Source organism: Methylorubrum podarium (assembly GCF_040270385.1).
Taxonomy (GTDB): domain Bacteria; phylum Pseudomonadota; class Alphaproteobacteria; order Rhizobiales; family Beijerinckiaceae; genus Methylobacterium; species Methylobacterium podarium.
This window is the reverse complement of record NZ_JBELQE010000082.1, coordinates 1-41,990: the sequence shown is the minus strand read 5'-3', so window position 1 is coordinate 41,990 and position 41,990 is coordinate 1. Positions and strand designations below refer to the sequence as shown.

Sequence of the window (41,990 nt, the reverse complement as noted above, 5' to 3'; positions counted from 1 at the left end):
GCGGGCTACCTGAAGCGGCCCGAGCTGACGGCGGAAAAGTTCGTCGCCAACCCCTACTCGTCCGACGGGACCGACCCGGTCCTCTACCGCTCCGGCGCCGCGCATCCCTTGCAGGCCGACGGCGCTCATGCGTCGCTCGTCGTCGCTCATGCCGTAGGACAAGGATTTGAGAGCGGCATCCATGGCATCTCCGGCCTTCGCCACACGCGCCTTCATGGTCGTGCTGTCGGGCTTGGCGTACATCGTCGATCCGTCCCGGCGTCTTAACCGTTTAAGTGCCGACGCCCTCGAACGATCCGAATCCTGGGCCAGGGCGTGACCGGGGTCGACGGTGCCATTCTCGCGGAATGACGGTGTCGCGCCTATATCGTCGCAATCGCGCCGCCGCGCAATGCGTGGCATGCGTATCTGGCTCAACGTTTCCTTGACGTCTCTCCGAACGGGCGCCCGCGAAAGGCGTGTCAGCGATGATCGATGACATCTACAACCGCCGCATCCTGGAACTGGCGGCGGACATTCCCCGTCTCGGCCGGCTGGCGGCGCCGGACGCCACCGCCACCGCCCATTCCAAGTTGTGCGGTTCGACCGTCACCGTGGATCTCAGCCTGGCGGCGGACGGCACCACGGTCGCCGACTTCGCCCACGACGTGAAGGCCTGCGCCCTCGGTCAGGCCTCCTCCTCGCTGATGGCCCGCCACGTCGTCGGCGCCACCGCCGAGGAGTTGCGCGCGGTCCGCGCCCGGATGCGGGCGATGCTCAAGGAGAACGGCCCCGTCCCCGACGGCAAGTGGGCCGATCTCGCCGTGCTGGAGCCGGTGCGCGACTTCCGCGCCCGCCACGCCTCGACGCTCCTGACCTTCGACGCGGTGGTCGACGCCCTCGACCATATCGCGGCGCGGAAGGGCACCGGCGCGCCCGAGGCGGCCTGACGCGCCATGTTCCGCCAGGCCGCGCACGGGGCGATCCGCGCCTACCAGCTCACCCTGTCGGCGCTGATTGGGCGCCAGTGCCGGCACTGGCCGTCCTGCTCGGCCTACACCGACGAGGCGATCCAGCGGCACGGCCTCTGGGCCGGCGGCTGGATGGGCGTCGCCCGCATCTGCCGCTGCGGTCCGTTCGGCACCCACGGCATCGACCTCGTGCCCGAACGCCTGCCCGCCGGCGCCGCGTGGCACAAGCCCTGGTCCTACGGCCGCTGGCGCGGCGTCGAGGCGCCGCCGCCGCTGGTCTGCGAGGCGGTGGACGACGATCGGTAGTTGGAAAACCCTCCCGCCTCCGCGGGGGCGGGTGCCCGCGGAGCGGGCGGGAGAGGGGCCGGCTCAGGTCCTTCCGGGAGCGGCGCTCCCCTCACCCGACCTCCTACTGAGGCCACCCTCCTTCCATCCAAGTCGGGCTTGCCCGACTTGGACAAGAAAGTCGGATATCGGGCGAGCCCGACATCCGGAGGGGAGAGGGACAGGAACCCTCATCCCACGAAAAAACCCCGGCCTTTCGGCCGGGGCTCTTCCTCGTTTCAGATCCTGCTTCGTCGCTTAGCGGCGGTCGCCGAGCAGCTGCATCAGGAACTGGAACATGTTGATGAAGTCCAGGTACAGCGTCAGCGCGCCGTTGACGGACATCTTGGCAGCGCCCTCGGCGTCGAGGCCGCTGTAGAGGTACATCTCCTTGAGCTTCTGCGTGTCGTAGGCGGTCAGGCCGGCGAAGATGAGCACGCCGATCACCGAGATCGCGAACTGGAGCGCGGACGAAGCCAGGAAGAGGTTCACCAGCGAGGCGATGATCAGGCCGATCAGACCCATGATCAGGAACGAGCCCATGCCCGACAGGCTGCGCTTCGTGGTGTAGCCGTAGAGGCTCAGGCCACCGAAGGTCGCCGCCGTGATGAAGAACACCCGCACCACGCTGGCGCCCGTGAACACGAGCAGCAGGGTGGACATCGAGGCGCCCATCACCGCCGCGAAGGCCCAGAACATCATCCGCGCGGACGAGGCCGACATGCGGTCCATCCGGAACGAGAACACGAAGATGAAGGCCAGCGGCGCGAGCATCAGCACCCACTTGAAGGGGCTGGTGTAGAGGAACTGCCCGAACGGAGTCAGGGCAACGCGGCCGGCGCCGGTCTGCGCGACGGCGGCCATGTTGAGGGCCAGCGCCACGAGACCGGAGATCCCGAGACCGACGACCATGTTGTTGTAGACGCCCAGCATGAAGCTGCGCAGGCCCTGGTCGACTTCGACCTGAGAGCCGGCGTATCCCTGCGGCTGGGCGCCGTAGCGAAACGGGCTGTTGTCGAATGCCATGAAAGTTTCCCTTGGAAGCTCCCGGCGTGGAGTTTGTCGAGGTCCGCACGCAACCCCCGGCGCGTCGAGCGCGCCTCGTGCCCGAATATGTTCGCTGGAACAGCCATAAACAAGTGGGGCTCGACCGAACGGCCGCGTTTTCAAGCCTGACAAAGACGTAAGATTTTTCGGGCTTTGCCGGGATGAAAGCCCGTTCCCGAACGTGGAAGACTGATCTTAGAACTGCCGTAGATAGGGCGCCGGCTTCTGGCCGAGGATGCGCCACGTTCCCGCGAGTCCGGCCACCACCGCGAAGATAACAGCGAAAGCGGCCACCGCCAGCGCCCCGACGGGGTCGGGCGCGAAATCGAGGCGCATGACGCGGGAGACGATCACCCATCCCGCGATCGAGCCGGCCAGGATGCCGAAGAAGGCGGTGGCGAGCCCGAGCGCCCCGTATTCGAGGGCGTAGGCCGCGAGCAGCCGCATCCGCGTGGCGCCGAGCACCTTGAGCACCACCGCGTCGTAGAGCCGGGCCCGGTGGCCGGCGGCGAGCGCCCCGGCGAGCACCAGGAGACTCGCGAGCACGGCGACGACGCTGGCGCCGCGGATCGCGAGCACCAGCTTGTGGACGAGGTCGTTGACCGCCTCCAGCGCGTCCTTCACCCGCACGGAGGTCACCGAGGGGAACGCCTTGGCGGCGTCGCGCACCACCTCCGCTTCCAGCTTCGGATCCGGGCCGTTGGGCAACGTCAGCGTGGCGAGGTCGGCGTGCGGCGCCCCGCGGAACGTGCCGGGGGAGAACACCATCACGAAGTTGATGCCGAGCGAGCGCCACTCGATCTTTCGCAGGTTGGCGACCCGCGCGGTGATCGAGCGGCCGAGCACGTTCACCGTGACCGTGCCGCCGACCGTCAGCCCCAGCGAGCGCGCCAGTTCGACATCGAAGGAGACGAGGGGCTGGCGCGCCTCCTCCGCGTTCCACCACGCGCCCTCGATGATCGTCGAGCCGTCGGGCGGGGTCTCGGCGTAGGTGATGCCCCGGTCGCCGTCGAGCACCCAGGCGGCGTCCTCCGGCGGCTTGATCTGCCCGGCCGGCACGCCGTTCAGCGCCGTGATGCGGCCGCGCATCATCGGCACCCGCTCGATCCTGGCGTCGGGCGCGTGCGCCCCGAGGAAGGCGGAGAAAGCTTCCGCGTCGCGCGAGGGCACGTCGAGGAAGAACAGGCTCGGGGCGCGGCCCGGAAGCGAGCTGTCGAGGGCGCGGGTGATGTTGCTGTCGATGGCGCCGAGCGTCACTAGCAGCGTCGTGCCGAGGCCGAGGGAGAGCACGACGGCCGGGGTCAGCGCGCCGGGGCGATGGAGGTTCGCCAGCGCCATGCGCGGCACCATGCCCTTCGGCCGCTTCATCCGCGCGGCGAGCGCCATCAGCCCCACGGCGACGAGGCGCAGGGCCCCGAAGGCGAGGGCGGCGGCGGCCATGAAGAACAGCGCGACCTTGCGGTCGAAGGCGGTGAGGAGGGCGAGGCCCGCCAGCGCGAGGAGGGCGGCGGCCAGCACCGCGAGGTAGCGCCAGCGCGGCCGGCGCGCGGCCGGATCGACGGTATCGCGGAAGAGGCCGGCGACGGAGACGTCGTGGGCGCGCCCCAGCGGCAGGATCGCGAAGGCGAGGGCCGTCAGCAGGCCGTAGGCGGCGGCGAGCGCGAGGCGGGCCGGGGCGATCTCGGGGTTGAGCGGCAGCGGAAGCTGGTCGCGCAGCGCGAGGTCGAGCACGAAGGGCAGGGCCGCACCGATGGCGAGGCCGAGCACGGTGCTGATGGCGGCGATCAGCATCACCTGGATCAGGTAGAGCCCGACCACCTGCGAGCCCGGCGCGCCGACGCTCTTCAGGGTGGCGATGGACGCCTGCTTGCCGTCGACGAAGGCGCGCACGGCGTTGGCCACGCCGACCCCGCCGACGATGAGCGCGGTGAGCCCGACGAGGGTGAGGAACTGCGTGAAGCGCTCGATGCCCTTGGCGAAGCGCGGATCGGCGTTGTCGCGCGAGCGCATCTCGAAACCCGCATCCGGCAGCGCCTTCTGCACCGCCGCGTGGACGGCGGCGAGGCGGGCATCGTCGGCGCCGGGGAGTTGCAGACGGTAGGTGAAGCGGTTGAGGCTGCCCGGCTGGATCAGGCCGGTGGCGCGGAGCGCGGCGAGCGAGACGAGCAGACGCGGCCCGAAGCCGATCCCCGAACCGACCCGGTCGGGCTCGGAGACGAGGGCGGCGCGGATCGCGATGGGAAAGCCGCCGAGCGTCACCCGGTCGCCGACCTTCAGTCCGAGCCGGGTCAGCAGGGCCGGATCGGCCACCGCGCCGTAGACGCCGTCCCGTTCGGCGATGAGCTCTTGCACCGAACCCTGCGGGTCGGTCTCGGCCGTGCCGACCGCCGGATAGCTCGGATCGACCGCCTTCAGCTCGACCAGGGCCGCGCCGCCGTCGCCCGCCACCGCCATGGCGCGCAGGCTCGCCACCTCCGAGACCGGCGCCTGCCCGTCGAGCACGGCGCGCTCGGCCGGCGTCGCCTCGCGGTTGATCAGGCTGTAGGTGATGTCGCCGCCCAGAATCCGCCGCCCCTCGCGGCCGAGCCCGCCGGAGAGCGAGGCGGCGATCGAGGTGACGCCGCTGATGGCGGCCACGCCCAGCGCGATGCAGGCGATGAAGACGCGGAAGCCGGACAGCCCGCCGCGCAGCTCGCGCAGCGCCAGCCGCAGGGTGAGCGGCAGCCGGGAGGCCGGGGCCGGCCGGGATGCGGGGGAGTCCGGCCGGGACAACGTGCCGTGCATGGGCGCTCGCGCTTCTCACCGCCGGCCGGGCCGGCCGGGACAACTTGGGCACTGACGCGAGCTTCGCAACGGTCCGCACCGCCGCATCCGCATGATGCCCGTCAAGAGACAGTCACGGGAAGCTCGATCGTCACCCGCGTTCCGACGCCTTCCTCGCTCGCGATGGCGATCTGCCCGCGCAGGGTCGAGACCACGAGATTGTAGACGATGTGCAGGCCGAGGCCGGTGCTGCCCTTGTCGCGTCCCGTCGTGAAGAACGGATCGAAGATCCGCTGCAGGTTCTCCCGCGGGATGCCGCGCCCGTCGTCGCGCACGACCATCCGGATCTGCGCGTCGCCGAGCCGGGTAATGTCGATGTCGAGCGTGCCCGGCCGCTCCTCGAAGGCGTGGACGCTGGCGTTGAGCGCGAGGTTGCTGACGATCTGCGCCAGCGCGCCGGGATAGGAATCGAGGAGGATGCCGTCGGGGCAGGCGAGCCGGACCTCGTGGCCCTTGCGCCGCAGGACCGGATCGAGCGTGCTCATCAGCTCGACGAGCCAGGATCGGACCTCGAAGCGGCGCCGGTCCTCCGTCGCCTGATCGACCGCGACCTGCTTGAAATTGTGCACGAGGTCGGCGGCCCGCGTCAGGTTGGCGAAGACCAGGGCGGCGCCCTCGCCCAGCCGCTCGACGCTCTGCGTCAGGTCGGACCGGCGGATCTGACCCGAGGCGATGGTCCGGCGCAGCCGCGCGAGGTCGTGGTCGAAGGCGGTCGAGGTCGTCAGCGCGAGGCCGATGGGCGTGTTGATCTCGTGCGCCACGCCCGCCACGAGCTGGCTCAGCGCGGCGAGCTTCTCGGCCTGGACCAGCTGCGCCTGGGCGGCCCGCAGCTCGGCCAGGGTCGCCTCCGAGCGCTCCTTCTCGACCTGCAGCTCCTGCGTCGTCCGGAACTGGCGCCGGGCCCGGAATTCCCGGGCGGCGACGCCGTAGAACGAGAGCGCGTAGGCGGCGCCGAGCTCGGCATTGTTCACGAGCGCCAAGCCGGGATTGTCGTGCGCCGCCACCGTCTCGAACAGGGCGAAGCAGGTCCAGGTCAGGACGGCGAACGCCGCGAACGAGGGGACCCGCAGGGGCAGCAGCGTCGAGACGAACAGGATCACCACGATCAGGCCCGCCGCGCCGTGGTCGAAGCTCGGCCGCAGGAACACGTAGATCACGCTGAGCACGCAGCCCGGGACGACGCAGTAGACGAGGTAGATCCGCTCCGCGAAGGGCCGGGCCCCCGGCCGGGTGAGCAGGAGCGTCGCGGGCAGGAGGACCAGGACGGCGACGGCGAGCCGGAGCGCGGTGGCCACGGCCCAGGCCTCCGGGCTGAGGATCCAGTCCATGGCCGAGAACGAGCAGTAGACGAAGGCGCCGAGCACCATCGCGGCCTGCGTGCGGCCGAGATCGTGGAGCGTGAAGCTCCGCACGAACGACCGCTCCTCGTCGGGGTCGTCGAAGCGAAGGCCGAGCTGAATCAGCAGCTTGTGCATCGGCTCAGAGCTATACGCCGGCACGGCTTCCGGCGACGTGAAAGGCGCTCCGTCCCGCGCCTATCCCCAAAGCTTCGCCGTGCCGGCATCCGCTCGACGACCGCTTCGAGCCGAGGATGCCACCGAGCCCGCCCGAAGGGGCTCACCCCGAGGGGAGGATGCCGGAGGGTCCGGCCAAAAATTAACATAAGTCATTCCCACGTCACGCGCGCAAGCTAGGCCGTTCGCATAGGCCTTCGAACAGGCGGCGAGTGGGTCATGACGAAACATCTGCTGTCCGTATTGCTCGCCTCGACGGGCATGGTGCCGCTCGGCGCGCTGGCGCAACAGCGGCCCACCGCGCCGCCGGTCGGCTTCACGAACAGCACCTCGGTCAATCCGGGAACGATCATCCCGCGCGTCCTCGACAGCTATGCCGGGTTGATGACCGGCGATTCGGCGGCGATGACGCAGAACTACCGGACCGTCGTCGCGCTGACGCAGAACCGGACGCCGGACCAGACCCTGGCGGCGGTCCGGGACGACCGGACGGTGCAATCCTACAGCATCCTGAACGGGCTCGGACCGCTGACCTCGGCCTATCTCACCGGGGCGGGCGCGTCCTTCTCCGGCACGCGGCCGACGAGCCTCACGCCCACGACCTACGTGGCCTCGACCCTTGCCGACCTGACCGCCAACATCAACGCCGGCTCCAGCGCCAGCGCGGGCGTGACGACCTTCGGCAACGGCACCGCCACGCCGCTCGCCGCGGCGGTCACCTTCATCGACAACACGGTCCGGGCCAACGCCTCGACCGAGCCGCCCAAGCGCGTGTTCGGGCGCTACCAGGGGGCGACCCCGGCCATCGACCCCCTCGAGGCCCGCTTCAACGATTACAGCGCGGCGACGAACAAGCGGGCCCTGTCGGCCCGCGACACGGCGGCCCTCGTCGTGCCGAGCTACCTCTCGAACTTCCCGGTCCCGGCGGTTTACGGGACGGCGGAGCGCTGGGTGAAGGGCTTCACCGTCACCCAGGCGATGATCGACGCCAATGGCGGGCGGCCGCTCACGGCGCCCAATGTCGGGTCCTACGACGCGGCCGGCACCTTCACGCCCACGACCTTCGGCGTCGGCGAGTACGTGCCGGGCATCGGCACCGCGCCGCGCCCCTACCGCGTCTCCACCGCCGTCAACGTGCCGACGCTGCTCAACCCGCGCATCAACGGCACCAACGCCTACGCGGATGGCGCCTACCCGAGCGGCCACACCAATTCCGGCTATCTCCAGACCCTCGGGGTCGGCTTCCTCGTGCCGCAGCGCTGGCAGGAACTGCTGACGCGCGGGTCCGAACTCGGCAACGACCGCATCCTCGCCGGGATGCACTCGCCCTTCGACGTGATGGGCGGCCGGATGCAGTCGGCGGCCATCGCCGCGACCAACATCTACGCCGCGCTCTACGACGCCCAGGGCAACCGAATCGATTGGACGAACCCCGCCAACGCCGGCGCCTACGCCGTCTACCAAGCCTACCGGCAGACCCAGGCCTACCTGGCCGCGAGCTGCGGCGCGGCGAGCGTGGGCGCGTGCCTCACCGCGTCCGCCGCCTCCGGAACCGCCGACGCCTTCGGCAACGCCGCGCAGAACAGGGCCGACTACACCGCGCGCCTGACCTACGGCTTCCAGCCGACCGGACCGAGCCTGCCCATGAGCGCGGCGGAGGTCCCGCTCCAGGCGCAGGTGCTGCTGCTGACCCGCTTTCCCTACCTCTCCGACGCGCAGCGCCGCGAGATCCTGGCGACGACGGGCCTGCCCTCGGGCTACCCGCTCCTGGGCGGCAACACCTATGACGGCTGGGGCCGCCTCAACCTCTACGCCGCCATGGACGGCTACGCGGCCCTTAACGGACCCGTCACCGTCACGATGGATGCGGCGCAGGGCGGCTACAACGCGCTCGACACCTGGAAGAACGACATCGCCGGCGGCGGGAGCCTGACCAAGGCGGGCAGCGGCACCCTGATCCTCACCGGCCGCAACACCTATAACGGCGGCACGACGGTGGCGGGCGGGACACTCGTCGGCTCGGCGGCGAGCTTCGGCTCCGGCGCCATCGTCGACAATGCCAGCCTGATCCTCGATCAGGCCGGCGATGCCGGCATGGCCAACCCGATCTCCGGTTCCGGAACCCTGACCAAGACCGGCGCCGGCACGCTCGATCTGACCGGCACCGGCAGCTTCACCGGCGCCACCGGCGTGGCGCAGGGGCGGCTCTCGGTCAACGGCAGCCTCGCCGGCTCGATCGTCAGCGTCGGGTCCGGGGCGAGCCTCGGCGGCGCCGGCACCGTCGGCGGCGTGGTCGCGACCTCCGGCGCCACGGTGGCGCCGGGTAACTCCATCGGCACCCTGACCGTCGCCGGCAACGTCAGCTTCGCCGCCGGCTCCGTCTACGCGGTCGAGGCCAATGCGGGCGGTCAAGCCGACCGGCTCGCGGCGAGCGGCGGCGCCGCCCTGAACGGCGGCACGGTCCAGGTCACCGCGGCCAACGGCACCTACGATCCGCGCACCCGCGCCACCGTCCTCACCGCCGCCGGCGGCGTGACGGGGCAGTTCGCGGGCGTCACCGCCAACCTCGCCTTCCTCACGCCGAGCCTGACCTACACGGCGAACGCCGTCGACCTGACCCTGACGCGCAACGACATCGCCTTCTCGACGATCGCGCGCAACCGCAACCAGGCCGGCGTGGCGGACGCGATCCAGGCCGGCGGCCCCGGCACCGCGCCGTTCCAGCGCACCGTCGGCCTCACCACCCCGGAGGCGCAGGGCGCCTTCCAGGCCCTCTCGGGGGACGTGCATGCCGGCACGGTCTCGACCGGCTATGCCACCGCCTTCTTCGTGCGCGAGGCGATCCTCGACCGGATGCGCTGGGGCGCGACCCCCGGCACCGCCGAGGGCCTCGATTACGGCAGCCTGCCGGCGACCTACACCGCCGACCTGCCGGGCCGTGCCGCCCCGGTCGTGGCGATGCCCGCCCGGATCCTCGACCCGACCGTCTTCGGTCTCTGGGGCCAGGGCTTCGGCAGCTTCGGCGAGGCGCGCTCGGACGGCAACGCCGCCGGGTTCAGCCGCCGGATCTCCGGCTTCGCCCTCGGCGCCGACGTCCGGCTGGAGAACGGGATCACGCTCGGCGTCGTCGGCGGCTACACCGCCGCCAGCCTCGACACGACCGGGCGCCTGCAATCCGGCACGATCGAGAGCGCCTATGGCGGCGTCTACGGCGGCACCGAGTTCGGGCCGGTCTCGCTGCGGCTCGGCGCGACCTACGCCGGCGACAGCCTCCGCACCCGCCGCACGGTCGCCTTCGCCGGCCTGTCCGATTCGGCGAGCGCCCGCACCGGCGGCGCGACGATCCAGGGCTTCGGCGAAATCGGCTACCGCGTCTTCCTCGGCGGCGACGCCCCGGCCCCGCTGCTGTCGAAGGACGGCACGGCGCCGGCTCAGGCGAGCCCGAGCTACATCGAGCCGTTCGTCGGCGGCTCCTACGTCGCGATCGGGCGCGACCGCTTCGTCGAGGCCGGCGGCGCGGCCGCCCTGACGGGGTCGGCCCGCGACTACGACGTCGGGGCCATGACCGCCGGCCTGCGGGCGCAGACCGTGCTCGGCCTCGACCTCGGGGCGCCGGTCTCGCTGCACGGATTGGTCGGCTATCGCCGCGCCTTCGGTGACGTGGTGCCGGCCGCGCTCCTGTCCTTCGGCAACGGCCCGACCTTCCTGAGCGCCGGCATCCCGATCGCCCGCGACGCGCTGGTGGCGGAGGCCGGGCTCGACCTGCGGCTGGCCCCGACCGCGACGCTGGGCGTGGCCTATACCGGTCAGGTCGGCGACCGGGTCCAGGATCACGCCGTCAAGGGCAACTTCACCTGGCGGTTCTGAGAGCGCCGCCGCGGGCGCTTCCAACCCCCGGCCGCACCGGCTAAACCGGCGGTCCCGGACTTGAGCCAAACCTCGGAAGCCTGCCGTGTCGTCCCTGCGCCTGGGCGTGAACATCGATCACGTCGCCACCGTCCGCAACGCCCGCGGCGGGTTCGCGCCCGATCCGGTGCGCGCCGCCCACGAGGCCGTGGCGGCGGGCGCCGACGGGATCACCGCGCACCTGCGCGAGGATCGACGCCATATCCGCGACGCCGACATCGCGGCGCTGCGGAAGCTGCCGGTGCCGCTCAACCTCGAGATGGCGGCGACCGACGAGATGGTCGGCATCGCGCTCGCCACCCGGCCGCACGCCGCCTGTCTCGTGCCGGAGAAGCGCGAGGAGCGCACCACCGAGGGCGGCCTCGACATCATCGCCGGCCGCGCCCATCTCGGGCCCCGCATCGCCGAGCTGTCGCAGGCGGGCATCCGCGTCTCGCTGTTCGTCGAGCCCGACGAGGCGGTGATGGAGGCCGCCCACGCGCTGCACGCGCCCGTGGTCGAGCTGCATACCGGCTCCTATTGCGAGGCGGTGATCGAGGGCGACGAGGACAGGATCGCGCATGAGCTCGGCCGGATCGTGCGCGCGAGCGCCCACGGCGCCGGGCTCGGCCTCGAGATCCATGCCGGCCACGGCCTCACCGTCGAGAGCGTCGGCCCCGTGGCGGCGCTGCCGCAGATCCGCGAGCTGAACATCGGCCACGCCCTGATCGCCGAGGCGATCTTCGTCGGCCTGCGGCAGGCGGTCCACGACATGCGGGCGGCGATGGACCGGGCGCGGCGGCAGGCCGAGCCGTGATTCTCGGCATCGGCACCGACCTCTGCGACATTCGCCGCATCGAGTCCTCGCTCGAACGCTTCGGCGAGCGCTTCACCCACCGCGTCTTCACCGATGGCGAGCGGGCGAAATGCGACCGGCGCGCCGCCCGCGGGCCGTCCTACGCCCGCCGCTTCGCCGCCAAGGAGGCCTGCGCCAAGGCGCTCGGCACCGGCATCGCCCAGGGCGTGTTCTGGCGCGACATGGAGGTGGTCAACCTGCCCAGCGGCCAGCCGACCCTGAGGCTGACCGGGCGTGCGCGGGAACACCTCGCACGCATGGTGCCGGAGGGCCACGAGGCGTGCCTGCACCTGACGCTGACCGACGAGCCGCCGCTCGCGCAAGCGTTCGTGATCATCGAGGCGGTGCCGCTCCCGGCGCCATCGTAGGTTCGGCCCGGCGCATCCTTCGCGTTGCGGGGCGGCGCGGCTTAGTCTAGACCCGCCGCCCAGCACGACAGCCCACGGCCACAGGGTAGCGGCTGCCGGATGACACGGCGGGGCCGAAGGCGGACCACTCATGGATACAGGACAGGCGCGCGTGGATCGCGAGGGCAAGACGGAGATCCGGACGGCCGAGCCCGGAACCTGGGCCAGCATCCGGGAAACCGTGAAGGTCGGCGTGCAGGCGCTGCTGATCGCACTCGTGGTGCGGACGCTGCTGTTCCAGCCGTTCAACATCCCCTCGGGCTCGCTGATCCCGACCCTGCTGATCGGCGACTACCTGTTCGTCTCGAAATACGCCTACGGCTACTCGAAATACTCCCTGCCGCTGTCCGAATACCTGCCGTTCCAGGCGCATGGCCGGGTCTGGGCCGCCGAGCCGAAGCGCGGCGACATCGCCGTGTTCAAGCTGCCGAAGGACAACGCGACCGACTACATCAAGCGCGTGATCGGCCTGCCCGGCGACAAGATCCAGGTGGTCGAGGGCGTGCTCAACATCAACGGCAAGCCGGTCAAGCGCGAGCGCATCGCCGACTACGAGACCCTCGACGCCTTCGACCAGACCGTGAAGGTGCCGCAATATATGGAGACGCTGCCGGGCGGCGTGTCCCACCGGGTGATCGAGCGCGACGGCGACCGCGGCTTCTGGGACAACACCGAGGTCTACACGGTGCCGGCCGGCCATTTCTTCATGATGGGCGACAACCGCGACAACTCGACCGATTCGCGCGACCTCGCCAGCGTCGGCTACGTGCCGTTCGAGAACTTCGTCGGCCGGGCGGAGATGATCTTCTTCTCCATCGACGAGCGCACCCCCGCCTGGCAGATCTGGCGCTGGCCCGCGGACGTCCGCTGGGGCCGCATCTTCTCGACGATCCACTGATCGCTCGACGAACGTGACAGCGACGGGACGATCCGCCGTTCTTTCCCGAGGCGGACGGCGATGAGCGAGGACGGCGAGGGCGCCGCGCGCTCCAGCCGCGCCCGGCGCGCGCACCGTCCGCGGCCGAGCCTCACCGTGCTGGAGGCGCGCATCGGCCATGTCTTCGCCGACCCGGCCCTGCTCCCCCTGGCGCTCACCCATGTGAGCAAGGCCGGCCAGTCGGGCCGGGTCGGCAGCTACCAGCGCCTCGAATTCCTGGGCGACCGCGTGCTCGGCCTCGCGGTCGCCGAGACGCTGTACAAGGCATTGCCCGACGCGGAGGAGGGCGAGCTGTCGCGGCGGCTGGCCGGGCTCGTGCGGCGGGAGACCTGCGCCGCGGTGGCCGAGGCCTGGGAGGTCGGGCCGCATCTCAATCTCGGGCCCGGCGAGATCCAGACCGGCGGGCGGCGCAACCAGACCATCCTCGCCGATGTCTGCGAGGCGATCCTCGGAGCGGTGTTTCTCGACGCCGGCTACGAGGCGACGCGGGCGATCGTCCAGCGCGCCTTCCGCCCCGGCGAGGAAACCGCCGCCCCGCGCGGGCGCGACGCGAAATCGGCCTTGCAGGAATGGGCGATGGCGCGCAGCCTCGCGATCCCCGTCTACGAGGTGGTGGAGCGCTCAGGCCCCGACCATGCCCCCGTCTTCCGGATCGCGGTGCGGGTCGAGGGCATTGAACCGGGATACGGCGAGGGCGCCTCCAAGCGCGTGGCGGAGCAGGAGGCGGCCCGCGCCGTGCTCGCCCGCGAAAACATCGGCGGGACGCAGGGGAAGGACGGATCGGGTGGTTAAGTCGCGGATGGTCGGATCGGATGTCTGAGCACGAGCCGGAACACGAACCGGAACATGAGGCCGAGGACGGCGCCGCCCCGCAGGAGACGCGCGCGGGTTTCGTCGCGCTGATCGGCGTGCCGAATGCCGGCAAGTCGACCCTGCTCAATGCCCTGGTCGGCGCCAAGGTCTCGATCGTCTCGCGGAAGGTCCAGACGACGCGGGCGCTGGTGCGCGGCATCGTCATGGAGGGCGAGGCGCAGATCGTGCTGGTCGACACCCCCGGCATCTTCGCGCCGAAGCGCCGCCTCGACCGGGCGATGGTGCATTCCGCCTGGAGCGGCGCGGCGGATGCCGACGCGGTCTGCCTGCTGATCGATGCCCGCAAGGGGGCGGACGAGGAGGTCGAGACCATCCTGCGCCGCCTGCCCGAGGTGAAGCGGCCCAAGATCCTGATCCTCAACAAGATCGACCTGATCGCCCGCGAGCGCCTGCTCGAACTGGTGGCCAAGCTCAACGCGATGGTGCCGTTCGAGGACACCTTCCTGATCTCGGCGCTCAACGGCGACGGCGTCGCCGACCTGCGAAAGGCGCTCGCCGCCCGGATGCCGCCCGGCCCCTGGCTCTACCCGGAGGACCAGATCTCGGACGCGCCGCTGCGGATGCTCGCCGCCGAGATCACGCGGGAAAAGATCTACGACCGGCTGCACGAGGAACTGCCCTACCGCTCCACCGTCGAGACCGACCAGTGGCAGGTGCGGCCCGATGGCTCGGTGCGGATCGAGCAGACGATCTTCGTCGAGCGCGAGAGCCAGCGCTCGATCGTGCTCGGCAAGGGCGGCCAGACCATCAAGGCGATCGGGCAGGCGGCCCGCATCGAGATCGCCGAGGTGGCCGAGGCCAAGGTGCACCTGTTCCTGCACGTGAAGGTCCGCGAGAACTGGGCCGACGATCCCGCGCGCTATCGCGAGATGGGGCTCGAATTTCCGACCGGCTGACCTCTATTCTGTATTCGATTCTGCCCCTCATCCTGAGGTGCCGGCGCGAAGCGGCGGCCTCGACGGATTCTCCGGATCCAGCGTGGTTCCCGGAGGATCCGTCGAGGCCCCGCTGTCTCGGGCACTTCGGAATGAGGGTCGGGGTCGGACGAATTCCCAATGCCGATGGCCCCGGCCCGAACGCCAAGCCCCAAGCTCTACGCCCCAAGCCCCATGCCCCACACCGATCCCGACATGCGGGCCGTCCTCTACGGCCTGCCGCCCTCCGACCTCGCCGCCCTGCCGGACGGCGCCGCCCAGGTCTCGCCGCTGATCCCCGGCTCGGCACGGCTGGAGGATGTGGCCGAGGCGAGCCTGGAGGCCGCCCTGCTGCTGGCGCCGCCCGGCACGGTCGAGCGGCGCTACGCCCTGGCGCTGGCGATCCGGACCCTGCGGCCGGGCGGACGGCTCGTGGCGCTGGCGCCCAAGGACAAGGGCGGCACGCGGCTCGCCAAGGAGTTGCGCGGCTTCGGCTGCGCGGTGACCGACGAGGCGCGGCGCCACCACCGCATCTGCACGGCGACGCGGCCCGAGGCGCCGGAGGGCATCGCCCCGGCGGTCGAGGCCGGCGCCCCGCGCCATATCGACAATCTCGCCCTCTGCACCCAGCCCGGCATCTTCTCCTGGGACCGGCTCGATCCCGGCTCCGCCCTGCTGCTGCGCCACCTGCCTCCGCTCGCGGGGCGCGGCGCCGATTTCGGCTGCGGCCTCGGCATCCTGGCCCGCGCGGTGCTGAAATCCGAAAAGGTCGCCGCGCTCGCGCTGATCGACATCGACCGCCGCGCGATCGAGATGGCCCGGCGCAATGTCGGCGATCCCCGCGCCACCGCCCACTGGGCCGACCTGCGGGGGGCGGAGCCGGCCCTGTCGGGCCTCGACTTCGTCGTCTCGAATCCGCCCTTCCACGACGGCGGCGCCGAGGATCAGGCGCTCGGCCAGACCTTCATCGCCCGCGCGGCGGCGGTCCTGCGGCCGGGCGGCACGCTGCACCTCGTCGCCAACGCGCACCTGCCCTACGAGGCGCCCTTGCGCGCCGCCTTCCGCAGCGTCACTCCGACGGTGACGGAGGGCGGCTACAAGGTGTTCGAGGCACGCAAATGATCGAGGCCCTCAAGTGAAGGCCGTGCGCCTCGACCGGCTGCTGGCCAATCTCGGCTACGGCTCGCGTCGGGAGGTCGAGGGCCTGGCCCGGGCCGGACTCGTGCGCCTCGACGGGCAGGCCCTGCGGGACGCCTCGCAGCGCATCCCGCTCGAGCCCGACCTCTCCGCCCGGATGACGGTGGAGGGGAGGGCGCTCGATCCGCTGCCCGGCCTCTGCCTGATGCTGCACAAGCCCCTCGGCGTCACCTGCTCGCACAAGGAGGCGGGGCCGCTGGTCTACAGCCTGCTGCCCGAGCGCTGGCGCCGGCGCGATCCGGCGATCTCCACGGTCGGCCGCCTCGACAAGGAGACCTCGGGCCTCCTCCTGATGACCGACGACGGGGCGCTGCTGCATCGGATCATCGCGCCGAAGGCCAAGGTGTCCAAGCGCTACCGGGTCAGCCTGGCCCGCCCGCTCCAGGGCGACGAGGCCGCGATCCTCGCCTCGGGCGAACTGATGCTGGAGGGCGAGGACAAGCCGCTCCTGCCGGCGGAGATGGAGACCGACGACCCGACCCACTGCACGGTCACCCTGCACGAGGGCCGCTACCATCAGGTTCGGCGCATGTTCGCCACGCTCGGCAACCACGTCGACGCGCTCCACCGTGACCGCGTCGGCGGCCTCGCGCTCCCCGCCGACCTGCCGGCGGGGGAGTTCCGGATCCTGGGGCCGGGCGAGATCGCCGCCTTGTTCGAGGGGTAGCGCCCTATCCGCTGGCGAGCCTGCGCCGGGCGAGGCGGCGGTCGAGGAGCACCAGCACCCAGCCGACACCGAGGAAGGCCGCCGCGATCGCCCCGGCATAAGCCGCGACGGGACCCCAGCCGATCTTGCCCACGTCGAGGAACGGGTAGGGATAGCGCGCGTCGTAGGCGCCGCGCACGAGCGTGTAGCCGAGATAGATCAGCGGGTAGCTCGCGAACAGCGCGAGGTCGCGAAAGCCGAGGCGCCCCTTCGGCGCGAAGACGAGCCAGAACAGCGGCACCAGCACCGGCAACGCCTGATGCAGCAGGATGTCGCCGACGAGGTCGCCGCCCCGCAGCGTCTTCAGCCCGTAGAGCAGCAGCCGCTGCACGAGGCCGACGAGCAGCGTCGCCAGGACCGCCGTCGCGACGAGCCGCGGCTGGGCCAGGGCCGGCAGCCGCAGGGCGATCCCGCCGAACACCGCGAGCACGAGGAGTCCGGTCAGGTTCGTGAAATAGGCGACCATGATCCAGGCGGTCAGCGGCACGGAGCCGGTCCGGCCGAACACGGCGGTGAAGCCGGCGGCGACGCCGAGGGCGGCGCAGAGCGCGATCAGGGCCGCGGCGAGGCGGGCGCTTCGGGATTCCATGGTCGGTCGAGTCGGAGCCGGGGGAGGGCGGAGCGTTCTGGCCGCCCATCGCGACCATGGCATGACGCGGGCCGCTTGACAGGTCGGGCGCGGTGCCGGACGCCACGCGACCGTGCTGCTCGACCTCCTGCATCTCCTGACCACGCCCGCGCCGCCGGCCCAGCGCCGGCTCGGCTACCTGCGCGACAGCATCTGGCTGATGTCGCGCGCCCGCCGCTGCCGCCGCGCCTGGGCGCCGCATCTGGAGGCGAGCCGGGCGGTGATGCGCGCGGCCATCGCCGCGACCGAGCGGCGCGACACCGCGGTGGTGCTGGGCTCCGGCCTCCTGCTCGACGTGCCGCTGGCGGATCTCGCCGAAGGCTTCCGGCGGGTGGTGCTGGTCGATGCCGTGCATCTGCGGCCGGCCCGGCGCGCGGTCCGCGCCTTCGCCAACGTCGAGACGCTGACGGCGGACCTGAGCGGCGCGATGGCGCTGATGACGGGCGCGGCGCCCGATCTCGATCCGCGCCTGCCGCCGGTCTGCGCCGAGCCGGGAACCGGCCTCGTCATCTCGGCCAATCTCCTCTCGCAGCTGCCGATCCGTCCGGTCGAGCGGCTGGAGACCTCGCGCCGGGCCCTGGGACCCTGGAGGCCGGAGGACGGGGACGCCTTCGGCCGGCGGATCGTCGCGGGCCATCTCGACGTGCTGGCCGGCCTGACGGCGCGGGTCTGCCTCGTCACCGATATCGACGAGACCGAGGAGGACCGGCAGGGGCAGGTCCACGCCCGGCACGACCTTCTCTACGGCGTGCGGCTCGGGACGCCCGAGCGGGCCTGGACCTGGGACCTCGCGCCCTTCGGTGAGACCGGCCGCAACCGGCGCCTGCTTCACCGCGTCGTGGGCTTCTCGGATTGGCAGGCCTGATCGGGACGGCCGGACCCGGCTCGGCAGAAACCCTTCCTCCGGAATCCGGTTGATCGCTTCTGTTCCCAGTCACCCCGTCATCGCGAGGCGAAGCCGACGCGATCCAGGGCGCGCCCTTTCCGGAAAAGTCGCGCCCTGGATTGCCACGGCTTCGCCTCGCAATGACGCAGGAGGAGCCGAAGTGATCAGGGGGCGCCGTCTCAGAGCAAAATAAGAAGCACAGACTGAGAGTTCGACTGTGCGCCCGTTCCGAAGCGTTTATCTCGCAAGATCATTCGGACTTGCCCTTTCGACTGTCGCGTCGAACAGGAATGTCTGGACGTTCCATGCGGGAAAACCGGAAAAGCATTCGGGAGGTTTTTGCACGATGCGCCGCTTCTTTGCCCTGTTCCTCGCCATGGCCCTCGTGCCCGGCGCCGCCAGCGCGCTGTCGATGACGGACACGCTGGAGGCGTGGCGGCAGAGCTCGGCCCTGGAGCGCCTCCAGCTCGCGACCCGCTTCGGCAAGTCGTTCGTGTCGGTCAACGAAAGCTTCACCGCGGGCTACTTCGTCAAATGCATCGACGAGGTGGCGGGCTATTCCAACGCGCAGAAGGCCAAGATCGAGGACGCGGTGCGCGAATGCGTCGCCTCGCAGCTGCGGATGACCGGCAAGGGGCCGGCGGACGAGTAGCCGTCCTCAAATCTCGATCTCGGTGCCGATCTCGATCACCTGCCGGGCCGGCACGCAGAAATGGGCGCCGGTGCGCTCGGCGTTGTTCTGCATCACCGCGAAGACCGCCTCGCGCCAGTCCGACATGCCGCGCTGGTCGGAAACGGGGATGATCGTCTCGTGGCCGACGAAGACGGTGAGATCCTCGGTGAACTCCTTCGGCAGGAGGCCGGCATGGACGGCGCAATCCAGCCCCTCGGGGATCGAGGCCGATTGCATGAAGCCGTAGCGCAGCACCACGCGGCGGATGTCGGGGGTGATCTCGATGACGCGGGCACGCTCCTCCCGCGGCACCGTCGGGCTCTCCTCGAACAGGGCGGTCACGATCAGCACGCGGGCGTGCAGCGCGCCGAGGCGCTCGACGAAGCGCATCATCGGCAGCGGGATGCCCTCGGTCGCCGAGGAGAGGAAGGCGGCCGAGCCAGGCAGGGTCGTCGGCGCGTCCCGGCGCAGCCCTTCGAGGAACTGCGTCTCCGGTTGGCGCAGGGCCATGCGCGCCTGCTCCAGGCAGCCGTTGCCCTTGAGCCATGTCAGCATCAGGAAGGCGATGACGCCCGCCAGCAGCAGCGGAAACCAGCCGCCCTCGAACAGCTTCACGCTGTTGGCCGAGAGGAAGATCAGGTCGATCACGAGGAAGAAGCCGTTGACCGCGAGAACGAGGGGCAGGCCGAAGCCCCATTTGCGGGCGACGAGGCCGGCGAGCAGGGTCGTGATCGCCATCAGCAGCGACACGGCGATGCCGTAGGCCCCGGCCAGCGCGTCGGAGGAGCGGAAGATCAGCACCGCCGCGAGCGTCGCGGCGGCGAGCAGCCAGTTCACGAGCGGCACGTAGATCTGGCCGCTCTCGTCCGAGGCGGTGTGGACGATGCGCAGCGGCGGCAGGAAGCCGAGCTGGATCGATTGCCGGGTCAGCGAGAACACGCCCGAGATCACCGCCTGCGAGGCGATGACCGCGGCGAGGGTCGCCAGCCCGATCAGCGGGTAATGCGCGTAGGAAGGGGCGAGGCGGTAGAACGGGTTCTCGGCGGCGGAGGGGTCGACCAGCAGGATCGCGCCCTGCCCGAAATAGTGGATCACCAGCGCCGGCAGGACGAGGACGAACCACGCGATGCGGATCGCCCGCGCGCCGAAATGGCCGAGATCGGCGTACATCGCCTCGCCGCCGGTGACCGCGAGGAAGGCCGCGCCCAGCATCGTGAAGCCGACATGCAGGCCGGCATGGGCCGTGAACTCGACCGCGCGCAGCGGATTGATCGCCGTCAGGATCTGCGGCGCCTGCACGATCCCGCCGAGACCGAGCGCGGCCAGGACGAGGAACCAGACCAGCATCACCGGCCCGAAGATTTTTCCGATGAAGGCGGCGCCCCGGCGCTGCACGAGGAAGAGCGCGACGAGGATCGCCAGCGCGATCGGCACGATGAAGCGGTCGAGGGCGGGGGCGTCGACCCGCAGCCCCTCGACGGCCGAGAGCACCGAGATCGCCGGCGTGATCGCCCCGTCGCCGTAGAGCAGGGCGGCGCCGACGAGGCCGACGACCAGCAGGAGCGCCTGCCGCGAGCCGGGCTGCGCGTGGCGGGCGCCGAGCAGCGCCAGCATCGCCACGATGCCGCCCTCGCCGCGGTTGTCGGCGCGCAGGATCAGCACCGCGTATTTCAGCGAAACGACGAGGATCAGCGCCCACAGGATCAGCGAGACGGCACCCGTCACCGCGGCCGCGGAGGGTTCGCCCCCCGGGCTCGCGGCGCGCACCGCCTCCTTGAGGGCGTAGAGCGGGCTCGTGCCGATATCGCCGTAGACGACGCCGAGGGTGGCGATGAGGAGCCCCGCGCCGAGCCGCCGGCTGGAGCCCGACGCATCGGCTTCGGATGAGTGTGCGGCGTCCTGGCTCAAGGCAGCGCTCCGAAAGCGGGGCCGGTCGTGGCGGCTCAGCTATGTGAAGCGTGACCGGCGTCCAGGGCCGCTCTTTGAGAATTGTTCGGTCCTGTCAGGGCCCGTGGGGGATGGCCGGCTCCGGCTGCGCCTTGTCCGGGTCGGACCGCCCGTCGCGCAGCCGGGCCGCGGCCGCGGAGGCCTTCTCGGCGATGCGACGGCGCAGGTCGTCGGACAGCTCGATATCGACGAGACGCCAGCCCCAGTCGCGCAGGCGCAGGCGGATGCGGAACTGCTCGTGGCGGGGATGATCGGGCGGCACCGAGATCACCACGGAGCGGAAGCCGCGCATGTCGGAGGACAGATAGTAGCGCAGCAGTCGTCCGAAATCGGGGATGCGCAGCCCGTCGCGCCGCTCGTGCCGGTTGGCCGGCGCGGCGAGGTCGGCGCCCTGCGGCCAGCCGTCGTCGAGGAGATCGATCACGGCCTGGGGCGTCAGCGCCGATTCCATCACCGGGAGCGCCACCGCCGCCGCCGCGTCGGCGATGCGCTGACGCTCGCGCGGATCGAGGGCGTTGCTGTCGGCCTTGACGGCCGCGCTGATCTGCCGGGCGAGCGACAGGCGCAGCGTGCGGAAATTGACCCGCTGCTCCACCGCCGCGGCGTCGCCCGCCTGCACCGCCGCGGCAAAGCCGTAGAGCGACCAGAACGGCGTCAGCGTGTAGGCGAACCAAGCCAACACGGCGAGAAGGGGAATGAGCCACCACCGCATCGGATCAGCCGCGGATGCGCGGATGCATCATGCCGGATCGCCCTCGGCGCCGTGCCAGTTCGTCAGGCCGGAGAAGGCCGCGACGACGCCCTCGTAGACCGGCCGCTTGAACGTGATGATGAGATCCGGCAAAGCCTCCAGCCGTTCCCAGCGCCACGCATCGAATTCGGGCTTGTGGCGCCCGCCTCCGGGGGCGTCCACGTCGATCACCGATTCGCTTCCGGTCAGGCCGAAGGCGAACCATTTCTGGCGCTGGCCGCGATAGCGGCCCTTCCACGCCTGCTTCATCACCGCCGGCGGAAGGTCGTAGGCGAGCCAGTCCCGTGTCTCGCCGAGCAGCGTGACAGCGTCGGCCGGCACGTTGGTCTCCTCGTGAAGCTCCCGCAGGGCCGCGGCCAGGGGCTCTTCCCCCTCGTCGATCCCGCCCTGCGGCATCTGCCACGCGCGATCGCCGTCGACATGCTCGGGGCCGGCCTCGCGCTTGCGCCGCCCGATGAAGACGCGGCCGTCGCGGTTGAACAGGGCGACGCCCACGCAGGGGCGGTAGGGCAGCGCGCTGCCCTCGGGCAGGCGCAGGAGGTCGTCGGGGCGGGGCATCGCGGGCTCTTGCTGGCGGCGCGACCATAGGTGGCCGAACCGGTGCGGGCAACGCCGACCTGCTACCCATCTGAGGCCGTAAAACGAGAGCGGGCGCAGCCAACGGCTGCGCCCGCTCTCTCCTCGCCGTTCCGTACTCGGTTCAGGCGGCGCGCACGTTCGCCAGGAAGCGGCCGACCTCGCTGCTGAGATGCTCGGACTGGCGCGACAGCTCGGAGGAGGCGGCGAGCACCTGGGCGGCGGTCGCCCCGGCCTCCTCGGCGGCCTGCGCCACGCCGGCGATGTTGCTGGTCACCTCGCCCGCGCCCATCGCCGCCTGGGCAACGTTGCGGACGATCTCCTGCGTCGCGGCGCCCTGCTGCTCGACCGCCGCGGCGATCGAGGCCGCGACCGAGCTGATCTCCTCGATGCGCCCGGTGATGCTGCCGATGGCCGAGACCGCGTGGCCCGTGGTCTCCTGGATGCGTCCGATCTGGCCGGAGATCTCCTCGGTCGCCCGCGCCGTCTGGTTGGCGAGTTCCTTGACCTCGGCGGCGACCACCGCGAAGCCGCGGCCGGCCTCGCCCGCCCGGGCCGCCTCGATGGTGGCGTTGAGCGCGAGCAGGTTGGTCTGGCCGGCGATCGTGGTGATCATGGTGACGACGTCGCCGATCTTGGCGACCGCCGCGCTCAGCGCGCGGACATGGGCCTCCGTCTGCGCGGCCTCACCCACCGCGGCCTGGGCGAGGCTCGACGAGCCGCTGACCTGCCGGCTGATCTCCTGCACCGAGGCGCCCAGCTCTTCGGCCGCCGCCGCCACGGTGTTGACGTTGGTGGCCGCCTCCTCGGCCGCCGCCGCCACGCTGACCGACTGGCCGGCGGTCCGGGTCGCGGCGCCGGTCATGCCGTGCGCCGAGGCCTGCAACTGGGAGGCGGCGGACGAGACGAGGCTGACGACGCCGCCGACCGCGCCCTCGAACCGCTCGGCCATCTCGCGCATCGCCGCCTTGCGTTGCGCCTCCGCCCCGGCGCGGGCCGCGGCGCTCTCCTCTTCGAGGCTGCGCATCCGGAGCAGGCCGTCCTTGAAGATCTGCACCGCGTCCGCGATGGTCCCGATCTCGGTCCGCTGACCCTGATGCGGGATCGTGACCGAGAGGTCACCGGCGGCCAGCGCCTGCATCGGCCGGACCACGGAAGCGATGCCGCTGGTCACGCCGCGGATGATCAGGACGGCGAGCACGACCGAGAGGATGAGGCCCAGGGCGAGGACGGCGAGACCGATCGTCCGCACCCGCTCGAACATGACCTCGCCATCCTTCATCGCCTGACTGGCGCCCTCGTTGTTGAAGGCGACCAGCTTTTCCAGCGACGTCGACATCGCCCGACGCGGGAGGAGACCCTTCGCCTCGTAATAGCTGAAGGCTTCCGCCTTCCGGCCCTGACGCGACAGGTCCATCACGATCTTCCGCTCGGTCTCGAACGCGGCGGCGTCCCGGACGTAGGCGTCGTAGAGCGCGCGCTCCTGGGCATTCGCGATCAGGCGCTCGTAGGCCGCCCGCTTGTCGTCGATCAGCTTGCCGAAGCGCTCGAAGTCCTTGTCCATCGACGCGACCATCTGCGGGTCGGTGGCCTGCGTGTGCCGCAGCATCACGGTGTTCATCCGTGCCGCCGCGGTATCGATCTCGCCCAGCACTCGCACGCTGGGGAGCCAATTGCGCTCGATGTCGAGCGCTTGGTCGCGCATCGTCTGAGTTCCAAAGACACCGAGAACGCCCAGGCCGACGAGAAGGATCGTCAGCACAGTGAACGACGCGATCAGCTTGCTGCGAATGGGAAGAGTTTGGAGCGACACGGAGGACTCCGACAGGACTGGCTCGCGCGGATTTGTCGAGCGAGTGCCGGAACCATTTCCCGAAAACGCTTACCGGATCACAAACCTCTCATCGAATTTCGCTCGCCGGCAGCGGATTAAAATCGATTTGTGCTTCTTCGCGCGATAAAAACTGTCAAAAGATCGGTTTTCTCTGCGATCGGCTTGGCAAGCGGTATCCTGCGGCGCCGAGAAGCCTCGCGCCGCCGAGGCTCGACGGCGCGCTCGGACGCGCGTTCCCACGGGTTCAGATGATCGAGGTCCGGTCGTCACCGCTCGATCGCCGGCCATCATTCGCGGCGGTCTACGGCGCGGCGCTCGACAGTTTGGCGACGCCGCCGGCGCGGCGCAGGATCGTGCTGACCGGCACGAGCCGGATGCCCCGCGCCTCGAGATCGCGCGACCAGCGGGACAGGCGGTCGATCGTCAGCGGCGAGGCGCTGGCGGAGGCGAGCACGAGACCCTTCTGCCGGGCCAGCGTCTCCAGGCGGGCGAGTTCGGCGTCGATGGCGTCGGGCCGGGCGACGGCGTCGAGCACGATCTCGGCGCGGGCGGTCGGCAGCTTGGTCTTCGCCCCGACGCTCGCGACCTGCGAGCCGGCGGCCGCGCCGTCATCGACGAAGCCGAGCCCGCGGGCGGCGAGATCCTTCAGCACCGGCTCCAGGGCCGCGGCCTCGCTCATCAGCTTGGCGCCCATGAAATTCACGGCGCCGACGAAGCCGGAAAACCGGCTCATCGCCCAGGCCGCCCGGTCGAGGTTCTCGGCCGGCCGGCCGGAGGCCAGGAGCGTCTGGGGACCGGGATCGCTGTCGGGATAGTCGAACGGCTCCATCGGCAGCTGGAGCAGGATCTCGTGTCCGGCCTCGCGGGCACGGGCGGCGGTCTTCTCCAGGTCGCCGCCGTAGGGCGAGAGCGCGAGGCTCACCGCCGCCGGGAGCCGGGCGATGGCGCCGAGGGTGGCGTTCTCGCCGATGCCGAGACCTAAGACGAGGACGGCGATGCGCGGCCCGGTGCCGGGCTCCTCCGGACGGGCATAGACGTCGAGCGGCCGCAGCCGGCCCTCGCCGAGGCGGGGCAGGGGACCGTGGCGCCCGCGCTCGGTCAGGCGCGGGTCGGGCGCGGGCGCGAGCTTCACCTGGGCGGCGTTCGGGACGCGGATGATCACCGGCGCGTCGGGCGCGCTCGAACCGTCGGGGCGGAAGACGGTGACGCCGGAGGCCTGCTCGACCTCGCTCGCGGACTGGGCCAGGCCTTTCGGGGCGGCCGGCGCGGCCTCGGCCGCGCGGGGCGCCGGGGCCTCGCGGATCTCGATGACCGCCTGCGCGCGGGGTTCGCCGCCGCGGGGATCGCCGGTCAGCGCGACGCCGCCCGCCAGCAGGGCGAGCGCCAGGCCGCCGATGCCGGCCGCCGCGCCCGCGGAGGAACGCGGGAAGGCGAAGCGCGGGCGGGCCGCCTTGTCCGCCACCCCGAGGGGCTTCGTCAGGATGTCGTCGGCCGCGTCGCTCACCCGCCGTCCCGCCCTGTTGGCGCATGTTCGGACGACCGGGCGCGGCCTTCAACGAGAAACGGCCCGCAATCCCGGTCTGAACCGGTATTGCGGGCCGTCATGGTTAATCTTTCGCTAACCCGGCGGCGGTTGCCCGCCGCGGATCGCGCGATCAGTTCTGCGTGGCCGGCTTCGTGACGTTGGCAGCACCCTTCTGGATGCCGTGCAGGAAGTCGACCGCGGCGATGAGCTGCTTGTCCTTGGCCGGGTCCGGCGGGATGTAGGCCGAGGACCCGCCGCGCTCCTCGGTGTCCTTCTGCTTCAGGTGCCCCTTCAGGCCGGCCTCACCCTTGGTCTCGTCCTTGCCCTTCAGATCGTCGGGCACCTCCTGCAGCACCTCCTGATCCGGCTCGATGCCCTTGGCCTGGATCGAGCGGCCGGACGGCGTGTAGTAGCGCGCGGTGGTCAGCCGCAGGGCGCCCTGGCCGCCGAGCGGGATGATCGACTGCACCGAGCCCTTGCCGAAGGAGCGCGTGCCCATGATCGTCGCGCGCTTGTGATCCTGGAGGGCGCCGGCCACGATCTCGGAGGCGGAGGCCGCGCCGCCGTTCACCAGCACGACGATCGGCTTGCCCTTGGCGAGGTCGCCGGCCTTGGCGGAGAAGCGCTGCGTCTCGTCCGGGTTGCGGCCGCGGGTCGAGACGATCTCGCCGCGGTCGAGGAAGGCGTCGGAGACCATCACCGCCTGATCCAGCAGGCCGCCGGGATTGTTGCGCAGGTCGATCACGTAGCCCTTGAGCTTGTCGCCGCCGATCTCGCTCTGGAGCTTGTCGATCGCGGTCTTGAGGCCGTCGTAGGTCTGCTCGTTGAACTGGGTCAGGCGCACGTAGCCGACATCGCCGCTCTCGACCTTCGAGCGGACGGGGCGGATCTTGATGATGTCGCGGGTCAGCGAGACGTCGATCGGATCCTTCGACTCCTTGCGGGTGATCTTGAGCTTCACCGTGGAGTTGACCGGCCCGCGCATCTTGTCGACGGCCTGGTTCAGGGTCAGACCCTGGACCTGATCCTCGTCGATCTGGGTGATGATGTCGTTGGCGAGCAGTCCGGCCTTGGAGGCGGGCGTGTCGTCGATCGGCGAGACCACCTTGATCAGGCCGTCCTCCATGGTGACCTCGATGCCGAGGCCGCCGAACTCGCCCTTCGTCGTCGTCTGCATGTCGCGGAACGCCTTGGCGTCCATGTAGCTCGAATGCGGGTCGAGCGAGGTCAGCATGCCGTTGACGGCCGCCTCGATCAGCTTCGACTCCTCGGGCTTCTCGACGTAGTCGGTGCGCACCTTCTCGAACACGTCGCCGAACAGACTCAGCTGCCGGTAGGTTTCCGCCGAGGCCGCGATGGCGCTCGTGCCGGAGAGGAGCTGGGTCTGGGTCGACAGGGCCGAGGCGCCAATGCCGAGGGCCGCGCCGAGCAACACGAGGGACACTTTGCGCATTATCCGCGAACCTTCTCGCTGGAACTTCTCGCCCACCACGGCTCCGGATCGATGGAGCCGCCGTCTTTCCTGAACTCGACGTACAGGACGGGATCACTGCGATCATCGTCCCTCTGTGACGCAGCCTGCGTCACGTTCGACGGCGTGCTTGCCGGGGTGCCGCTGCCCTCGCCCATCACGGCCACCGGTTCGCCCGCCAGCACGAACTGGCCGACCTCGACGTTGATCTGATCCATCCCCGCGAGCAAGAGATAGTAGCCGTCGCCCGCATTGATGATCAAGAGTCGGCCGTAGGAACGGAAGGGCCCGGCGAAGGAGACCCATCCGTCCGCGGGAGAGGAGACGACCGACTTGGCGCGCGTCCGCAGCGAGATGCCGCGGGTGGTGCCGCCCTGTCCGTCCGGCTGGTTGAACCCGCGCACGAGCGTGCCGCTCACCGGCTTGGGCAGATCGCCGCGGGCCTCGACGAATTTCACCTTGGGCGCGAGCCGTGCCGGATCGCGGGCGCCGGCGGCGGCGAACTTTTCCTGGATCGCCCGCTGCTCCCGCTCCGCGGCGGCGCGGACCTCGTCGGCGGCCCGGCGGGCGCTCGACAATTCGCCCTCCATCCGGTCCACGAGATCCTTGAGCGATTTCGCTTGGGCGCCGAGTTCGGCGCTCTTCTGGCGCTCGGCGGTGAGGCTCGATTCGACCTCCGCCTGCCGGAGCCGGCGGGCGGCGATCAGCGCGTCGAGGCGCTGGCGCTCGGCGCCCCAGCCCGCGAGATCCTTCTTCAGCGCCTCGCGGTCGGCGGCGATGAGGCCGCGCACCCGCACCAGTTCGGCGAGGTCGCCGGCGAGGGTATCGGCCTCGCCGCGCAGCTCCGGCACCACGGCGCCGAGCATCATCGAGGTGCGAATCGCCGCGAGCACGTCCTCGGGCCGCACCAGCACGGCGGGGGGCGGGCGCCGGCCCATGCGCTGGAGCGCGGCCAGGATCTCGGCGATGACCGCGCGGCGCGCCTCCAGCGATTTGCGGATCGCCGCGTCGCTGTCGGTGAGCGCGCGCAGGCGCTCCTCCAGCCGGTTCATCCGGTCCTCGGTCGCCTGCGCCTGGCGCCCGGCATCGAGCAGGGCGGCGCTGAGCTTGGTCCGGTCGGAGCCGATCGCGGCGATCTCGGCCTCCAGCGCCGTCCGGCTGCTGGTGCTCGCCGCCAGCGCATCCTGGATCTGCTTGAGGTTCTGGGCGCGCCGGTCCCGCTCCTCCTGCGTGCGCCGCGTCGCCTCCGGATCGGGCGTCGTCTGCGCGCGCACGGGCCCCGCAAGGCCGCCCGCAAGCCACGCGAGGGCCATCAGCAGGGCGGCGGGCTTGGCCGCCGGGAACGTCGCGGGCCTGGAATCGGCGGTCACAGGTGGTCTCATGCCTCGGGATCGCCCCGATGATAGGGGTGCCCGGCCAGGATGGTCAGCGCCCGGTAGGTCTGCTCGAGGACGAGCACGCGCACCAGGCCGTGCGGCAGTGTCGCCGCTCCGAAGGCGAGAATATGGTCGGCGCGCCCGCGCACGCTCTCGTGAAGGCCGTCGGCCCCGCCGATCACCACGACGAGGCTGCCGCGCCCCGCGTCGCGCCACGCCCCGATCCGGTCCGCGATGCGCTCGCTCGGCCAGTCCGAGCGGCCGCGCTCGTCGCAGGCGATCATCGCCGCGTCCGCCGGCACCAGGGCCAGGATCGCCGCCGCCTCCTCGGCGACGCGGTCGGCGGCGCGGCGGGCGCGGGATTCGGGGATCTCCGCGAGGTCGCAGGCGGTGACCCCGAGGCTTTTTCCGAGCGCGACGGCGCGCTCGCGGTAGCGGGCGGCGAGATCCCGCTCCGGCCCGTTCTTCAGGCGTCCGATGGCGACGACGAGCAGGCGCAAGGGGCGTGAACGATCCCGATAGGCGAGGTGCCGGCGCCCGATAGCACGATCGGACCGGGGACCGGGAGCCGGCCGGATCGAGAAAAGGGGGTCGGCGAGACGGATCGCGCATCGAAGGCCCGACCCGGCCGGGGTGGCGGCGCGGCGGCGGCGACCTACCTGCCGCCCTCACCGACGCCCCTTACGGGCCTCCCGACCCCGCCCGGACCCGGCCACCCGCGCCGCAAAGGTCCGGGACTTCACGACAGGATGACGATGCCCTCGCCCGCCAGCGCCGCGCCGCCGCGCCTCGACCGCAAGGCCGTGGGCGCCGTCGTGCTCGGCAACGCCCTCGAATTCTACGACTTCACGATCTACGCCTTCTTCGCGAAATCGATCGGCGCGACCTTCTTCCCCTCGGACAGCCCGACCGACAGCCTGCTCGCCTCGCTTGCGCTGTTCGGCATCGGCTACGTGATGCGGCCCGTGGGCGGCGTGCTGATCGGCGCCTTCGCCGACCGGGCCGGCCGCAAGCCGGCGATGCTCATCACCATCGCGCTGATGGCCGTCGGCATGCTGATGCTCGCGGCCTGCCCCGGCACGGCGGTGATCGGCGGCTGGGCGCAGGTGATCGTGATCGCCGGCCGGCTGATCCAGGGGCTGGCGCTCGGCGGCGAGGTCGGGCCCTCCACCGCCTTCCTGATCGAGGCGGCGCCGGCCCGCCACCGCGGCTTCGTCGCGAGCTGGCAGATCGCGAGCCAGGGCTGCGCGGCCCTGTTCGCCGGCCTCTTCGCCACCGTGCTGACCCTGGTGCTCGGCGATGCGGCCATGGCCGACTGGGGCTGGCGCCTGATGTTCGGCCTCGGCCTCCTCGTCGTGCCGGTCGGCCTCGTGATCCGCAGCCACCTGCCCGAGACGGCGGGCGAGGGGCACGACCCGGCCGCCGCCGCCTCGACGGGCGCGGTGCTCGGCCGGCTGCTGCGCCGGCACGGGCGGATGCTCGGCCTCACCTTCCTCGTCATCGCCGCCTCCACCGTCTCGAACGCGGTGGGCACCAACATGCCGGTCTATGCCGGCGCGACGCTCGGCCTCTCGGAGATGGCGGCCAACGCCGTTCCGATCGCGCTGGGGCTGGCCTCGGTGATCTTTCCGCTCCTCGGCGGCTGGCTCGCCGACCGGTTCGGGCGGCGTCCGGTGATGGTCTGGCCGCGGGCGCTGATCCTCGTGCTGGCCGTGCCGGCCTTCCTGTGGATGCTGCGCGCGCCGAGCGCGCTGAACGTCTACGCCGTCACCTTCCTGCTCTCGGCCCTGTCCTCGATCAACGCGGCGGCGATCATCGTCGCCATCCCCGAGGCGCTGCCGCGGGCGGTGCGCAGCGCCGGGCTCTCCATCGTCTACGCGCTGTCGGTCTCGATCTTCGGCGGCAGCACGAACTACGTCGTGAACTGGCTGATCGCCGCGACCGGCGACCGGATGGCGCCGGCCTACTACCTCGCCGCCTTCAGCCTCGTCGGCACCGTCGCCGCCCTGCTGCTGCCGGAGACGCGGGGCCGTGACATCCATGTCGACACGGCGACGCGCGGCTGAGCCCTCACGCCTCCCATGGTTGCGGAACGGGGGCCGACGGCCGGCCGCGCGGACGGGCAATCCGATTCGATATTCAAGACGACGCTCCCAGCGACGCTGCAGGATCCTGCGCGGGCGAGAATAGATGACGCTGCCGATCGATCGCCCGAGGCCCGCCCGGTCGCGGACCGTGTCTTTTCGGTGCAATGAATTCTTAGGAGGTCCCGGACCTATTACATCATCCGGCAAGGATACACGCGAAACGTGCTGGCGGCTCGGCGTCCTGTGTGTGGTAACATGCGATGAGATTGATCCGGGGGCGGCGAGAGCTGCTGAGCGGCATCGTTCCGCAATATACCGATCCGGAGGCTTGCACCCGTCAGCTTCTGGAGTTGCAGAAGCAGGTTCCGTCCCTCTACGCGCTGCTCTCCGTCAATGCCTGCGCGCTCGCCTACACCCACTACGCCCTCGCTCCGGCCTGGCTGACGGTCGGTTTGCCCGGCCTCATGATCGCGCTTTGCGCGATGCGCGCCGTGCACTGGTGGCGCCTGCGCCCGGAGGACATCCCCTGGGCCGCGGCCCTGAGGCGACTGCGCAGCACGAGCCTCCTCACCGTCCTGTTCTCGGCCTTCTTCGTCGGCTGGGCGATGACGCTCAACGGCTATGGCGGCCCGTTCGAGCAGGGTCACGTCGCGATCTTCGTCGCGATCACCGTCATCGCCTGCATCTTCTGCCTGACGCACCTGCCGGCCGCGGCCCTTCTGGTGACGGTCATCGTCATCGGCGGCTTCTCGATCTACTGCTTCACCAGCGGCAACAGCGTCTTCATCGCGATCGCGCTCAACACGGCCTTCGTCACCGTGGTGATGGTGCGCATCCTCACCAACAACTTCCTGGCCTTCCTGCAGCTGATCGCGTCCAAGGCCGAGGCGCAGCGGCTCAGCGAGGAGAACCGGCGCCTGGCCCATACCGACAGCCTGACCGGGCTGCCCAACCGGCGCTCCTTCTTCCAGCGCCTCGATGCCGCGATTGCCGCCTCGGACGGCCGCAACGCCGCCTTCGCCCTCGCGATCTTCGATCTCGACCGCTTCAAGCCGATCAACGACACCTTCGGCCACAAAGCCGGGGACCGGGTGCTGGAGGAGACCGGGCGCCGGCTCGCAACCTTCGCCGCGGACGGCGTGACGATCGCGCGCCTCGGCGGCGACGAGTTCGGCGTGCTGATCCACGCGGCCGCGTGCCCCGACGCGGTGGTGGCGCTGTGCAACCGCATCTGCGCGGCGCTGCACGCGCCGATCTCGCTCGGCGAAACGCACGTGGTGCCGGGATGCTCCGGCGGCCTCGCGCTGTATCCCAGCGCCAGCCGCGCCGCGGATGCGCTCTTCGACCGGGCCGACTACGCGCTCTACCATTCCAAGGAGCGCAAGCGCGGTTCCACGACGCTGTTCTCGCAGGAGCACGAGGACGCGATCCGGGCCGAGCGGGCGGTCGAGTCGGCGCTGCAGAGCGCGGATCTCGCCGCCGAGATGGAGATGCACTACCAGCCGATCCTCGATACGACGACGGATCGGATCACGACGGTCGAGGCGCTGGCGCGCTGGACCAGCCCGAAGCTCGGCCGCGTGCCGCCCGACCGCTTCATCGCCGTGGCGGAGCGCTGCGGCATGATCCACTCGGTGACGCTGCTGCTCCTGCGCAAGGCGCTCGCCGACGCGGCCCGGCTCCCGGCCGAGATCGGCCTGTCGTTCAACCTCTCCTCGCACGACCTCGCCTCGCCGGAGACCGTCCTCGCCATCCTCGCCGCCGTCCGGCAGAGCGGGCTCGATCCCCGGCGGATCACGCTGGAGCTGACGGAGACGGCGCTGATGCGCGACTTCGAGGGCGCGCAGCAGGCGATCACGCTCCTGCGCGCGCTGGGCATCGCGATCGCGCTCGACGATTTCGGAACGGGCTATTCGAGCCTCAACTACGTTCACCGCCTGCCGCTCGACCGGATCAAGATCGACCGCGGCTTCATGGCCGACGTCGAAACCGATCTCGGCCGCAGGGTCGTGAGCACCATTCTCGACCTGTGCCAGAATCTCGGGCTCGACGGCATCGCCGAGGGGATCGAGACCAGGGAGCAGTTGAACGCCGTGCGCCGCCACGGCTGCCGCTACGTGCAGGGCTACCTGATCGGCAGGCCGCGGCCGATGACGGAGCTGCTCGAGAGTCTCGCAACACCGACGCAGCCGATCGCCGTCTGAAGCCTCGCCGGGCTTCGGCCCGGTCCCCTCACCGCAACCCGTCGGGCCGGTCGCCGGCGGCCCAGGCGATCGCCTGCTCCAGGCGGTCGTTGCCCCAGAACAGCTCGCCGTCCCCGGTGAGGAAGCTCGGCGCGCCGTAGATGCCGCGGGAGCGGGCCTCCTCGCCGACGACCTTCAGGCGGCTCTTGTTGGTCTCCGAGGCGGCCGCCTTGAGGATCTGGGTTCCGTCGAGGCCGAGCGAATCGAGGATGCGCCCCACCGCCGCCGGCTCGGCGATGGAGCCGCCCCTGGCGAAGCTCGTCTCGAACACCGCCTTGGAGAACGGCACCAGCCAGTCCTGGTCGGCGCCGTAGGTCGCCACGCGCACCGCGCTCAGGGAATTCTGGGGGAAGGGGTTGGGGCGCGTGACCGGCGGCAGCCCGAGCCGGGCGGCCTCGCGGTCGAGGTCGCGCCACATGTTGCGGCCCTTGGCCGGGAAGAGGTTGAACGGCGAGTTGTTCCAGCCCTGCGTCGCGAAGATCGGCCCGAGCAGGAACGGCCGCCAGCGCAGTTCCACGTCGGCCGCCTCGGCCAGCGCCTCGATGCGCATGGCCGAGAGGTAGGAATAGGTCGAGGCGAACTCGTACCAGAATTCCAGGGTCGGTCGCCGCGGCATTCGTCGGTTCTCCGGTCGTCACGCCCGTCCCGCCGGCACCCCGTCCCGCGTCGGCGGCGACGCTCCGGGGCAGCTGGGATCGGAAACGAGGCAACGGGCATGCCGCCCCGCCGGTTGCGCGCCGCGCGTCTCCGCTGTTAATCCGCCAGCACCCTGTTGCCCGAGCCCGACACCATGTCCGACGCCCGCCTGAACAAATCCGTCAAGAAGGTCGTTCTCGCCTATTCCGGCGGACTCGACACCTCGATCATCCTGAAGTGGCTTCAGACCACCTACGGCTGCGAGGTCGTCACCTTCACCGCCGATCTCGGCCAGGGCGAGGAGCTGGAGCCGGCGCGCCGCAAGGCCGAGCTTCTCGGCATCAAACCGGAAAACATCTTTATCGAAGACCTGCGCGAGGAATTCGTCCGCGACTACGTCTTCCCGATGTTCCGGGCCAACGCCGTCTACGAGGGCGTCTACCTGCTGGGCACCTCGATCGCCCGGCCGCTCATCGCCAAGAAGCAGATCGAGATCGCCGAACGGGTCGGCGCCGACGCGGTCTGCCACGGCGCCACCGGCAAGGGCAACGACCAAGTCCGGTTCGAGCTCGGCTACTACGCGCTCAAGCCCGACGTGACGGTGATCGCCCCCTGGCGCGAGTGGGACCTGCGCTCGCGCGAGCAGCTCATCGCCTTCGCCGAGCAGCATCAGATCCCGATCGCCAAGGACAAGCGCGGCGAGAGCCCGTTCTCGGTCGACGCCAACCTCCTGCACGCCTCTTCCGAGGGCAAGGTGCTGGAGGATCCCGCCGTCGAGGTGCCGGACTACGTCTATTCGCGCACGCTCTCGCCCGAGGAAGCGCCGGACCAGCCGACCGTCGTCACCATCGGCTTCGAGCGGGGCGACGCGGTCTCGATCGACGGCGAGCGGCTCTCGCCCGCGAGCCTGCTCGCCAGGCTGAACGAACTGGGACGGGCCAACGGCATCGGCCGGCTCGACCTCGTCGAGAACCGCTTCGTCGGCATGAAGAGCCGCGGCATGTACGAGACGCCCGGCGGCACCATCCTGCTGCCGGCCCACCGCGCCATCGAGTCGATCACGCTGGATCGCGGCGCGGCCCATCTCAAGGACCAGCTCATGCCGCAATACGCGGAGCTGATCTACAACGGCTTCTGGTTCTCGCCGGAGCGCGAGATGCTCCAGGCTCTCATCGACAAGAGCCAGGAGAAGGTGACCGGCGAGGTGCGGCTCAAGCTCTACAAGGGCGGCGTCCACGTCATCGGACGGACGAGCCCGCACTCGCTCTACGACCAGGACCTCGTCACCTTCGAGGAGGGCGCGGTCGCCTACGACCACCGGGATGCCGCGGGCTTCATCAAGCTCAACGCCCTGCGGCTTCGCACGCTCGCGCAGCGGAAGAAGCGCGAGGGCTGAGCCCCTCGCCTCAGCGATCCCCCAAAAAGGCGGGATCGTTCGAGACGAGCAGCACGCGCAGGTCGGAATCCGGCACGTAGTCGCGGGCTTCCCAGACGAAGGTGGTCGGACCCGTCTTGCGCACGCCCTGCCGGCAGAAGCTGACCAGGGCATCCGCGCGCCCCTTGTCCACGGTCAGGGTGAAGCGGCCGATGCGCCCGGCCCAGTTCCGTGCGGTGGTGACGATGTAGGGCACCTCGAAGGCGCGGGTGTAGCCCTCCGGCTTCGCCCCGGCGAGGCGCCGGATGCCGGCAAGGCCGGCCTCGTCGAGGCAGTAGCGTGCACGGAAGTCGCGCGCCGCGGCCTCCTTGGGCGCGAGGAACCAGTTGCCGGCGACCGGCGCGTAGCTATGGGAGATCCGCAGCTCCGCGTCCGCCGGGGAGGTCTGCTCCCAGTGGAACTTCGCCTCGCCGCGCCACTGCGCGCCGGCGTCCGGGCTCGGCTCGGACAGCAGGCCGGCCTTGTGCAGGGCGTCGAGATCGGCGGGCGCGAGCCGCTTGAGCGCGCTCTCCAATTCCTCGCGCCGCAGGGGATTGAGCGGCAGCCCGTGCCGCCTGAGGCGCTCCGTCACCTCCTGTGCGCCGAGGAAGGCGCGCTCCTCCAGGGCCGGCTCGATCACCTTGCCGTCGGCCTTGACCGTGAAGCCGACGAAGTTGGCGCTCCCCCGCACGGGCAGCGAGAGGGCGCTGAACGAGAGTTCGGCCCCGTCGATCGGCGGGAGCGGGAAGGCGAAGCGCAGGGTGCGCGGCGCCGTCGAGCGGTTGCGGAAGACGTAATCGACGTCGATGCGGTCGATGGCGATGCGAAGGTCCTCGCTCGCCAGTTCGATCTCGCCATCGCGCACCAGGACGAGACCGCCCGCATCGAGGGTCGCCGCGCTGTCGTTCGCCCGGGCCGGGGAGGCCAGCGATGCCAGCGCCAGCATGAGAGTGCCCGGCACCATCCCCGCTGCCCATCCGCGCGCCATCGGCCTCTCCCTGTCGGAACGTGTCACGGCCCTGCCGCCGTCAGGCCGGCTCCCAGCCGATCGTGCCCTCGGGCTGACGGAAAAGCCCCGGCCCGAGATCGCCGTATCGCAGAAAGATCTGCATCGCCGGCTGCATCTCGCGGTGCAGGCGCTCGAGGCGGTTCTCCTGCTCGTCGTTCAGGATCGCCCGGCCCTCCGCGTCCGTCGCAGGCGGCTCGCCGAGATGGACCGCCATCTCCACCGTGTACCAGGTCATGGCGCCGTAGGGCCGCTTCGGATCGACGCTCGGCACGTCGTACGCGTCGTCCCATTCGAGGCTCAGTTGCGGCAGCAGCCGCAGATGCTCCTCGGTCACCTCGAAGGTGATGTGCTCGGGCGTCTCGCCGGTGGCCTCGTCACGGAACACGTCGAAGACGTCCGCCGGCGCGAGCTTGGCGAGCGGGTTGTGGTACTGGTAGCGGCCGGGCTTCAGCGTGGCGTTCTGCAGGAACACGGCGAGCGCGTCGCCCATCGCCCGGTGCTCCTCGTCGGCGCCCTCGTCGTCGCCGGTGACGTTGAAGATGTCGCCGTCGCGGTCGGTGCTGCCGTAGGGTGCGTCCGGATGGATCATCGGCGCGCCGGCCTCCGCCCCGTTCCAGGCCACGACCATGCGCCGGATCAGCGCGATGCGCTCCAGCGTCAGGTCGAAGGTTGCCGTCTCGCTCATGTCGCCGGTCTGCCTCTCGCGCCCCACGGGGCGGTCGAGGGCCCCGTCGCATGGCTCAGTGGCCCAGCGCCCGCGCGGGTGCAAGCCGCGCGACCTCGTTTCAGGCGGCGGGCTTCACGGTCTCGCGGGCGAGGAGGGCATCGACCGCATCGGGCAGGGCGTCGAAATGCTCGATGATCCAGTCGGGCGCGAGGTCGCGCATCGGCACGGGGGTGTAGCCGAAGGTCACGCCGACCACCGGGATGCCGGCGGCCTTGGCGGCGGCGACGTCGGCCTTGGAATCGCCGACCATCACGCAGCGATGCGGGTCACCGCTGGCGCGCTCGACCGTCAGGGTGATGTGGCGCGGGTCGGGCTTCGAGAAGGCGAAGGTGTCCTTGCCGACGATGGTGCGGAAGCGGTGCCCGATGCCGAGCGCATCGAGCAGCGCCACCGCGTGGGACTCGACCTTGTTGGTGCAGATCGCGAGGCGGAAGCCCGCCGTCTCCAGCCGGTCGAGCGCCGCGACCACGCCGGGGAAGAGGTACGAATTGTCGGTGAGATGGTCGCCGTAATAGGCGAGGAAGTCGTGGAACAGACCCTCCAGCCGCTCCGGCGTCAGGCTCGCGCCGGCGACCGTGAAGCCGCGCTGGATCAGGGCGCGCGCGCCCGCGCCGAGCAGGTCGCGGGCCTGTTCGAGGGGAAGCGGCGCGTGGCCCTCGCGGGCGAGGATGACGTTGAGGGTGCCGATCAGGTCGCCCGCGGTCTCGGCGAGGGTGCCGTCGAGATCGAACACGACGATCGGGGAACTGTTCACGGTCATCGGTGTCCCGGTGCGTTTCAGTATCAAGCTGGCTAGCGGTCGTGTCCCTTACGATCAACCCTAGCGGTTGATGGGCGGTTAGCGCGGATCATCGGTGTTGCCTCTCTGCCCAAGCTCCGCCACGGAGCGCGTGCTTGATCGCGCTCGCCGGTGATTCGCCGTTTCGCTCTCCGCAACAAGACGATGTCCCGCCCCATGCGTTCCCTTCTGCGCCTCTCCGCCTGCCTGCTCGTCCCGGTCCTGGCTTGCCTGCCGCGGGCGGCCGAGGCCGCCGGCCCCTACGAATTCGTGGCCGCGCCCGCGGTCGATCTGAACCGGATCTACCGGATCGACCGCGCCAGCGGCGAGGTCACCTCCTGCCAGTACGGCCTGCGCGACGACAGCGTCGGCGTCACGCTCTGCTTCGCCGCCGGAGAGGGCGCCGGCCCCCAGACGCCGGGCGAGTACGGCCTGATCGCCTCGCGCCATGCCCGTGAATCGGGGATCTACCGGGTCAACTACCGGACGGGGGAAACCAGCGCCTGCTACGTGCAGATCCGTCAGGAACTCGTGGTCTGCACCGAGCAGGCCGGCCCGCCGCCCGCCGGAACGGCGAGCGGGGCGGGCGCCGCCGCGACCGGACCGGCCCCCGGCCGCGCCGGCCCGAGTGCCACGCCGCCGCAGGGGACGCGTCCCTGACGGCCGACGGGAAGGCCGCCGGACGAGCTTCAACCGGGACCCGTCGTGCTGCCATTCGTCCGGCTTTTGCCGCGGCGGGGAGGCGTGCTAGGGCCTGCCTCCCCACCCGCCCCAGATTCGACGGTCCGAGAGCTCCGATGAAATCGCTTCCCGAGGTCGTTTCGTGAGCGCGCCGGACCTGAAGCGGGCGGCCGCCGAGCGCGCGATCCCCCTGGTCGAGGACGGGATGCGCCTCGGCATCGGTACGGGCAGCACGGCCGCCGCCTTCATCGCGCTGCTCGGCGAGCGCGTGCGCGCGGGCCTGTCCGTCACCGGCGTGCCGACCTCGGAGGCGACCCGCCTCGCCTGCGAGCGCGAGGGCATCCCGCTCGCGACGCTCGAGGAATTGCCCGAACTCGACCTCACCATCGACGGGGCCGACGAGGTCGACGGGAACCTGCGCCTGATCAAGGGCGGCGGCGCCGCCCTGCTGCGCGAGAAGATCGTCGCCGTGGCGAGCCGCCGGATGGTGGTGATCGCCGACGCGGGCAAGCGCGTCGAGACGCTCGGCGCCTTCCCGCTGCCGGTCGAGGTGAACCTGTTCGGCATCGGCGCCACCCTCCGCGCCGTCGAGGCGGCGGTGGCGCAGTCCGGCTGCGCGGGCGAGATCGTCCGCCGCCACGACGCGTCCGGCGCGACCCTTCTCACCGATGGCGGCCACGCCATCCTCGACCTGCGTCTCGGCCGGATCCCCGATCCGGAGGCTTTGTCCGCCCGGCTCTGGGCTGTGCCGGGCGTGGTCGAGCACGGCCTGTTCCTCGGCATCGCCGACGCGGCCATCCTCGCCGCGGCGGACGGCGAGGCGGCGGCCGTCAGCGTTCTCGGCCGCCTCTGACGCCCGGCCTTCATCCTTCCTCTCCTCGGAGCTTCTCCCGCATGGTCCTCCGTCTCGCCGCTCTGGGCGGCCCCTTCCTCGCGGCCCTGCTGTCGCAGGCCGTCCTCGTGCCGGCCGCGCACGCGCAGCAGCCGGCCGCCAAGCCCCCGGCCGCTTCCCCGAAGCCGACCGCGAAACCCGGCACGCCCCCGCCGCCGGCCCCGGCCCCGGAGCCGGAGATCAGCCCGTCTCATCTCGCGCTCGCCCGCGAGGTGATGATGAGCTCGGGCATCGCCCGCTCGTTCGACTCGATCATCCCGACCATGGCCGAGCAGATCCGCAAGAACGCAGTGACGCGGCCCGACCTCGCCAAGGATCTGGACGAGGTGCTGAAGGGGCTCGACCCCGAGATGGAGTTGCAGAAGCAGCGGCTGATCAACGTCGCCGCGCGCATCTACGCCAAGCGCCTGAGCGAGGCCGAGCTGAAGGACATCGTCACCTTCTTCCGCTCGCCCGCGGGCAAGCGCTACGTCGAGACCCAGCCGCAGATCCTCGATGACATGGTCGGCGCCATGCAGGACTGGACCCAGGAGGTGTCGGAATACATCATGGTCCGCACCCGCGCCGAGATGGGCAAGCGCGGCCACCAGCTCCAGTGATCGCCGGCCCCGCCGCGGCGCCGCGCCTCTACGCCGCCGGCGCCGTCGCCCTGGCCCTGGTGGCGCCGATGATGGCGCTCGCCAACCGGTCGAGCCCGCTCGTCGTCGGAATCGGCGCCCTGCTGTTCCTCGCCGGCGCCGTCGCCGAGCAGGGTGGGCGCGCCGTCACGCTCCTGATCGGCCCCCTGCGCACGCCGCTCGGCCTCGCCGCGCTCGCCTTCCTCGGCTGGTGCCTCGCCTCGCTGGCCTGGACCCCGTTTCCCGGGCTGTGGGGACGGGTTCTGTCCGAGTTCCTGCCGACGCTCGTCGCCGCGGCGATCCTCGCCCGGCTCGCGCCGGTCCGGCTGCCGCCCTGGGCGCTGCCGCTCGGTGCGGGCCTGCTCGCGGCCGCCTGCCTCTATATTGCGGGGAGCCTCGCCCTCGACCTCGCGCCGCAGGCTTGGCTCGGGCAGCGCGTCGCCCTGTTCATGTTCAACCGCCCGCTGCTGACGGTGCTGATGCTCGCCGGGCCGCTCGCCGCCTTCCTCGCCCTGCGCGGCCACCGCCTCGCCGCCGGGGCCCTCGTCACGGTGGCGGCGCTGGCGATCCTGCGCTCGATCAGCGGCGCAGCCGCCCTCGGGCTGCTCGCGGGCGGCGTGATGTTCGCGGTCGGGCGCTTCCTGCCCAGGCGGATCGCCCTGGCGCTCGCCGCGCTCACCCTCGCGCTCGCCTTCGCCCTGGCCCCGGTGGAGGGCGACATCCTCCACCGGCTGATGCCGGAGGCGGCGCATGAGCGGCTGACCCAGAGTTCGTCGCGGGCGCGGGTCGCCATCGCCCAGAGCTTCGGCGCCGCGGTGGCGCAGGCGCCCTGGATCGGCTCCGGCTACGGCATGGGCCTGCGCTTCGCCGAGGTGCCGGCGGCGGCTTCCCTCGAACCGGAGATGCGGGCGATGCTGGCGGTCGGCCACCCGCACAACAGCTTCCTGCAGATCTGGTCCGAACTCGGCTTCGTCGGCGCGGGGCTGGCCGCCCTCGTCGCCTTTCTGGCCCTGCGGGCGGCGTCGGCCCTGCCGCGGCTCCTGTTCGCCACCGCCCTCGGGTTGCTCGGCGCGGCGGTGGCGGTGATGTTCGTCGAGCACGGCGCGTGGCAGGGGTGGTGGACGGCGGGCTGCGGGGCCGCCATCACATGGCTGCGGGCGGCATCCTGCGCGCGGCCCCCATATGAGAGCGCACGCGAGAGCGCATGAGCGAGACCGAGATGAGCGAGTCCTTCGACGTCGACCTGTTCGTGATCGGCGGCGGCTCGGGGGGCGTGCGGGCGGCCCGCATCGCCGCCGGCCACGGCGCGAGAGTGATGCTGGCAGAGGAGTACCGCGTCGGCGGCACCTGCGTGATCCGCGGCTGCGTGCCGAAGAAGCTGATGGTCTATGCCGGCCGCTTCACCGACGAGTTCGAGGACGCCGCCGGTTTCGGCTGGCGCCTGGAGAAGCCGGCCTTCGACTGGGCCGTGCTGAAGCGCTCCCGCGATGCGGAGGTCGCCCGGCTGGAGGGCATCTACGGCCGCAACCTTGCCGGTGCCGGCGTCGAGCTCGTGGCCGACCGGGCGGTGATCGAGGACCCGCACACGGTGCGCCTCGTCCGCGCGGACCGCACGGTCCGGGCCCGCGTCATCCTGATCGCGACCGGCGCGTCGCCGGTGCGCGAGCCGCTGATCCCCGGCGCGGAGCTTGCCATCGATTCGAACGGCGTGTTCGAGCTGGAGAGCCAGCCCGAGCGCATCCTCGTGGTCGGCGGCGGCTACATCGCCGTCGAGTTCGCGGGCGTCTTCGCCAGCCTCGGCTCGAAGACGACGCTGCTCCACCGGGGAAAGAGCCTGCTGCGCGGCTTCGATCCCGAGATCGCCGAGGCGCTCGGCGAGGCTTACGCCAAGCGGATGGACCTGCGCCTGGAGCAGACCGTCGAGCGCCTCGACCGTGACGGCTCGGCGATCCGCGCGCGCTTGAGCAACGGCGAGAGCCTGACCGTCGATTGCGTGCTGGTGGCGACCGGCCGGCGCCCGAACGTCGCCGGGCTCGGGCTGGAGCGGGTCGGCATCGATCTCGACGCCCGCGGCGCGATCCCCGTCGAGGCGGATTCGCAGACCAAGGTCCCCTCGATCTACGCCGTCGGCGACGTGAACGGCCGCGCGGCGCTCACCCCCGTGGCGATCCGCGAGGGCCACGCCTTCGCCGACACGGTGTTCGGCAGGAAGCGCTGGTGCGTCGATCACCGCCTGATCGCCACCGCCGTGTTCTCCACGCCGGAGATCGGCGTGATCGGCCACAACGAGGACGTGGCCCGCCGCTGCTACGGCGAGATCGACGTCTACAAGGCGAGCTTCCGCCCGATGAAGGCGACGCTCTCGGGCCGCGACGAGCGGGTGATCATGAAGGTTCTGGTGGATCGGGCCAGCGACCGGGTGGTCGGCGTCCACGTGCTCGGGCCGGATGCCGGCGAGATCATCCAGGCCGTCGGCATCGCCGTGACCATGGGCGCGACCAAGGCCGATTTCGACCGCACCATCGCGGTGCATCCGACGCTCGGCGAGGAACTGGTCACGATGCGCACGCCGTTCGTGGTGAAGCATCCGGTCGGGGTCGGGTAGGGCGCGGCCGGGCGATCCGGCCGTCGGCGGCGAGCGCGCGCGTCCCGCGCCGGTGCGAGCCGGGACGGGACGCCGCCCTCAACCTGTCATACCGTTTCCGGTTGATCGCTTCGGTTCAGCCCCAACCCCCGTCATCCCGGGGCCGCGCAGCGGAACCCGGGATCCACCCGTGATGCGCGGCTGGAATATGGCGTCCAGGCC

36 protein-coding genes and 1 pseudogene are annotated in these 41,990 nt (G+C 71.2%); 20 read left to right on the top strand and 17 right to left on the bottom strand.

The window, feature by feature from the left end; genetic code table 11:
• Positions 1-243 (bottom strand): annotated as a pseudogene (locus tag ABS772_RS14085) (hypothetical protein); the annotation flags it as partial.
• Positions 244-467: 224 nt separating this feature from the next.
• Between ABS772_RS14085 and ABS772_RS14080 the strand changes: the two are divergent.
• Both ABS772_RS14080 and yidD read left to right on the top strand, forming a co-directional pair.
• Positions 468-929: an iron-sulfur cluster assembly scaffold protein gene (locus ABS772_RS14080; RefSeq protein ID WP_350395454.1), complete on the top strand. Its 462-nt coding sequence runs from the start codon at positions 468-470 to the stop codon at positions 927-929.
• 6 nt (positions 930-935) lie between these two features.
• On the top strand, positions 936-1,256 hold the full coding sequence (gene yidD, locus ABS772_RS14075) for a membrane protein insertion efficiency factor YidD (protein ID WP_350395453.1): 321 nt from the start codon (positions 936-938) through the stop codon (positions 1,254-1,256).
• A 276-nt stretch (positions 1,257-1,532) separates the two neighbouring features.
• Here yidD and ABS772_RS14070 read toward each other — a convergent pair whose 3' ends face one another.
• The 3 genes from ABS772_RS14070 to ABS772_RS14060 all read right to left on the bottom strand — a co-directional run bounded on the left by ABS772_RS14070 (position 1,533) and on the right by ABS772_RS14060 (position 6,619).
• Positions 1,533-2,300: a Bax inhibitor-1/YccA family protein gene (locus ABS772_RS14070; RefSeq protein ID WP_238253582.1), complete on the bottom strand. Its 768-nt coding sequence runs from the start codon at positions 2,298-2,300 to the stop codon at positions 1,533-1,535.
• A 216-nt stretch (positions 2,301-2,516) separates the two neighbouring features.
• Entirely contained in the window at positions 2,517-5,105 is a 2,589-nt protein-coding gene (locus tag ABS772_RS14065) for an ABC transporter permease (protein ID WP_350395452.1), read from the bottom strand.
• Positions 5,106-5,206: 101 nt separating this feature from the next.
• Complete coding sequence (locus ABS772_RS14060; RefSeq protein ID WP_350395451.1) at positions 5,207-6,619, bottom strand: sensor histidine kinase; 1,413 nt, start codon at positions 6,617-6,619, stop codon at positions 5,207-5,209.
• A gap of 258 nt (positions 6,620-6,877) precedes the next feature.
• Here ABS772_RS14060 and ABS772_RS14055 point away from each other — a divergent pair, with 258 nt between their 5' ends.
• From ABS772_RS14055 to ABS772_RS14020, 8 genes are all read left to right on the top strand, one after another.
• The gene (locus ABS772_RS14055; protein WP_350395450.1) at positions 6,878-10,525 is read left to right on the top strand and encodes an autotransporter outer membrane beta-barrel domain-containing protein; all 3,648 of its coding nucleotides are present in this window, start codon (positions 6,878-6,880) and stop codon (positions 10,523-10,525) included.
• 85 nt (positions 10,526-10,610) lie between these two features.
• Positions 10,611-11,360 (top strand): pyridoxine 5'-phosphate synthase, encoded by a 750-nt coding sequence (locus ABS772_RS14050; RefSeq protein ID WP_350395449.1) that lies wholly within the window; start codon positions 10,611-10,613, stop codon positions 11,358-11,360.
• Positions 11,357-11,767 (top strand): holo-ACP synthase, encoded by a 411-nt coding sequence (acpS, locus tag ABS772_RS14045; RefSeq protein WP_350395448.1) that lies wholly within the window; start codon positions 11,357-11,359, stop codon positions 11,765-11,767. Before ABS772_RS14050 ends, acpS begins: the two co-directional genes overlap by 4 nt.
• 130 nt (positions 11,768-11,897) lie before the next feature.
• Positions 11,898-12,704, top strand: coding sequence for a signal peptidase I (lepB, locus tag ABS772_RS14040; protein WP_238256022.1), 807 nt, complete (start codon positions 11,898-11,900; stop codon positions 12,702-12,704).
• Positions 12,705-12,764: 60 nt separating this feature from the next.
• On the top strand, positions 12,765-13,535 hold the full coding sequence (rnc, locus tag ABS772_RS14035) for a ribonuclease III (RefSeq protein WP_350395446.1): 771 nt from the start codon (positions 12,765-12,767) through the stop codon (positions 13,533-13,535).
• Between the two features lie 20 nt (positions 13,536-13,555).
• Positions 13,556-14,512 (top strand): GTPase Era, encoded by a 957-nt coding sequence (gene era, locus ABS772_RS14030; protein WP_238256024.1) that lies wholly within the window; start codon positions 13,556-13,558, stop codon positions 14,510-14,512.
• A 213-nt stretch (positions 14,513-14,725) separates the two neighbouring features.
• On the top strand, positions 14,726-15,652 hold the full coding sequence (locus tag ABS772_RS14025) for a class I SAM-dependent methyltransferase (protein WP_350395445.1): 927 nt from the start codon (positions 14,726-14,728) through the stop codon (positions 15,650-15,652).
• A 13-nt stretch (positions 15,653-15,665) separates the two neighbouring features.
• Positions 15,666-16,394, top strand: a complete 729-nt coding sequence (locus ABS772_RS14020; RefSeq protein WP_350395444.1) for a pseudouridine synthase — start codon at positions 15,666-15,668, stop codon at positions 16,392-16,394.
• Positions 16,395-16,398: 4 nt separating this feature from the next.
• On the opposite strand, the gene ABS772_RS14015 is transcribed toward ABS772_RS14020, so the two are convergent.
• Positions 16,399-17,022 carry a Pr6Pr family membrane protein gene (locus ABS772_RS14015; RefSeq protein ID WP_350395442.1) on the bottom strand — a complete coding sequence of 208 codons (624 nt, stop codon included), beginning with the start codon at positions 17,020-17,022 and terminating at the stop codon, positions 16,399-16,401.
• Positions 17,023-17,134: 112 nt separating this feature from the next.
• Here ABS772_RS14015 and ABS772_RS14010 point away from each other — a divergent pair, with 112 nt between their 5' ends.
• Positions 17,135-17,926, top strand: coding sequence for a hypothetical protein (locus ABS772_RS14010; RefSeq protein WP_350395441.1), 792 nt, complete (start codon positions 17,135-17,137; stop codon positions 17,924-17,926).
• Between the two features lie 367 nt (positions 17,927-18,293).
• A complete protein-coding gene (locus tag ABS772_RS14005; RefSeq protein WP_350395440.1) occupies positions 18,294-18,599 on the top strand; it encodes a hypothetical protein in 306 nt (101 codons plus the stop codon).
• Positions 18,600-18,605: 6 nt separating this feature from the next.
• Here the strand turns inward: ABS772_RS14005 and ABS772_RS14000 are convergent, their stop codons facing one another.
• The 8 genes from ABS772_RS14000 to rlmH form a co-directional block, all read right to left on the bottom strand.
• Complete coding sequence (locus ABS772_RS14000) at positions 18,606-20,528, bottom strand: potassium transporter Kup (RefSeq protein WP_350395439.1); 1,923 nt, start codon at positions 20,526-20,528, stop codon at positions 18,606-18,608.
• A 94-nt stretch (positions 20,529-20,622) separates the two neighbouring features.
• Positions 20,623-21,279: a DUF2939 domain-containing protein gene (locus ABS772_RS13995; protein ID WP_350395438.1), complete on the bottom strand. Its 657-nt coding sequence runs from the start codon at positions 21,277-21,279 to the stop codon at positions 20,623-20,625.
• A 27-nt stretch (positions 21,280-21,306) separates the two neighbouring features.
• Positions 21,307-21,876, bottom strand: coding sequence for an RNA pyrophosphohydrolase (locus ABS772_RS13990; protein WP_238256701.1), 570 nt, complete (start codon positions 21,874-21,876; stop codon positions 21,307-21,309).
• A 142-nt stretch (positions 21,877-22,018) separates the two neighbouring features.
• Positions 22,019-23,707 carry a methyl-accepting chemotaxis protein gene (locus ABS772_RS13985; protein ID WP_238256702.1) on the bottom strand — a complete coding sequence of 563 codons (1,689 nt, stop codon included), beginning with the start codon at positions 23,705-23,707 and terminating at the stop codon, positions 22,019-22,021.
• Between the two features lie 322 nt (positions 23,708-24,029).
• Complete coding sequence (locus ABS772_RS13980) at positions 24,030-25,232, bottom strand: divergent polysaccharide deacetylase family protein (protein ID WP_350395437.1); 1,203 nt, start codon at positions 25,230-25,232, stop codon at positions 24,030-24,032.
• Between the two features lie 151 nt (positions 25,233-25,383).
• Positions 25,384-26,706 (bottom strand): S41 family peptidase, encoded by a 1,323-nt coding sequence (locus ABS772_RS13975; protein ID WP_350395435.1) that lies wholly within the window; start codon positions 26,704-26,706, stop codon positions 25,384-25,386.
• Positions 26,706-28,106 (bottom strand): murein hydrolase activator EnvC family protein, encoded by a 1,401-nt coding sequence (locus ABS772_RS13970; RefSeq protein WP_350395434.1) that lies wholly within the window; start codon positions 28,104-28,106, stop codon positions 26,706-26,708. Before ABS772_RS13970 ends, ABS772_RS13975 begins: the two co-directional genes overlap by 1 nt.
• Positions 28,103-28,600, bottom strand: a complete 498-nt coding sequence (rlmH, locus tag ABS772_RS13965) for a 23S rRNA (pseudouridine(1915)-N(3))-methyltransferase RlmH (protein WP_350395433.1) — start codon at positions 28,598-28,600, stop codon at positions 28,103-28,105. Before rlmH ends, ABS772_RS13970 begins: the two co-directional genes overlap by 4 nt.
• A 255-nt stretch (positions 28,601-28,855) precedes the next feature.
• Between rlmH and ABS772_RS13960 the strand changes: the two genes are divergently transcribed.
• Together ABS772_RS13960 and ABS772_RS13955 are read left to right on the top strand one after the other, a co-directional pair.
• Complete coding sequence (locus ABS772_RS13960) at positions 28,856-30,166, top strand: MFS transporter (protein ID WP_238256920.1); 1,311 nt, start codon at positions 28,856-28,858, stop codon at positions 30,164-30,166.
• 281 nt (positions 30,167-30,447) lie between these two features.
• Positions 30,448-32,391 (top strand): putative bifunctional diguanylate cyclase/phosphodiesterase, encoded by a 1,944-nt coding sequence (locus ABS772_RS13955; protein WP_350395431.1) that lies wholly within the window; start codon positions 30,448-30,450, stop codon positions 32,389-32,391.
• A gap of 28 nt (positions 32,392-32,419) precedes the next feature.
• Here the strand turns inward: ABS772_RS13955 and ABS772_RS13950 are convergent, their stop codons facing one another.
• On the bottom strand, positions 32,420-33,046 hold the full coding sequence (locus tag ABS772_RS13950) for a 2-hydroxychromene-2-carboxylate isomerase (RefSeq protein ID WP_350395430.1): 627 nt from the start codon (positions 33,044-33,046) through the stop codon (positions 32,420-32,422).
• Between the two features lie 174 nt (positions 33,047-33,220).
• Between ABS772_RS13950 and ABS772_RS13945 the strand changes: the two genes are divergently transcribed.
• Positions 33,221-34,462, top strand: coding sequence for an argininosuccinate synthase (locus tag ABS772_RS13945; RefSeq protein ID WP_350395428.1), 1,242 nt, complete (start codon positions 33,221-33,223; stop codon positions 34,460-34,462).
• Positions 34,463-34,472: 10 nt separating this feature from the next.
• Here ABS772_RS13945 and ABS772_RS13940 read toward each other — a convergent pair whose 3' ends face one another.
• From ABS772_RS13940 to gph, 3 genes are all read right to left on the bottom strand, one after another.
• Positions 34,473-35,468, bottom strand: coding sequence for a DUF4424 family protein (locus ABS772_RS13940; protein ID WP_350395427.1), 996 nt, complete (start codon positions 35,466-35,468; stop codon positions 34,473-34,475).
• A 40-nt stretch (positions 35,469-35,508) separates the two neighbouring features.
• Entirely contained in the window at positions 35,509-36,174 is a 666-nt protein-coding gene (locus tag ABS772_RS13935; RefSeq protein WP_350395425.1) for a hypothetical protein, read from the bottom strand.
• Between the two features lie 100 nt (positions 36,175-36,274).
• The gene (gene gph / locus ABS772_RS13930; RefSeq protein ID WP_350395424.1) at positions 36,275-36,976 is read right to left on the bottom strand and encodes a phosphoglycolate phosphatase; all 702 of its coding nucleotides are present in this window, start codon (positions 36,974-36,976) and stop codon (positions 36,275-36,277) included.
• A 183-nt stretch (positions 36,977-37,159) separates the two neighbouring features.
• Between gph and ABS772_RS13925 the strand changes: the two genes are divergently transcribed.
• The 5 genes from ABS772_RS13925 to gorA all read left to right on the top strand — a co-directional run bounded on the left by ABS772_RS13925 (position 37,160) and on the right by gorA (position 41,789).
• Positions 37,160-37,654 carry a hypothetical protein gene (locus ABS772_RS13925; RefSeq protein ID WP_350395423.1) on the top strand — a complete coding sequence of 165 codons (495 nt, stop codon included), beginning with the start codon at positions 37,160-37,162 and terminating at the stop codon, positions 37,652-37,654.
• A gap of 163 nt (positions 37,655-37,817) precedes the next feature.
• On the top strand, positions 37,818-38,528 hold the full coding sequence (rpiA, locus tag ABS772_RS13920; protein WP_350395422.1) for a ribose-5-phosphate isomerase RpiA: 711 nt from the start codon (positions 37,818-37,820) through the stop codon (positions 38,526-38,528).
• 41 nt (positions 38,529-38,569) lie between these two features.
• The gene (locus tag ABS772_RS13915) at positions 38,570-39,166 is read left to right on the top strand and encodes a DUF2059 domain-containing protein (RefSeq protein WP_238256929.1); all 597 of its coding nucleotides are present in this window, start codon (positions 38,570-38,572) and stop codon (positions 39,164-39,166) included.
• Between the two features lie 68 nt (positions 39,167-39,234).
• On the top strand, positions 39,235-40,392 hold the full coding sequence (locus ABS772_RS13910; RefSeq protein ID WP_350395456.1) for an O-antigen ligase family protein: 1,158 nt from the start codon (positions 39,235-39,237) through the stop codon (positions 40,390-40,392).
• Complete coding sequence (gorA, locus tag ABS772_RS13905; protein ID WP_350395421.1) at positions 40,389-41,789, top strand: glutathione-disulfide reductase; 1,401 nt, start codon at positions 40,389-40,391, stop codon at positions 41,787-41,789. The genes ABS772_RS13910 and gorA overlap by 4 nt, the downstream gene beginning before the upstream one ends.
• The last annotated feature ends 201 nt before the right edge of the window (positions 41,790-41,990 follow it).

What these genes read in the sequence shown, in the direction of transcription:
- ABS772_RS13940 (WP_350395427.1), bottom strand. Translation starts at nt 35,468, where the DNA reads ATGGCGCGCGGATGGGCAGCGGGGATGGTGCCGGGCACTCTCATGCTG.
- era (WP_238256024.1), top strand. Translation starts at nt 13,556, where the DNA reads ATGTCTGAGCACGAGCCGGAACACGAACCGGAACATGAGGCCGAGGAC.
- ABS772_RS14065 (WP_350395452.1), bottom strand. Translation starts at nt 5,105, where the DNA reads ATGCACGGCACGTTGTCCCGGCCGGACTCCCCCGCATCCCGGCCGGCC.
- ABS772_RS14005 (WP_350395440.1), top strand. Translation starts at nt 18,294, where the DNA reads ATGCGCCGCTTCTTTGCCCTGTTCCTCGCCATGGCCCTCGTGCCCGGC.
- yidD (WP_350395453.1), top strand. Translation starts at nt 936, where the DNA reads ATGTTCCGCCAGGCCGCGCACGGGGCGATCCGCGCCTACCAGCTCACC.
- ABS772_RS13925 (WP_350395423.1), top strand. Translation starts at nt 37,160, where the DNA reads ATGTCCCGCCCCATGCGTTCCCTTCTGCGCCTCTCCGCCTGCCTGCTC.
- ABS772_RS13970 (WP_350395434.1), bottom strand. Translation starts at nt 28,106, where the DNA reads ATGAGACCACCTGTGACCGCCGATTCCAGGCCCGCGACGTTCCCGGCG.
- ABS772_RS13950 (WP_350395430.1), bottom strand. Translation starts at nt 33,046, where the DNA reads ATGCCGCGGCGACCGACCCTGGAATTCTGGTACGAGTTCGCCTCGACC.
- ABS772_RS13935 (WP_350395425.1), bottom strand. Translation starts at nt 36,174, where the DNA reads ATGAGCGAGACGGCAACCTTCGACCTGACGCTGGAGCGCATCGCGCTG.
- gorA (WP_350395421.1), top strand. Translation starts at nt 40,389, where the DNA reads ATGAGCGAGACCGAGATGAGCGAGTCCTTCGACGTCGACCTGTTCGTG.
- ABS772_RS14060 (WP_350395451.1), bottom strand. Translation starts at nt 6,619, where the DNA reads ATGCACAAGCTGCTGATTCAGCTCGGCCTTCGCTTCGACGACCCCGAC.
- ABS772_RS13910 (WP_350395456.1), top strand. Translation starts at nt 39,235, where the DNA reads ATGATGGCGCTCGCCAACCGGTCGAGCCCGCTCGTCGTCGGAATCGGC.
- ABS772_RS14025 (WP_350395445.1), top strand. Translation starts at nt 14,726, where the DNA reads ATGCCCCACACCGATCCCGACATGCGGGCCGTCCTCTACGGCCTGCCG.
- rnc (WP_350395446.1), top strand. Translation starts at nt 12,765, where the DNA reads ATGAGCGAGGACGGCGAGGGCGCCGCGCGCTCCAGCCGCGCCCGGCGC.
- ABS772_RS13945 (WP_350395428.1), top strand. Translation starts at nt 33,221, where the DNA reads ATGTCCGACGCCCGCCTGAACAAATCCGTCAAGAAGGTCGTTCTCGCC.
- ABS772_RS13975 (WP_350395435.1), bottom strand. Translation starts at nt 26,706, where the DNA reads ATGCGCAAAGTGTCCCTCGTGTTGCTCGGCGCGGCCCTCGGCATTGGC.
- ABS772_RS13995 (WP_350395438.1), bottom strand. Translation starts at nt 21,279, where the DNA reads ATGCGGTGGTGGCTCATTCCCCTTCTCGCCGTGTTGGCTTGGTTCGCC.
- ABS772_RS14080 (WP_350395454.1), top strand. Translation starts at nt 468, where the DNA reads ATGATCGATGACATCTACAACCGCCGCATCCTGGAACTGGCGGCGGAC.
- gph (WP_350395424.1), bottom strand. Translation starts at nt 36,976, where the DNA reads ATGACCGTGAACAGTTCCCCGATCGTCGTGTTCGATCTCGACGGCACC.
- ABS772_RS14055 (WP_350395450.1), top strand. Translation starts at nt 6,878, where the DNA reads ATGACGAAACATCTGCTGTCCGTATTGCTCGCCTCGACGGGCATGGTG.
- ABS772_RS13955 (WP_350395431.1), top strand. Translation starts at nt 30,448, where the DNA reads ATGAGATTGATCCGGGGGCGGCGAGAGCTGCTGAGCGGCATCGTTCCG.
- ABS772_RS13915 (WP_238256929.1), top strand. Translation starts at nt 38,570, where the DNA reads ATGGTCCTCCGTCTCGCCGCTCTGGGCGGCCCCTTCCTCGCGGCCCTG.
- ABS772_RS13990 (WP_238256701.1), bottom strand. Translation starts at nt 21,876, where the DNA reads ATGCCCCGCCCCGACGACCTCCTGCGCCTGCCCGAGGGCAGCGCGCTG.
- ABS772_RS14070 (WP_238253582.1), bottom strand. Translation starts at nt 2,300, where the DNA reads ATGGCATTCGACAACAGCCCGTTTCGCTACGGCGCCCAGCCGCAGGGA.
- lepB (WP_238256022.1), top strand. Translation starts at nt 11,898, where the DNA reads ATGGATACAGGACAGGCGCGCGTGGATCGCGAGGGCAAGACGGAGATC.
- ABS772_RS13960 (WP_238256920.1), top strand. Translation starts at nt 28,856, where the DNA reads ATGCCCTCGCCCGCCAGCGCCGCGCCGCCGCGCCTCGACCGCAAGGCC.
- ABS772_RS14015 (WP_350395442.1), bottom strand. Translation starts at nt 17,022, where the DNA reads ATGGAATCCCGAAGCGCCCGCCTCGCCGCGGCCCTGATCGCGCTCTGC.